Annotated in this window: 80 protein-coding genes (1 of these 80 running past the window's edge); 8 read left to right on the top strand and 72 right to left on the bottom strand. The window is 72.1% G+C overall.

Annotated elements, in window-relative coordinates; genetic code table 11:
- The 32 genes from O7626_RS00400 to O7626_RS00245 all read right to left on the bottom strand — a co-directional run.
- A protein-coding gene (locus O7626_RS00400; protein WP_278058020.1) for a WhiB family transcriptional regulator crosses the window boundary here: on the bottom strand, positions 1-273 show its 5' portion. It extends 51 nt beyond the left edge of the window; 273 of the gene's 324 nt are visible here — the first part of the coding sequence; its start codon is at positions 271-273; its stop codon lies off the left edge, out of view.
- Positions 274-275: 2 nt separating this feature from the next.
- Entirely contained in the window at positions 276-956 is a 681-nt protein-coding gene (locus O7626_RS00395) for a hypothetical protein (protein WP_278058018.1), read from the bottom strand.
- The gene (locus tag O7626_RS00390) at positions 953-1720 is read right to left on the bottom strand and encodes a hypothetical protein (protein WP_278058017.1); all 768 of its coding nucleotides are present in this window, start codon (positions 1718-1720) and stop codon (positions 953-955) included. The genes O7626_RS00395 and O7626_RS00390 overlap by 4 nt, the downstream gene beginning before the upstream one ends.
- Positions 1717-2790 (bottom strand): DUF4326 domain-containing protein, encoded by a 1074-nt coding sequence (locus tag O7626_RS00385; RefSeq protein ID WP_278058015.1) that lies wholly within the window; start codon positions 2788-2790, stop codon positions 1717-1719. The genes O7626_RS00390 and O7626_RS00385 overlap by 4 nt, the downstream gene beginning before the upstream one ends.
- The gene (locus O7626_RS00380) at positions 2787-3056 is read right to left on the bottom strand and encodes a hypothetical protein (RefSeq protein ID WP_278058013.1); all 270 of its coding nucleotides are present in this window, start codon (positions 3054-3056) and stop codon (positions 2787-2789) included. The genes O7626_RS00385 and O7626_RS00380 overlap by 4 nt, the downstream gene beginning before the upstream one ends.
- A complete protein-coding gene (locus O7626_RS00375) occupies positions 3053-3877 on the bottom strand; it encodes a DNA adenine methylase (protein ID WP_278058011.1) in 825 nt (274 codons plus the stop codon). The genes O7626_RS00380 and O7626_RS00375 overlap by 4 nt, the downstream gene beginning before the upstream one ends.
- Complete coding sequence (locus O7626_RS00370; protein WP_278058146.1) at positions 3874-4113, bottom strand: hypothetical protein; 240 nt, start codon at positions 4111-4113, stop codon at positions 3874-3876. Before O7626_RS00370 ends, O7626_RS00375 begins: the two co-directional genes overlap by 4 nt.
- On the bottom strand, positions 4110-4433 hold the full coding sequence (locus O7626_RS00365) for a hypothetical protein (protein WP_278058144.1): 324 nt from the start codon (positions 4431-4433) through the stop codon (positions 4110-4112). Before O7626_RS00365 ends, O7626_RS00370 begins: the two co-directional genes overlap by 4 nt.
- The gene (locus tag O7626_RS00360) at positions 4430-4579 is read right to left on the bottom strand and encodes a hypothetical protein (protein ID WP_278058143.1); all 150 of its coding nucleotides are present in this window, start codon (positions 4577-4579) and stop codon (positions 4430-4432) included. The genes O7626_RS00365 and O7626_RS00360 overlap by 4 nt, the downstream gene beginning before the upstream one ends.
- Positions 4576-5397, bottom strand: a complete 822-nt coding sequence (locus tag O7626_RS00355) for a phage Gp37/Gp68 family protein (RefSeq protein WP_278058141.1) — start codon at positions 5395-5397, stop codon at positions 4576-4578. Before O7626_RS00355 ends, O7626_RS00360 begins: the two co-directional genes overlap by 4 nt.
- Positions 5390-5953, bottom strand: a complete 564-nt coding sequence (locus O7626_RS00350; RefSeq protein ID WP_278058139.1) for a hypothetical protein — start codon at positions 5951-5953, stop codon at positions 5390-5392. The genes O7626_RS00355 and O7626_RS00350 overlap by 8 nt, the downstream gene beginning before the upstream one ends.
- The gene (locus O7626_RS00345) at positions 5946-6296 is read right to left on the bottom strand and encodes a hypothetical protein (protein WP_278058137.1); all 351 of its coding nucleotides are present in this window, start codon (positions 6294-6296) and stop codon (positions 5946-5948) included. The genes O7626_RS00350 and O7626_RS00345 overlap by 8 nt, the downstream gene beginning before the upstream one ends.
- Positions 6289-6552: a hypothetical protein gene (locus tag O7626_RS00340; RefSeq protein ID WP_278058135.1), complete on the bottom strand. Its 264-nt coding sequence runs from the start codon at positions 6550-6552 to the stop codon at positions 6289-6291. Before O7626_RS00340 ends, O7626_RS00345 begins: the two co-directional genes overlap by 8 nt.
- Positions 6549-6947, bottom strand: coding sequence for a hypothetical protein (locus O7626_RS00335; protein ID WP_278058133.1), 399 nt, complete (start codon positions 6945-6947; stop codon positions 6549-6551). Before O7626_RS00335 ends, O7626_RS00340 begins: the two co-directional genes overlap by 4 nt.
- Complete coding sequence (locus O7626_RS00330; RefSeq protein ID WP_278058131.1) at positions 6938-7525, bottom strand: hypothetical protein; 588 nt, start codon at positions 7523-7525, stop codon at positions 6938-6940. The genes O7626_RS00335 and O7626_RS00330 overlap by 10 nt, the downstream gene beginning before the upstream one ends.
- Positions 7518-7688, bottom strand: coding sequence for a hypothetical protein (locus tag O7626_RS00325; protein ID WP_278058130.1), 171 nt, complete (start codon positions 7686-7688; stop codon positions 7518-7520). The genes O7626_RS00330 and O7626_RS00325 overlap by 8 nt, the downstream gene beginning before the upstream one ends.
- Positions 7685-8296, bottom strand: coding sequence for a hypothetical protein (locus O7626_RS00320; protein ID WP_278058128.1), 612 nt, complete (start codon positions 8294-8296; stop codon positions 7685-7687). Before O7626_RS00320 ends, O7626_RS00325 begins: the two co-directional genes overlap by 4 nt.
- The gene (locus tag O7626_RS00315; RefSeq protein WP_278058126.1) at positions 8293-8514 is read right to left on the bottom strand and encodes a hypothetical protein; all 222 of its coding nucleotides are present in this window, start codon (positions 8512-8514) and stop codon (positions 8293-8295) included. Before O7626_RS00315 ends, O7626_RS00320 begins: the two co-directional genes overlap by 4 nt.
- Positions 8511-9416: a recombinase RecT gene (locus tag O7626_RS00310; RefSeq protein ID WP_278058124.1), complete on the bottom strand. Its 906-nt coding sequence runs from the start codon at positions 9414-9416 to the stop codon at positions 8511-8513. Before O7626_RS00310 ends, O7626_RS00315 begins: the two co-directional genes overlap by 4 nt.
- A gap of 12 nt (positions 9417-9428) precedes the next feature.
- A complete protein-coding gene (locus tag O7626_RS00305) occupies positions 9429-9926 on the bottom strand; it encodes a hypothetical protein (protein WP_278058123.1) in 498 nt (165 codons plus the stop codon).
- A 13-nt stretch (positions 9927-9939) separates the two neighbouring features.
- Entirely contained in the window at positions 9940-10959 is a 1020-nt protein-coding gene (locus tag O7626_RS00300; RefSeq protein WP_278058121.1) for a lambda-exonuclease family protein, read from the bottom strand.
- Positions 10956-11096, bottom strand: coding sequence for a hypothetical protein (locus O7626_RS00295; RefSeq protein WP_278058120.1), 141 nt, complete (start codon positions 11094-11096; stop codon positions 10956-10958). Before O7626_RS00295 ends, O7626_RS00300 begins: the two co-directional genes overlap by 4 nt.
- Complete coding sequence (locus O7626_RS00290) at positions 11093-11386, bottom strand: hypothetical protein (protein ID WP_278058118.1); 294 nt, start codon at positions 11384-11386, stop codon at positions 11093-11095. The genes O7626_RS00295 and O7626_RS00290 overlap by 4 nt, the downstream gene beginning before the upstream one ends.
- Positions 11383-12351 carry a hypothetical protein gene (locus O7626_RS00285; RefSeq protein WP_278058116.1) on the bottom strand — a complete coding sequence of 323 codons (969 nt, stop codon included), beginning with the start codon at positions 12349-12351 and terminating at the stop codon, positions 11383-11385. The genes O7626_RS00290 and O7626_RS00285 overlap by 4 nt, the downstream gene beginning before the upstream one ends.
- Complete coding sequence (locus O7626_RS00280) at positions 12348-12659, bottom strand: hypothetical protein (protein WP_278058114.1); 312 nt, start codon at positions 12657-12659, stop codon at positions 12348-12350. Before O7626_RS00280 ends, O7626_RS00285 begins: the two co-directional genes overlap by 4 nt.
- Positions 12656-13039, bottom strand: a complete 384-nt coding sequence (locus tag O7626_RS00275) for a hypothetical protein (RefSeq protein ID WP_278058112.1) — start codon at positions 13037-13039, stop codon at positions 12656-12658. Before O7626_RS00275 ends, O7626_RS00280 begins: the two co-directional genes overlap by 4 nt.
- A complete protein-coding gene (locus O7626_RS00270; RefSeq protein WP_278058110.1) occupies positions 13036-14469 on the bottom strand; it encodes a hypothetical protein in 1434 nt (477 codons plus the stop codon). Before O7626_RS00270 ends, O7626_RS00275 begins: the two co-directional genes overlap by 4 nt.
- Before the next feature lie 72 nt (positions 14470-14541).
- Positions 14542-14814 (bottom strand): hypothetical protein, encoded by a 273-nt coding sequence (locus O7626_RS00265; protein WP_278058108.1) that lies wholly within the window; start codon positions 14812-14814, stop codon positions 14542-14544.
- A gap of 10 nt (positions 14815-14824) precedes the next feature.
- On the bottom strand, positions 14825-15058 hold the full coding sequence (locus tag O7626_RS00260; RefSeq protein ID WP_278058106.1) for a hypothetical protein: 234 nt from the start codon (positions 15056-15058) through the stop codon (positions 14825-14827).
- A gap of 28 nt (positions 15059-15086) precedes the next feature.
- The gene (locus tag O7626_RS00255) at positions 15087-15320 is read right to left on the bottom strand and encodes a hypothetical protein (RefSeq protein WP_278058104.1); all 234 of its coding nucleotides are present in this window, start codon (positions 15318-15320) and stop codon (positions 15087-15089) included.
- Positions 15317-15955: a hypothetical protein gene (locus O7626_RS00250; protein WP_278058103.1), complete on the bottom strand. Its 639-nt coding sequence runs from the start codon at positions 15953-15955 to the stop codon at positions 15317-15319. Before O7626_RS00250 ends, O7626_RS00255 begins: the two co-directional genes overlap by 4 nt.
- Positions 15952-16152 carry a helix-turn-helix domain-containing protein gene (locus O7626_RS00245; RefSeq protein WP_278058101.1) on the bottom strand — a complete coding sequence of 67 codons (201 nt, stop codon included), beginning with the start codon at positions 16150-16152 and terminating at the stop codon, positions 15952-15954. Before O7626_RS00245 ends, O7626_RS00250 begins: the two co-directional genes overlap by 4 nt.
- Positions 16153-16245: 93 nt before the next feature.
- Between O7626_RS00245 and O7626_RS00240 the strand changes: the two genes are divergently transcribed.
- From O7626_RS00240 to O7626_RS00210, 7 genes are all read left to right on the top strand, one after another.
- Positions 16246-16689 (top strand): hypothetical protein, encoded by a 444-nt coding sequence (locus O7626_RS00240; protein WP_278058099.1) that lies wholly within the window; start codon positions 16246-16248, stop codon positions 16687-16689.
- Position 16690: 1 nt separating this feature from the next.
- The gene (locus O7626_RS00235) at positions 16691-16975 is read left to right on the top strand and encodes a hypothetical protein (protein ID WP_278058097.1); all 285 of its coding nucleotides are present in this window, start codon (positions 16691-16693) and stop codon (positions 16973-16975) included.
- A gap of 187 nt (positions 16976-17162) precedes the next feature.
- Positions 17163-17978, top strand: coding sequence for a tyrosine-type recombinase/integrase (locus O7626_RS00230; protein ID WP_278058094.1), 816 nt, complete (start codon positions 17163-17165; stop codon positions 17976-17978).
- A 239-nt stretch (positions 17979-18217) separates the two neighbouring features.
- Complete coding sequence (locus O7626_RS00225; protein ID WP_278058092.1) at positions 18218-19438, top strand: helix-turn-helix transcriptional regulator; 1221 nt, start codon at positions 18218-18220, stop codon at positions 19436-19438.
- Positions 19439-19821: 383 nt separating this feature from the next.
- The gene (locus O7626_RS00220) at positions 19822-20145 is read left to right on the top strand and encodes a hypothetical protein (protein WP_278058090.1); all 324 of its coding nucleotides are present in this window, start codon (positions 19822-19824) and stop codon (positions 20143-20145) included.
- On the top strand, positions 20142-20513 hold the full coding sequence (locus O7626_RS00215) for a hypothetical protein (protein WP_278058088.1): 372 nt from the start codon (positions 20142-20144) through the stop codon (positions 20511-20513). Before O7626_RS00220 ends, O7626_RS00215 begins: the two co-directional genes overlap by 4 nt.
- Positions 20514-20725: 212 nt before the next feature.
- A complete protein-coding gene (locus tag O7626_RS00210; RefSeq protein WP_278058087.1) occupies positions 20726-21184 on the top strand; it encodes a type II toxin-antitoxin system prevent-host-death family antitoxin in 459 nt (152 codons plus the stop codon).
- A 384-nt stretch (positions 21185-21568) separates the two neighbouring features.
- On the opposite strand, the gene O7626_RS00205 is transcribed toward O7626_RS00210, so the two are convergent.
- From O7626_RS00205 to O7626_RS00010, 40 genes are all read right to left on the bottom strand, one after another.
- Positions 21569-21811: a hypothetical protein gene (locus tag O7626_RS00205; protein WP_278058085.1), complete on the bottom strand. Its 243-nt coding sequence runs from the start codon at positions 21809-21811 to the stop codon at positions 21569-21571.
- A 63-nt stretch (positions 21812-21874) separates the two neighbouring features.
- On the bottom strand, positions 21875-22132 hold the full coding sequence (locus O7626_RS00200; RefSeq protein ID WP_278058083.1) for a hypothetical protein: 258 nt from the start codon (positions 22130-22132) through the stop codon (positions 21875-21877).
- Positions 22133-22149: 17 nt separating this feature from the next.
- Positions 22150-22416, bottom strand: coding sequence for a hypothetical protein (locus O7626_RS00195; RefSeq protein WP_278058081.1), 267 nt, complete (start codon positions 22414-22416; stop codon positions 22150-22152).
- Complete coding sequence (locus tag O7626_RS00190; protein WP_278058079.1) at positions 22413-23351, bottom strand: peptidoglycan-binding protein; 939 nt, start codon at positions 23349-23351, stop codon at positions 22413-22415. Before O7626_RS00190 ends, O7626_RS00195 begins: the two co-directional genes overlap by 4 nt.
- Before the next feature lie 3 nt (positions 23352-23354).
- Positions 23355-23789 (bottom strand): hypothetical protein, encoded by a 435-nt coding sequence (locus O7626_RS00185; RefSeq protein ID WP_278058077.1) that lies wholly within the window; start codon positions 23787-23789, stop codon positions 23355-23357.
- 11 nt (positions 23790-23800) lie between these two features.
- Entirely contained in the window at positions 23801-27205 is a 3405-nt protein-coding gene (locus tag O7626_RS00180) for a hypothetical protein (protein ID WP_278058075.1), read from the bottom strand.
- Between the two features lie 10 nt (positions 27206-27215).
- Complete coding sequence (locus tag O7626_RS00175) at positions 27216-29162, bottom strand: hypothetical protein (protein ID WP_278058073.1); 1947 nt, start codon at positions 29160-29162, stop codon at positions 27216-27218.
- Positions 29163-29364: 202 nt separating this feature from the next.
- Positions 29365-29754 (bottom strand): hypothetical protein, encoded by a 390-nt coding sequence (locus O7626_RS00170; protein ID WP_278058071.1) that lies wholly within the window; start codon positions 29752-29754, stop codon positions 29365-29367.
- A gap of 9 nt (positions 29755-29763) precedes the next feature.
- Entirely contained in the window at positions 29764-30213 is a 450-nt protein-coding gene (locus O7626_RS00165) for a hypothetical protein (RefSeq protein WP_278058070.1), read from the bottom strand.
- 12 nt (positions 30214-30225) lie between these two features.
- Positions 30226-30627: a hypothetical protein gene (locus O7626_RS00160; RefSeq protein WP_278058068.1), complete on the bottom strand. Its 402-nt coding sequence runs from the start codon at positions 30625-30627 to the stop codon at positions 30226-30228.
- A gap of 2 nt (positions 30628-30629) precedes the next feature.
- On the bottom strand, positions 30630-31670 hold the full coding sequence (locus O7626_RS00155) for a glycosyltransferase (protein WP_278058066.1): 1041 nt from the start codon (positions 31668-31670) through the stop codon (positions 30630-30632).
- Positions 31667-32080: a hypothetical protein gene (locus O7626_RS00150; RefSeq protein ID WP_278058064.1), complete on the bottom strand. Its 414-nt coding sequence runs from the start codon at positions 32078-32080 to the stop codon at positions 31667-31669. Before O7626_RS00150 ends, O7626_RS00155 begins: the two co-directional genes overlap by 4 nt.
- A complete protein-coding gene (locus tag O7626_RS00145; protein ID WP_278058062.1) occupies positions 32080-32934 on the bottom strand; it encodes a hypothetical protein in 855 nt (284 codons plus the stop codon). The genes O7626_RS00150 and O7626_RS00145 overlap by 1 nt, the downstream gene beginning before the upstream one ends.
- A complete protein-coding gene (locus tag O7626_RS00140) occupies positions 32931-33491 on the bottom strand; it encodes a DUF4082 domain-containing protein (RefSeq protein ID WP_278058060.1) in 561 nt (186 codons plus the stop codon). The genes O7626_RS00145 and O7626_RS00140 overlap by 4 nt, the downstream gene beginning before the upstream one ends.
- Positions 33492-33549: 58 nt before the next feature.
- Positions 33550-34272 carry a glycosyltransferase family A protein gene (locus O7626_RS00135; protein WP_278058058.1) on the bottom strand — a complete coding sequence of 241 codons (723 nt, stop codon included), beginning with the start codon at positions 34270-34272 and terminating at the stop codon, positions 33550-33552.
- Positions 34269-35222 (bottom strand): GDP-mannose 4,6-dehydratase, encoded by a 954-nt coding sequence (locus O7626_RS00130; protein WP_278058056.1) that lies wholly within the window; start codon positions 35220-35222, stop codon positions 34269-34271. Before O7626_RS00130 ends, O7626_RS00135 begins: the two co-directional genes overlap by 4 nt.
- Positions 35219-35542, bottom strand: coding sequence for a hypothetical protein (locus tag O7626_RS00125; protein WP_278058054.1), 324 nt, complete (start codon positions 35540-35542; stop codon positions 35219-35221). Before O7626_RS00125 ends, O7626_RS00130 begins: the two co-directional genes overlap by 4 nt.
- Complete coding sequence (locus O7626_RS00120; protein ID WP_278058052.1) at positions 35543-36763, bottom strand: class I SAM-dependent methyltransferase; 1221 nt, start codon at positions 36761-36763, stop codon at positions 35543-35545.
- An 85-nt stretch (positions 36764-36848) separates the two neighbouring features.
- Positions 36849-37109 (bottom strand): hypothetical protein, encoded by a 261-nt coding sequence (locus O7626_RS00115; protein ID WP_278058050.1) that lies wholly within the window; start codon positions 37107-37109, stop codon positions 36849-36851.
- Positions 37109-37657, bottom strand: a complete 549-nt coding sequence (locus O7626_RS00110) for a hypothetical protein (protein WP_278058048.1) — start codon at positions 37655-37657, stop codon at positions 37109-37111. The genes O7626_RS00115 and O7626_RS00110 overlap by 1 nt, the downstream gene beginning before the upstream one ends.
- A 7-nt stretch (positions 37658-37664) precedes the next feature.
- On the bottom strand, positions 37665-39086 hold the full coding sequence (locus O7626_RS00105; protein WP_278058046.1) for a hypothetical protein: 1422 nt from the start codon (positions 39084-39086) through the stop codon (positions 37665-37667).
- Positions 39087-39251: 165 nt separating this feature from the next.
- The gene (locus O7626_RS00100) at positions 39252-40841 is read right to left on the bottom strand and encodes a head maturation protease, ClpP-related (protein WP_278058044.1); all 1590 of its coding nucleotides are present in this window, start codon (positions 40839-40841) and stop codon (positions 39252-39254) included.
- A complete protein-coding gene (locus O7626_RS00095) occupies positions 40838-42094 on the bottom strand; it encodes a phage portal protein (RefSeq protein WP_278058042.1) in 1257 nt (418 codons plus the stop codon). The genes O7626_RS00100 and O7626_RS00095 overlap by 4 nt, the downstream gene beginning before the upstream one ends.
- Positions 42091-42342 (bottom strand): hypothetical protein, encoded by a 252-nt coding sequence (locus O7626_RS00090; protein ID WP_278058041.1) that lies wholly within the window; start codon positions 42340-42342, stop codon positions 42091-42093. Before O7626_RS00090 ends, O7626_RS00095 begins: the two co-directional genes overlap by 4 nt.
- Before the next feature lie 11 nt (positions 42343-42353).
- Positions 42354-43907, bottom strand: coding sequence for a hypothetical protein (locus O7626_RS00085; protein ID WP_278058039.1), 1554 nt, complete (start codon positions 43905-43907; stop codon positions 42354-42356).
- Positions 43810-44550, bottom strand: coding sequence for a hypothetical protein (locus tag O7626_RS00080; RefSeq protein ID WP_278058037.1), 741 nt, complete (start codon positions 44548-44550; stop codon positions 43810-43812). Before O7626_RS00080 ends, O7626_RS00085 begins: the two co-directional genes overlap by 98 nt.
- A gap of 189 nt (positions 44551-44739) precedes the next feature.
- Positions 44740-45063 (bottom strand): HNH endonuclease, encoded by a 324-nt coding sequence (locus O7626_RS00075; protein ID WP_278058035.1) that lies wholly within the window; start codon positions 45061-45063, stop codon positions 44740-44742.
- On the bottom strand, positions 45060-45254 hold the full coding sequence (locus O7626_RS00070; protein WP_278058033.1) for a hypothetical protein: 195 nt from the start codon (positions 45252-45254) through the stop codon (positions 45060-45062). Before O7626_RS00070 ends, O7626_RS00075 begins: the two co-directional genes overlap by 4 nt.
- Positions 45254-45655, bottom strand: a complete 402-nt coding sequence (locus O7626_RS00065; RefSeq protein WP_278058031.1) for a hypothetical protein — start codon at positions 45653-45655, stop codon at positions 45254-45256. Before O7626_RS00065 ends, O7626_RS00070 begins: the two co-directional genes overlap by 1 nt.
- 218 nt (positions 45656-45873) lie before the next feature.
- Complete coding sequence (locus O7626_RS00060) at positions 45874-46707, bottom strand: hypothetical protein (RefSeq protein ID WP_278058030.1); 834 nt, start codon at positions 46705-46707, stop codon at positions 45874-45876.
- Positions 46704-47150 (bottom strand): hypothetical protein, encoded by a 447-nt coding sequence (locus O7626_RS00055; RefSeq protein WP_278058028.1) that lies wholly within the window; start codon positions 47148-47150, stop codon positions 46704-46706. Before O7626_RS00055 ends, O7626_RS00060 begins: the two co-directional genes overlap by 4 nt.
- Positions 47151-47152: 2 nt before the next feature.
- A complete protein-coding gene (locus O7626_RS00050; RefSeq protein ID WP_278058026.1) occupies positions 47153-47281 on the bottom strand; it encodes a hypothetical protein in 129 nt (42 codons plus the stop codon).
- Positions 47278-47775 carry a hypothetical protein gene (locus tag O7626_RS00045; protein ID WP_278058024.1) on the bottom strand — a complete coding sequence of 166 codons (498 nt, stop codon included), beginning with the start codon at positions 47773-47775 and terminating at the stop codon, positions 47278-47280. The genes O7626_RS00050 and O7626_RS00045 overlap by 4 nt, the downstream gene beginning before the upstream one ends.
- Positions 47772-47957 carry a hypothetical protein gene (locus O7626_RS00040; protein WP_278058022.1) on the bottom strand — a complete coding sequence of 62 codons (186 nt, stop codon included), beginning with the start codon at positions 47955-47957 and terminating at the stop codon, positions 47772-47774. The genes O7626_RS00045 and O7626_RS00040 overlap by 4 nt, the downstream gene beginning before the upstream one ends.
- Positions 47954-48277, bottom strand: coding sequence for a WhiB family transcriptional regulator (locus O7626_RS00035; protein WP_278058020.1), 324 nt, complete (start codon positions 48275-48277; stop codon positions 47954-47956). Before O7626_RS00035 ends, O7626_RS00040 begins: the two co-directional genes overlap by 4 nt.
- A gap of 2 nt (positions 48278-48279) precedes the next feature.
- Positions 48280-48960 carry a hypothetical protein gene (locus O7626_RS00030; protein ID WP_278058018.1) on the bottom strand — a complete coding sequence of 227 codons (681 nt, stop codon included), beginning with the start codon at positions 48958-48960 and terminating at the stop codon, positions 48280-48282.
- The gene (locus tag O7626_RS00025) at positions 48957-49724 is read right to left on the bottom strand and encodes a hypothetical protein (RefSeq protein ID WP_278058017.1); all 768 of its coding nucleotides are present in this window, start codon (positions 49722-49724) and stop codon (positions 48957-48959) included. The genes O7626_RS00030 and O7626_RS00025 overlap by 4 nt, the downstream gene beginning before the upstream one ends.
- Positions 49721-50794, bottom strand: a complete 1074-nt coding sequence (locus tag O7626_RS00020; RefSeq protein WP_278058015.1) for a DUF4326 domain-containing protein — start codon at positions 50792-50794, stop codon at positions 49721-49723. Before O7626_RS00020 ends, O7626_RS00025 begins: the two co-directional genes overlap by 4 nt.
- Positions 50791-51060 (bottom strand): hypothetical protein, encoded by a 270-nt coding sequence (locus O7626_RS00015; protein ID WP_278058013.1) that lies wholly within the window; start codon positions 51058-51060, stop codon positions 50791-50793. The genes O7626_RS00020 and O7626_RS00015 overlap by 4 nt, the downstream gene beginning before the upstream one ends.
- Positions 51057-51881 carry a DNA adenine methylase gene (locus tag O7626_RS00010; protein ID WP_278058011.1) on the bottom strand — a complete coding sequence of 275 codons (825 nt, stop codon included), beginning with the start codon at positions 51879-51881 and terminating at the stop codon, positions 51057-51059. Before O7626_RS00010 ends, O7626_RS00015 begins: the two co-directional genes overlap by 4 nt.
- Positions 51882-51940: 59 nt before the next feature.
- Between O7626_RS00010 and O7626_RS00005 the strand changes: the two genes are divergently transcribed.
- The coding region (locus O7626_RS00005; protein WP_278058009.1) for a hypothetical protein at positions 51941-52136 on the top strand (196 nt) is incomplete at its 3' end.

The following is a 52136-nucleotide window of genomic DNA, read 5'->3' as shown; positions in this document are numbered from 1 at the left end:
CTCGCGCTCGTACTGGGTCATGCCGCCCCACACGCCGTGCAGGTCGGCGGTCGGCTGGTCGAGCGCCCAGCTGCGGCAGCGGGCCAGCAGCGGGCAGCGGTCGCAGATGGCGCGGGCCGGTGCGGACGCGGTGGGGCCTTTTTCCGGGAAGAAGATCTCGGGGTCGGCGCCCTGGCAGGCGGGTGTCTGGTCGGTCTGGTGGAGCCAGCGCGGGTAGGCGTCGGGCTGGAAGCGTTGGGCGCGGAACTCGCCGGCGAATCGGGCGGCGGGCATGGTCAGGCCTCCTCTCGGGCGAGGCGTTCGGATCGGCAGGGGCCGCACGAGCCGGCCAGCTGGCCGCGGTGTTTGCGGCAGCGGGGTGCTTCGGCGATGCGGCGGGCTTCGGCGGCGGCCTGGTCGCGGTCGTGCTGCTGGCGGGCGCGTCGGGCGTCGCCGCATGGTCCGCAGGGTCCGTCGGCCGGGGTGTCGAGGTGTTCGGGGCATCGGGAGGGGGGCGGCTCTTCGCGCGCGCTACCGCTAGCTACGTACGAAGAGCGCCCCCCTATAGGGGTCGGGTCGGGTCGGGTCGGGGGTTCAACGATTGGCGAAGCAAGTGCTTCGGTTTTGCTTCCCTGGTTGCTTCGGGTCTTTCCGCTGGCCAGGCCACCTTTCCGCCCGGCTGCCGCGCGCTTCTCGCGCATCGCTCGAACGTCGCTCGCGGCCGGGTTGTAGTCCGTCCAATCGTGGAACTGGTGGCCTCCACGGACCCGACGCCACAGCCCGGCGGCGACCAGCTTCCGAGCCAGCGGCACCGAGTCCGGGAGCAGCCGCGGCAAGGCGTGGTCTGGCACGAATCCCTCGGTGAGGTGCGCGCTCGACCAGGCCCCAGCGACCACCCACAGACCCAGCGCGGCCGGGTCGGTGGCGAGCACCTTGGGGTGTGCGTGGAACGTGTCGTCCACCTTGAACCACGTCATGCGGCGGTCTCCATCGCGTCGAACAGCGACGGGGCGGCCCGCAGGCCCCGGAGGACCGAGATCACGAGCCAGGCCGTCCGCTGGTTGTTGAGGTTGCCGACCAGCAGCGAGCACGACGGATCGAGGTGGAGAGCCTCGCCGACGTAGCGGCGCCGCTGGGTGTCCGACAACTGGGTGAGGTTGTTGTGCTTGCGCATCAGCTCGTAGACGCCCCAGTCGCGGAGCATCAGCCGGTGCGGGCCGCGGTCGTCGGCGAACCGCAGGCGCGGGATGTACGGGAACCGTCGGGCGCCGGCCGGGATCTCCGTACCGACGTCGAACAGGGCGAGCTGCGGGGAGTCCGGGGAGGCGGGGTTGTGCTCGAACTCCAGCTCCATCGCGTCGGCGTGCAGGATCGCCAGCGACAGCCGGCGGTCGTTCGCCTCGGCGATGGATGACACGGTGCAGCGGCGCAGCAGCTCGGCGCGGGCGGTCCGCGGTACGGTGCCGGTCGCCTCGAAGACCCGGTTGATGTGCTGGTGCACGCCGGGGCGGCGGTCTCCGGCGAGCCGGTAGGACTCGGGCCGGGAGTCGCGCGGGTTCCGCTCCAGGCGGACAGTGTTGACCGACCAGCGGGCGGGGGCGCCGTGCCGGGCGAGCGGGTACACCCGGACGAGGCTCCGCAGCGTGGCCGAGTAGCCGGCCGAGCAGACGAACACCCGGCCGTCGCTGTTCGGCTCGGGCACGGTGGTGCCGAGCATCACGAAGTCGTCCAGGACCATCACTGCTCGGTCGCCTCCTTCAGCACGTCGCCGTGGCAGTCGTCGGGGGCGCACCAGCACGCGAGCGCCTTGCCGGTCAGCGATTCGATCCGGTCGAGCAGTGATGGCTTGTGCGGCAGGTAGTGGTCGGCGTAGTTCCGGATGACGGTCTGGCGGTCGCCGTCGGCGGGCATCTCGAACGGGTTGCCCCAGTCGGTGCGCCGGTCGATGCGGACGAGCAGCCCGGCGGCGTCGGCCCACCGGGTGAGGTTGGCGTGGTGGGCGCGCAGGGAGACGACGACGGTGCGGCCGGCCTCGAGTTCGGCGCGCAGCGCCAGCTCGTCATCGGACCACTGCGGCTCCGGGGCCGGCTCGGGCTCGATGGCCGGCGGCGGGGTGGTCTCGCGCTCGTCCTGGTCCTCGGGGCGGCCGTGGCACATGACGCACCGGCCGGGGCCGTTGGGGAAGTTCTCCGAGTAGTGGTCGCCTTCGCCGTCGCATTCGTCGCAGCGGAGGTAGCCGGCCTTGGCTTGGTCGTCGGGGAGTTCGGTGCCGCATGCCTCGCACGCCACCGCATCGGCGGTCGGCTCAGGGGTGGGCAGCGGTGCCGGGGCCGGGGCGGACTCTGGTCGGCGAGCCGGGTAAACCTTCCCGTCGGCGCCCCGTCGGGAGTCCGGCAGGTGTTCACTGGTGAACACCTGCGGGTCGCTCAGCACCTTGTTGACGTACGACGGGGCGACACCTGCCACCTGCGCGATTTCGCGCTGCGACAACTCCCCGATGCCTGCCGGGGTGGCGCGCTGCGCCAGCATCACGATGTGCTCGCGCAACTGCTCGCCGGTCAGGTGCCGACGCCGGGAGTTCAGGTGCCGGGCCACCTCCCGTGCCTCGTCTTCGTCGGCGACCTGGACGACGTCGACCCGGTACTCCACGCCGAGCTCGTCGGCAATCCGGGCGCGGTGGTGGCCGTCGATCGTGTTGCCGTGCTGGTCGCGGACCACGGGGACGAGCACGCCGAAACGCTCGATGCTGGCGCGCAGCGCGTCGGCGATGTGTGCCGGCAGGACGTCGAACAACTGGTAGGGCGCGCTCACTTACTTCCTCGTCTCTTGCGGGTGGGCGCCGGGCCGGGGTCGGCCGAGTCGGCGCCGCAGGTTGTGCAGGTGGAGGGGAACCACTGGCGTTTGTCGATCCAGTACGGCGGGCCGGGTCGGAGGTAGCCGCCGCAGGGGCAGCTGCCGACGACGCCGCCGGCGGATCGGGTGTGCTCCCATGGGGCCGCGTTGATCCGTCCGCCGGCCAGGTATTGGCGCCAGATGGTGCGCCGGCCGGTGGGGAGCAGCGTCGGCCCCTCGGTCATGCCGACCGCCCCCCGACGTCGAACAGGGCACCCTGGACGCCGAGCGGGCGGTTCGACCAGAGCACCTCGGCGGTCGCCTTCGCTGAGCCGCCCTGCGTGGTCTGGGCGGCGATCTCGTGGCGGTGCCAGTCGGGGTACAGCTCCCGGTCGTAGAGGTCGCACGCGTACCCGGACACGACGACCGCGGCGCGGCACTCGTGGAGTGCCTTGGCCAGTTCGCGGTGATCTGCCGGGTCGGACATCTCGCACCGGTAGTTACTGCTGTTGCGAACCTCGGCCGGGTACGGCGGGTCGACGTACAACAGCGCCGACGGTTCGGTGCCGTACTCGCGCGCCACCTCGAGCGCGGGGCGGCAGTCGAGCGACACTCCCACAAGGCGCTCGGCGGCGGCGGGGATCCTGTCGCGGTACCAGGCGAGGTAGCCGGTCATCGTGGACCCGCCGGCTGTCTTCCGATGCCAGCGCCAGCCGGTGGGCCGCAGTCGGGCGTTGACGCCTTGCGTCAGTCGGACGTGGACCCGGCGGGCCACCTCGAGGTCATCGGCGGCGGGAGTGAAGGCGGCGACGTGTTCGGCGCGGGAGTGCGGGGTGAGCCCAACCGCCACCTCGAGGTCGCCGGGACGATCTCGCAGCACGCGCCAGTACGTCACCAGCTCGCCGTCGAGGTCGTTGACGGTCTCCATCCGGCTGCGAGGCTTGGCCAGCAGTACCGACAGCCCGCCGCAGTACGGCTCCACGTAGTGCTCGTGCGGCGGCAGCAGCGCGACGATTTGGTCGGCGATCCGCTGCTTCCCGCCGTGGTACGGCACGGGCGGCCTCACGACCGGCTCCGTACTGGGATGTCGGCGATCACCCGGGCGACCGGTCCGCGGCCGGGCCGGTGCTGGTGTTCGCACGCCTCGTCTCGCCGGCCGCCGTGGACGTCGCGGACGACCATGCGGCCCGTGCAGCGATGGCAGAGGCCGAACAGGCACAGGAGGCAGGCACGGGGCGGGCCCTTGAAGGCGCCGGGGTCGGCGGGGCGGGCGCGGAAGTACGTCACCTCGGGCCGGGTCACGGTCGCTCCTCAATGGCCTGGCGCAGGTAGCACACGAGGTCCAGCGCTTCCTGGTAGGCGTCGACCAGGGCGTCCCGGCCGTTGTGCGCGTGCAGGCTGGTGCCGTACCGTTCCCGGCCGACCGCCTCCCGGTCGACCAGGTCGCGCCGCACCAGTGCCTGAATGGACATCGGCGGCTCTTCGCCCGGCTGGCGCGGCGGCGGCTGGTCCACGATTCGGCCCGGCACGTACCGGCGGCCGCCTCGGGCCAGGTCTTCGACGGTGGTGACGTCGATGCGCTCGAAGTCGGGCTTGCTCGGCGCGGTGTCGTACTCGCTCACCGGTCCTCGCTCTCGGGGTCGGGCGCCGGCTCACGGTCGGCCGGCTGGTGGTCGGGGGCGGGGACGCCCCGGCGGTGAGGCCGGGGCGTCCCGAAGCGCTCCGCGAGCACCTCGCGGTACAGGGCGGCGCGCTCTTCGTCGGTCACGGCCGGTCCGGGTACTCGTCCCAGGTGCGGCCGTCCAGCTCGCGCCCGCCGGCCTTCGGTGTCCGCCCGCCCCACTGCTTGAAGAAGAAGGCGACCCCGGACGCCTGGCACCGGTCCCGCAGGTCCCGCACCCATCCCGGGTCGACCGAGCGGGCGCCGGGCCCGGACTCGCCCCCGGCGATCAGCCAGTCGATGCCGGTCAGATCGAGCGAGGGCAGCGGGCCGAGTAGCGGCTCGGCGGAGATGAATCGGACGGCGGCGGACGTAGCCCGGAGCGGGCACGCGCGGCCGGCGTACCGGTCCAGCTCGATCGACGTGCCGAGCCACACGTTCGGCAGCGGCCAGGCGGCCTCGTAGAGGGTCTGGGCGGTGTCCGTGAGACCGGCTTCGTCGGCCGCCTCCAGCAGCGTCACCCCGCCGTCGATCTCTTCACCGACCAGCCGCAGCATCCGCTCGGGCCGCTTCGTCAGGATCTGGTAGGTGTGCTGCGGGGTCCGGGCCATGACGCCGAAGGCCTGGGCGACGAACTCGCGCGGGACGCGGGCGTGGAACAGGTCGGACATCGAGTTGACGAACACGGTCCGGGGCGCCCGCCACCGCAGCGGCTCGGTCAGCGCCGACTGGTGGACGGCAACCCCGAAGCCGGGGCCGCTGGTGCGCGGGTCACCGTCGGTCTGGTACTTCGCCGACCCCATGGCCTTGAGCCGCTTCGCGAGGGTGAGGGCGTAGCAGTTGTCGCAGCCGGGGCTGATCCGGTCGCAGCCGGTGGTGGGGTTCCAGGTGGCTTCGGTCCACTCGATGGTGCTGCCGTCACCCATCGGTGCCTCCGATCCGGTCGCCGATGAGCAGCCGGTCGCCGAGGTCGTTGACGCCGACCCGATACCGGCCGTACCGGCTGCGCGGTGGCAGGTCGCCGACGGCGGCGGCGATCTCGACCTGGACGCGGACCGCACACGGGATGACCCGGCAGGTGGTCGGGTGGTCGACGGCCCAGCCGCCGTCGGCGGTGAGTCTCAGCACGTGGTCGAACGGGTCCGGCTCGGCGGCCGGCAGTACCCCGGCGGACCGCAGCAGTCCGGCCAGCCGCTCGACGTCGGCCCGCCGCCAGTCGGCCAGGTCGTCGCCGTGCCGGCAGTCGCCGGCCATGCACTCCGCGTCCTTGACGTCGCAGCGCACCAGCTCGGGTAGGAGGATGACGTGCCCGGCCTCGCACTCGACCTGCCAGCCGCCGCCGAGCGCGTCGCCGGGGGTGAGGATGGTGCCGCCGGGCTCCAGCTCGCCGGCCACCAGCGGGGCGTAGAGCTCCCAGCGGACGGTGAGCGGCTCGCGGCAGTTGGGCAGGATGCAGGTCAGCGATCCGTACTCGTCAGGCATCGCCGGTCACCTCCGCCGCGATCCGCTCGGCGATCCGGCGCTCGATCAGGTCGCCCCACGCCTCGGTGAGCAAGCGGTACTCGGCCTGCATCGCGCCGCTGCCCCTGGCCTCGATCTCGGCCAGGGCGAAGAACCCGAGGTCCACGGCCTTCGGGTCGGCCGGCTCGGCGGGGTAGAACGGCGACTCGTCCCAGCCGCCGTAGAGCTGGCCCACCACGCAGTGCTCGGGGTCGTGAACGTCGAGCGTGATCAGGTCGATGTCGCCGACCCAGCCGGGCCGGTTCTCATCGAGCCAGCGGGCGCCGCGTTGGACGCGGGCGGCGATCCGGACGTCCTCAGCCATCCGAGGCACCGCCCGTCGCGGTCTCCGGCGGCGTCCAGCCGAGCGCGACCAGCGCGGCCGTCGTCTCCGTGTCCAGCACCGCATGGACGTCCACGCCGGCACTCACGCGCTCCCGGATGGTCGTGCTCAGCACCAGCAGCGGAGCCTTGCCGACCTCGCTGGTGAGCATGAAGCCCCGGACGAGCTTCGACATGTCGCGGCCGCCGACCACGAGCTGGCCGTGGCCGGCGCCGTCGACCTGGATCACGGCCTTCACGGCTGGCCGTCCTGCGCGGCATGCGCCTCGGCGCGCTCGGCCAGCAGCTCCTCCGCGCCGGCCTCCGGCACCACCCGGCCGTCCTCGGTCACGTCAAACAGCGCGTCCGGCTCGGTGTCCTCCAGCCCCGTCCGGTCCTTGTACCGGCGGGCCAGGATCGCCCGTACCGCCTCGATGTCCGCGTTGTCGAGCACGACCTCGATGTGCGGCAGCTTCACCGTCGGCGTCCGCTCGCCGGTCTCGGCGGACACCTGGAAGAAGTTCGGCTTGATCCGCACGACGCCCCAGTACTCGGCCTGCTGCAGGTCCTCGTTGACGAGCTTGTCGGCGATCGCCACGAGGCCGTTGCGCGGCCGGTCCGCCTTGGCGAACGCGGCGGAGATGTTCACTGACACTGGGTGGGTCCTTCCTGGTTGGTCCGGTCGGCGGGCGCCGGCCGGTGCGGCTGCGGGTACTCCCACAGCCAGAGGGACTTCGGGCCAGCCGCCGGATGACCGGGGCCGCGATGCTTCGTCCACGTGGCGTTCGGCCCCGGCGGCGCCCCCGCCCGGTCGGTGACCCGGCGCCAGCCGTCGAAGCGATAGATCCGGCCCTCGTGCCGGTCGTTCTGGCTGTAGGCCACCGCCGCCCGAGCCGGCCAGTACGACCAGGCCGGGCCGGCGACCTCGCGCCAGAGCCGGAGCATCACCCGGGTCGCCCACCGACAGCCGGGCGCCGAGCAGAGCCGGGCCAGTTCGACCAGTTCGCCCCGCGGGTAGCCGGCGGCCGTCGACCCGACCGTGCTGGCGCTGACGGCAACCGAGACGGGCCGGCCGGCAACCTCCAGCACCCAGCCCTCCGAGCCGAACGGTCGGCGGCACGGGCCGAGGTTGTGTCCCCAGTCGGCAAGCAGGCCGTTCGCCGTCTCGATCGCGGCAGGGGTCAAGCCAGCGGCCGTGGCAACCAGCACTGGCTGGTAGGTCGCGCTACTCATCGCCGACCCCGCAGACCGCGCAGTCGCGCCCGTGGGCGAGGTGCCGGCGCCGGGCCGACTCGGTGCCGCACGGCTCCAGGTCGTTCGGCCCGTACGGCGACGGGGCGGCCGGCGGTACCGGGTCGGCGGCGATGGGGCGGGCCGGGCGCGTCGGGGCGGTCACCGCGGTCCGCCCGTCACGGGCACGACCGGCCCGGTCTCGGTGGCCAGGTCGGGCCAGCGAATCCCGGCCAGCGCCCTGGTCTGCTTCTGCGCGGTTACCCGGGCCAGCGGCCGGCCGTACGCCTGGCAGGCCATGGAGAGCAGCGCCAGCGCGTCCGCCTGGTTGTCGTCGCCGACGTGGCACAGCCCGCCGTACGTCGCCGTGACCGCCTCACGAACGGCGGTCTTCGTCGCGTTCCCGTTCCCGGTGGCCCAGATCTTCAGGTCCGGCGGCCGGACGTCCAGGTACGGGATCCGCGGCTTCCGCGAGTACAGCCAGTGCTTGACCACGCCGTGCAGCTCGGCCAGTCGCAACGTGACGTCGCCGTGCCCGTCGAACTGCGGCAGCCACTCGACGACGACCAGGTGCGGCTTGGCCAGCGCGGCGGCGGCGACGTCGGTGAGGATGGTGTGCAGCCGCTGGTGGTCGATGTCCGTGCTGCCGTGCCGGGTCCGTGCGGTGTGCACGGTCCGGCAGCCCACCTTCGGCTCGCCGTGATGGTTGTGGGTCCAGCTCACGCCCGTTGCTTGCAGCGACAAATCCAGGGCCAGGAAGCGCAGCTCGATCACCGGCCCTCACCGACCCACGGCGGCACGTGCACGGGCTGCGGGATCATCCAGTGGATGTCCCGACCGAACCCGCCGGACTTGTTCGGGCCCAGCACCGTGACCGGCGGCAGGTCGTCGGGCGCCATGTCGGCGCGCAGGCAGGTGTCCGAGCAGTAGCCGCCGACCAGCTCGTCCGTGCGGGTGCACTCGGGCCGCGCGCACGTCTGCGGCGCGGTCACGGCTGCCCGCCCGGGGTGGCCGTCGTGGGCCAGTCCTCGGCGTCCGGCTCAACCGGCGGCGCCTCGGCGGGCACGTCGGCGGCATCCTCCACCACGTCCCCGTCGATGTAGTCCGCCTGCGCGGCGGCCGTACCCTCCGGCATCAGCGGCTCGGCCGCGACCCGCTGCGCCTCGGCTGCCGCCCGGAGCTGTTCCCGGCGGTACTCGGCGCTGGTCGGCACCCACTTCTGCAACTGCCGCACCGCCGACTTCAGCCACATCGCCGCTTCGTGGTTAACCCACGGCGAGTACTTCGAGTCGGACCCCTGCGACGACTGCTTGATCCGGGCGATGTCGTCGCGGCCCAGCTCGACCACCCGCGACACCGCGCCGTCCTTCATCCGCGCGTACGCGTAGACGCCGAGCAGCGGGCCCCGGTCGGCCTCGCTCGCGAACGGCCTGAAGCGGTGCACCGGCACCTCGTCCACGCCGCGCTGGTAGCGGTATTCGTCGTTCTCGCGGACGACCTCGGCGACGATGCTGGACACGGCGCCGGCCCGGTACATCAGCTCGATGTGGCCCTGGTAGCCGACGATGCCGAGGATTTCCAGTCGGCCACGCTGCTTGCGCGGGGTCAGGTAGTACTGCTCAGTGCCGGGGTCTAGGCCGAGCCGGGCGGCGTCGAGCAGCGCGGCGAGGAACACGCCGGGGTTGTTCGCGGCGGCCTGTTCCAGCTCGAAGGGGTTGGTCGGCTTGTCGTCGACCCGCCTGCCGCGCTTCAGGGCGCCCTGGGCGAGCCGGACCCAGGTCTCTGCCTTCACGTGCGAGGGGAGCACCTGGGCGAAGCTGGTCGAGTACTGCTTGATCAGGCCGGCCGGGGAGTTGTCGCGCTGGGCGACGGCGTTCGCGATGGTCTCAGCCACGGTTGGCGCTCCTCAGTGGAAGTAGACGAGGCCACCGTCGGCGGCCAGCTCGAAGGCGCGGGTCCAGTCGGCGTACCGCTGCCGGTCGTAGTCGTCGGCGAACTCGGCGGCGTACCGGTCGGCGTACTCGCGGAAGTCGGCGAGCAGATCCCGGGCGGCGTCCGGCCCGATGGAGCCCTCGTTGTCGGCGAACCAGATCAGCTCGAAGAACGGGCGGGCCGGATCGGCTGCCGGGTTGAACGCCTCGCGCAGGCCGTCCCGCCAGCGGCCGTAGCCGGAGTACGAGCCGGCCCGGAAGCCGTGCGCCTCCGTCTTCTCGGTGCGCTCGTAGCAGCCACCGTCGAAGAATGTTGAGCCGCTTACGCGGGTGCCGAGGATCGGGATCCCCCGGAACGACTCCGGGAACGCGTCGTAGGCGTACGCCTGGATGTGCTCCTCGCTCTCGCACCAGTCGTCGGTGTGCTTGCCGAGGTGGTTCAGGTGGCTGTAGGCGGTGATGTCCAGTCCCATCGGACAGCTCCTCTCAGGCGTAGGTGGCCGATCGGCCGGGGTTGAGCCGGTCCACGACCGGCCAGTCGTCTTCCAGCGCGGTCAGCTCGGCCGTGTCGCCGGACTGGTCGTAGACCGACCGGGACGCGACCAGCCGGCCGTTGCACATCGCCCGGCGGCCCGAGCCGATCGCCGCCCGAATCCGGGCCTCGTAGCCGTCGACCACCCGCTCGATCCGCTGCCGCAGCGCCCGCGCCCGCCGGTAGCCCTCGGCCAGCTCGACCGGCACCTCCACGTCGAAGTCCTCCACCGACGGGTGGAGCGCCTTCAGCGCGGTCGCGGTCGCCGGGTGGTCATCGATCGGCGGCGGGGTGCCGGCGGCGCGCTGGGCGATGTGCACGGCCGCCGCACCGCGCAGGATCCGGAGGTCTTTCTCATCCCGGCGGCCGTGGTAGGCCCGGAAGCCGCCGGGGCCGAGCATCGCCAGGTGCCACTCATCGACGTCGAGGACGTCGCACTGCCAGAGCACCTGGGCCCGGTAGTAGACGGGGATCTCATCGGTGTCGGGCTCGCCCCAGCCGTCCCAGCGGGCGGTCCACTTGCACTCCAGCACCGCGTGGGCCGGGCCGCCGGCACCGGTGCCCCGGCAGTCCACGCAGAGCGAGATGCCGAAGCCACCGCCGCAACCGCAGCCGCCGCCGGATCCGTCACAGCACGGGCAGGCCATGTGCACCAGTCGGTCCGGGGTGGCGAGCTGCCACGGTCGGGCTTGGCTGGCGTACAGGCCGGCTGGACACACGACCGCGTCCGGGTGGGTGTCCGCCCACCACTCTGCGATGACCGGCTCGCAGCGGCGACCGTTGGACAGGTCCTCGTTGTCCTCTACCTCCCAGCCGTTGGCCTTCCGGTGGTAGAGCGAGAACGCCGAGTCCCACGGGCTGATGCCGACCAGCGCGGCGACCTCGGACGCGGTGACCCCGGCCCGGCGCAGCTCGTGCCAGCGCGGATTGTCCGGGGTGGCCTCGGCGGCGGGCAGCAGCTCAACGGCGGTCATCGCCGATCACCCCGGTTGCTGTCCCAGAGCTGGAAGACGAAGAGGCCGATCACGAACAGCGGCACGCAGCCGACCAGGGCGACGACGGACCCGGTGTCCTCGGCGGCGGCGAGCGTGGCCGCGAGCGTCGAGATCACCGGTCACCGCCGATCGGCCCGAACAGGTCGAGCTGCGTACCGCGCGCCTCGGCGAGCCGGCGGCGAAGCTCGATGTTCTCGGCAGTCAGCCGGCGGACCTCGGCGCGACCGTCCTCCCGGTCGTCCTCTTCGTGCGCCGGCATCTCGCCGACCTGGACCCGCAGCTCCGGCGGGAGGCAGCTCAGTGCGTGTCGGATGTGGCCGAACGCGCCGCAGTTCGGGTGCCGCTTCTCCGCGATGGCCGCCGCCTTCACCAGCTCGCGCAGCGCGGCCAGGGTTTCCGGACTCACCGGTCACCGCCGAGCAGCTCACGCCGGTAGACGTCGACCAGCGCGTCCCGGATCACGTCGTCGTCGTTGCCGGTCGCGGCCCACGACTCCAGCACCTTCGCGGCACCGGAGATCGCGTCGCCGTCGGCGTCGCAGCCGCCGGGCAGCGCCGGGCACTCCCGGTCGTCACCGGGCCGGTGGGCGGTGAAGCAGTCCGGGAACAGCGCGCTGCCGTCGCGGTCGCGGACCATCATCGCGGTGCTCAGTCGCGGCAGCTTGGTGCCGGCGGGCACGACGGCGGCGGTCAGCGAGATCGCGCCGGACGGGCCGCGCAGCACCCACCACCGCTTGCCGTCCTGGTCGAGGGTGCTGAACTCGGCCAGCGACAGCTCGTGCTGGTCGCGCTCGATCAGGTGCTCTTCGCCGCACGCAACCATCGCGTCGTAGAGGTCGCGGACGATCTCGTACGGCTCGCCGGTCTCGGCGGCGAGCCGGCGCAGCTCCCGGTCGACGGCCTCGGGGGTGTCCAGCGGGGTTGCGTCGGCCGGGTGCGCGCTGTCGGGGATCGGCGGCAGCGGTTCGCCCGGTACGGCGGTCCGCTCGGGCAGCGCGGCGCCGGGCTCGACGTAGAGCACCCGGTACAGCTCGCCGACCGGGATCTCTGCATCCGGGCTCAGTTCGTCGCCGTCGGTGGTCCTCGTCAGCGCGATGACCCGGCGCACCATCGCCCGCAGGCGCTCGACCTCGCCCCACGCCAGCCGGACCTCGGCGGTGAGGCCGTCTCGCTCGGCTCGCAGCCGCTCGGCGATGCCCATCAGGTGGCGCCGGTCCCGCTTGGCCTGCAGCGCCCGTAGCTCGGCGACCAGCGCGGGCACCTCGGCGGCGAGCTTGTCCGCGACGTACCCCCGCGTGGCGAGGTCGGCACCGGAAAGCAGCCCCAGCAGCTCATCGACCCGCGTCAGGTCGAGCGGCTCCCGGGCGATCATCGGGCCGCCCCGAACTCTTCACAGCCGACCGCAGCGGCGAACGCGCGGGAGTACAGCGGCCGGTACTCGCCGGTGACGATCTCGACGGTGTCCTCGTGGTGCCGGCTCACGTACACCGCCGGCGTCTCGGCGGTCAGCGGCTCGGCGTGCGCCGGCCCGGCGACGGCCATCTCGTGGACCTCGGTCGCGTAGTCGTCGTCCGCGCCCGGGTGCTCCGGCTCGCCGCCGTCGCGGGCGATGAACCAAACCATGCCGGCGAGGATGGCGACGGCGGCCAGGCCGAGTGCGGCGGTGATCAGGTAGGTCATGACTGGTCTCCAGGGATGATCGGGAGGTCGGAGGTGTCGCCGGACGCGTAGCGGGTGATGGACTCGGCCTGGCGGATGACGGCGGCGAGGTCGGCCTCGAAGGAGTCAGGCGCCAGGGCGGCGATCCCGGCCGGCGGCACGTCGCGGATCGCGGTGGCCAGGTGCGCGTCGACCGCGTCCAGCTCGGCGGCACCGGCGGCGGCGATCTGGTCGGCCTGCGCGATCCGGGCGGCGAGCGTGTCGGACAGGTCCGGGGCCGCCGGGCGGCGGGCGGGCTCGCCCCGCTCCGCCTCCCGGTTGGTCTTCCGGGCGCCGTGGAACAGGCCGATGATCAGGGCCTGCACGCCGACGACGATGAGACCGACCGCGACCCAGATCACTGGTCCGCGCCGTTCTGCTCGGCCTCGCGGCGGGCCTGCGCCTCGCGGGCCAGGCCCGGCGCCATCCGGCGCTGGTCGTCGCGGTACCAGCCCGGCGCCCAGCCGTCGAGGTGGGTGGCGTACTCGGCGTACGCCTGGTCCATCGAGTAGCCGGGGCGGGTCAGCAGGGTCGGGTTCGCGTCGTACGACGGCCGAGGGGTGATCCCGGCACGGTGCTTGCAGCCGCAGCGGCCCATACCCATCTGTCCACCGGGCCGCGCCACGCATCCCGCGTCGAGCAGGTGCTCGGCCTCGTGCCCGCACCCGGGGCACCGGCCGTCGTCGTCTACCTCGGTACGCAGTGCGGCCCCGGTGACCCGGTCGAACACGGCACGCTCATCAGCGTCGGGGGTGATCCCGGCGGCGCCCATCCCCCTGGGCGCCGCCGGGACTGCGTCGGCTCGGACGGGCAGGGAGGTCCGCCCGTCGACCCGCTCGGGGTCGGTCGCCGTCGCATCCACCGAGGCCGTGTCGTCGTCCCTCGCACCCTCGGCGGCCGTCTCATCTACCGGCGCGTCCGGCCGGAGCTTGTACTTCGGGCAGCGGCCGACGTGCTTCTCACCGCACCACGGGCACACGTCGTCGGCCGACTGCGGCATGCCGCACCATCCGGTGTCGCCGAACTGGCTACCGAGGAAGACGGTGGTCGCCGGCCGGCCGCACGTGCACACCTCGCCGGGCTCGGCCGGGCGCTCGCCGGGCCACTCCACGGCGTTGGTGTCCGGGCCGGAGGCTGGCACCTCCGGCCCGGACGGCGCGGCCGGGCCCGTCCCACCCGCCGCGCCAGCCACCGAGGGGGAGGAATCCCCGGTGGACGTCTCGGCCGTCTCCGGCTCGACCGTCATGAACGTGTCGATGTTCACGGCCCAGCCCCGCAGGCCCGAACAGTTGCGGGAGTTCGACTCGTACGGCTCGAAGTCGCGGAAGCCGGCACCCTTGACTACGTGGCCCGACCGGGCCGCGTCCGGCATGCCCAGGTGGGCCGCCCACGCGTCGACCATCAGGGGGCTGTCGTCGGCGAAGTGCAGCTTGAAAATGGTGTTGTTGCTCGGCATGCTGATCATGTCCGGGATCGGCAGCCCGGCGTCGATCCCAGCGCGGACCACGTCGAACAGCGCGGACCGGGGGGCGAGGCTCGCGGCCTTCACCTCGGCGTCGGTCGCCACGGCCAGCTTCGCGCCGGCCCGGAACCGCAGGATCTGCGGCTCACCGCCGCCGACCGGAGTCGCGGTCAGAGCGGCCATGTGCGCGCCGTCGGAGTCGGTGTACGGGGTGCAGGCGACGACCTCGGCGAGGTTGCGCCCGCCACTCATCGCCAGCGGCAGGATCGCGCCGGGCTGGATCTGGTCGGCGCGGACCTCGGCCGGCGTCTGCGGTACGGTCTCGGGCATGTCCCCGGTCCTTTCGTAGGGAGGGTTGGGGGTCGCGGTCCGGGCGGGTCAGAGCGCCCGGACCGTCTTGCGTCAGCGGTTGCGGATCTGCTCCAGCTCGCGGGCGTACGCCCGGCGCCGAGCACGGATGAGGAACACGGCGTCCACGACGGCGACTCCGGCGATCAGCACGGCCGACAGCCACGCCGCCGCCATCGCGTAGTGCACGGCCGACACGGCGGCCAGCGGCAGCGCGACGGCCAGTGCCCGCGCCTCGATCTCCGGCCGGTTCCGGTTCCGGATGGCGACGATGCCGGCGACGACGTACACGGCGGCCAGGACCAGCGCGATCCACGGTGCGAACACGGCTTCTCCTTCAGGCGGCGGCGGTCGCCGCGACGGTGGACCCCGACCGGTCCGGTGACTGACGAGCGGCGAACTCGATGGACGGACCGGCCGGGGAGTACGGGCGCCCGCAGTGCCAGCCGTCAGCGGCCGGACGGGCGTACGCGGGGTGCAGACGCGGCGGCCACCAGGCGGCGCAGGACTCGGCCCGGTCGCCGTGCTCGACCAGCAGACGAGCGGTGATCGGTCCGATGGCCTGGTACACGGCGCGCTACTCCTTCGGGGTGGCGGGGTCAGATCAGGTATGCGGCGGCGGTGATGGCCACGCCCGGCGCGACCAGCAGCACAAACATCACGGCGATGACGACGGCGGCCGAGCGGCGGCAGCCGCTACCGGTGCCGGGGACCGGACTGGCCGGCGGCGGGCCGGCGGGCGAGTTCCACCCGGGCATCGGCGACTGGCGGATGTTCCAGCCCCGGCTGCGGGTGGACCGGCCGCGCGGACGGCGGGTGCCCCGGGCGTTCACGCGGCTGCCTTGGAGTCCAGGCGCTCTTGCGCCTCCTGCCACGTCGCGCCCAGATCGCCGTCAACCGCCGCGATCAAGCTGTCCAGGTACGCGCGCCGCTTCCGGTCCCGCTCCACGAACCGCCCGGTCAGCTCTTCCATCTCGTCCGCGTACGCCTTCAGGTCCTTCAGCGGCGTGGTCGTCGGCTCGAAGTCGCTCGCGGGGAACAGCGCACCCTGTTCGCCGATCAGGTCGAGCAGCGCCCGAGCGGCGTCGCGCTCCCGCTCGGCCTCGGTCCGGTGGTCGGCCGGCGGCTCACCCTCCGGCGCCTCGTAGGCCGGGAACCCGGCGCGAGCCAGCTCGTCCCAGGTCCCGAAATCCGTGAGCGCCGCACGGATTTCGGCCTCCGTCTTGTAGGCCCGAGCGCACCGCAGGCGGCGCTGAATCTCTTGCTCGCCGAGCCGGTTCCGACCCCGGGCGTCCTTGCCGGCCGCCGCGATGAGCTGATCCGCGACGCCGTGCCGAAGTGACTTCTCCGACGACATGGCTTCCGGATCGCGCAGGAGCCGCAGGCCCCACAACCACCGCTCCCGGATGCCTCCCGAGTCGGCGGCCGAGATGGCGCGCTCCTGCCGTACGTACTGGGTGGTCTTCATGCCGCGTCGACCGATCCGGCCGGCTGCTCGCCGCGCAGCATCGCCTCCACGCCGTCGCGGGGGAACCGCTTCAGGCCGGACGGCAGCTTGATGTGCGGCAGCTTGCCCTCGCGGGCCCAGCGATGGACGGTCTCGTCGCTGACCCGGGCCGCCTCGGCGACCTCGGCTACCGTTAGGAGGTCAGGAAGCTGTGTCATGGACAGAACGCTAGGCGATGGGTAGACCTGTGTCAAGGACAGCTTTGTGCCCGATTCCTTGCGCGCTGTGTCAAAGCCTGTAAGCTGTCCGTCATGACGACTACTGCTGTTGCGCCCACGACAGGGTGGACCGTCGATACGTCGACGTTCGCCGCTCGACTCGCACTCGTACGCCTGCGGATGGGCTGGAACGTCAAGGAGGCGGCACGAGAGTGCGGCCTACCTGCGGCGACGTGGAGGCTCTGGGAGATGGAGGGCACCCTGCCCCGCCGACACATCGAGGTCGCGAAGCAGATCGCGAACCGGACCGGCTGCGACTACCTGTGGCTGCTGGTCGGCCCCGACGGCGACGGAGACGGTGGTCAGCCTACTCGCGGGTTGCCCAGCGAGATCCGCTCGCAGGCGCTCTACCAGCACGAACGTCCCATCACGACGGTCGGCGACGCACGCCGACCCGTCACCCGCACCAGACCCCGTGCGATGCACAGGTCCCGGGGTACGCGGCCCGCCGGGCGTCCACTCGCGACGGCGGCCTGAGATGGCCGCCCGGGGCAAGCACCACCGACCGCCGGCCCGCTGGCTGCGCCGCCCGTCGACCTGGTTCGCCGTCCAGGCGGCCGTCCAGGCCGCGCTGCTGCTGGCGCTCGTGTTCGCCTTCCTGGTGCCGCAGCGCACCGCCCACGACAGCGGGCCGCCGTTCATCTACATCGACCGGCCGCCGGCCGGGACCGCGTGGTGCCAGGGGAAGATCGCCGACTGCGACCGGATCCAGGGGCAGTGGTGGGTGGAGGACGGCCAGTACCGGGCCGCCGAGGGCGAGTAGCCGGCCCGCAAAGGTGGAACCGTTCCCAGGTCACGCCGTAGTCAGGAACCCGTCACAACAATCCGCCGGGCGGCCGAGAGTGTCTGATCTGGACAGCCATTACCCGGAGGTATCTGCACGTACCCGAAAGGCCACTATGCGCGACCAGGTCTTGAAACACCCTCGTAACGAGGCACAGGATCTAGCGATGAGTGAACTCATCGATCAGCACCTCGCGAGCCTGCGAGCTGCTGGCCAGTCAGAGCGGACCATCCAGTCCCGAAGAGAGATCCTCCACCGCCTGCACGACGAACTGCCGTACGGCCTCGCGTACGCGGCCACGACCGAGCTGGACGCGTGGCTCGGCCGGCCCGGCTGGTCCCGGTGGACCCGGTGCACGTACGCGATGCACGTGCGGGCCTTCTACCGGTGGGCGACCGCCGCCAGCATCCTCGACGGTGACCCGGCCGCCGACATGGCGCGACCCCGGAAGCCCGCCGGGGTGCCGAAACCGGTCAGCGAGAACGAGCTGAGCATTGCCCTGGACCGGTCCGGGGACCCCTGGTACACGGCGATCCTCCTCGCCTCGTACGCCGGCCTGCGGGCGAGTGAGATCGCCCGGGCGGACCGGCGGGACGTCACCGAGGACGACATCCGGGTGTTGTCCAAGGGCGGGAACGAGGATGTAGTGCCCTGCCATCCGGTGATCTGGGAGCATGTCCGGGACCGTCCGCCGGGCCCGCTGGTGACGCACGAGGGGGAGCCGGTGACGGGTCCGTGGCTGTCGTCGAACGGGCGGCACCACTTCGACCTGATCGAGCTGCCGGACGTGCACCTGCACCGGTTCCGGCACCGGTTCGCGACGATGCTGCTGGAGGCGGGGGTTGACCTGCGGACGATCCAGGAGCTGATGCGGCACCGGTCCGTAACGTCCACGCAGATCTACACGCTCGTCAAGAGTGGGCAGCGCCGATTGGCCATCCGCACGCTGCCCACCCCGACCATGCACCCGTCAGAGCACTAGGTCCCGCACAGGATCTCACCCCCTCCCTGGCGTCTGGCCAGGGAGGGGGTCGCTTTTTAAGGGCACCCTAAGAAATCTCATAGCCGAAAAACCGTCATCGATGCCCCCCCCCCCCCAGCCCTAAGTCACATACAAGGCGCACTGCGTGACGACGCTGACCTGGCGGTGTACCGTCCGAAGTGGCGGTCCGGGGTAGGGCCCGGGCCGCCAGCCACCCCCAGCCCTACCTGGGAGGCCCGATGGACCCGACTCTTGGCGACAACATCGCTCGACACCGCCGCCGCCAACGGCTCACACAGGAGCAGCTCGCCGAGCACGCCGGACTCAGCGTCGAGACGATCCGCAAGCTGGAGACGAACAGCCGCACCAGCAGCAGACTGCCCACCATCGGCCGGCTGGCTCGGGCGCTCGGCGTACGCACCACCGACCTACTCGGCGACGCGACCAGCGCGGCAGCCCGGCGGGAGCCGGACCACCTGCCACTCAGCCTGATCGACATCCGCCGGGCGCTCACCCCGGCACGTGGTCCGGGCGGCACCGTCCGACTCCCCGACGGCCCGCCCCCGACCCTGCCGACGATCCGGAGCCGGCTCCGCGCCGCCGACCAGGCGTACCACCGGGGCGACTACGGCACCGTGCTCGGCATCCTGCCGTCGCTGATCACCTCCGGCCGGCTCGCCGTAGAGACGGCGTCCGCGAGGGCCCGACCGCAGGCGCACGCCGCGCTCGCCGACGTCTGCTATCTCACCGGCGAACTGCTGATCCAGCTCCGGGCTGGCGACCTCGCGTACACCGCCATCAGTAGTGCGCTCGACGCCGCCGAGGCGGCCGGCGATCCGATCCTGGGCGCGCTCACGGTCAAGGGGGCGAGCTGGTTGCTGCTGCGGCAGGGCCGGCTGGCCGAGGCCGAGCAGCTCGCCGTGTCGACGGCCGACCGGGTCGAGCCGCGGATGTCCCGGGCGCAGCCGGAGGAACTCGCCGTGTGGGGGTGGCTGCTGCTGTTCGGTGCTGCGGCTGCCGCCCGCGACCAGCGCCCGGACGACGCGACCGAGATGCTGGACTCGGCGGCGGCGGCCGGGGCCCGGCTCGGCGACCGGCCGATCCCCGGGCGGCTGGCGATCGTCGGAGGCTTCCGGTCCGCGCGGGCCGAAATGGCACGGGTTGAGGCGGCGGCGGTGACCGGGGACCCGGCGGCGGTGCTGCGGCTGTCGGAGCGGATGCCGGTCACGGCGACGGTGCCGACCAGTCAGCGGCGGCATCAGCTCGATGTGGCCTGGGCGCACGTGCAGACCGGGCAGTACGCAGACGCGACTCAGGTGCTGACCAGGCTGAGCCGGCAGGCACCGGCGTGGCTGCGGCACCAGCGGTACGCCCGGGACATCGTGGCCGACCTGGCGGCGGCCCGTCGCCGGGCGATGGGGGCGGAGCTGGCCGAGCTGGCAGCGCTGGTCGGCTGCTGACCGGTACGTCACGTACCGGTTTCGCGGCCGGGCCGCGAACCTCGCACGCCGCGCACATTCACTCACGGTCACGGACGGCGCACTCTGGCATGTGGAACGCAGGGTCTGCCAGTCTCCCGGCTGGCACGCGAACACCCTGCGGACCGGCCGGTCCGGGCCGGGTCCCCCGTGCCACGCCCGGGCCGGCGCCAACGATTCGCCCACATTGAGCGGCGCTCCGTGACCTGTGCTCCGGGGCGCCGTGGCGTACCCGGAGGTGACAGCGTGCTGACGACCCTGCGACGCCGAGCCCGGCGTGCCCGAACCTACCTGTACGACGTGCGCACGGCCTGGCGGCGGGAGTTCCCCCGCCGGGTCCGCGACTACCGGTGGGACGGCCGACGGTGGTTGCGCGTACCCGGACCACGCCGGTGACCCGGCCGCCGCACATCCCGCCGCCGCAGATCCCGGACGTGCCGGTCGACACCCGGGTACGGCTGGAGGCGGGCGAGTGGTCGCACTACCACCGGGGCGCCGACGTCGAAGGGTACGTCGACGTTCGGATCGTCCGCGTCGACAAGGGCATCACCCGCGAGGACGGCGGCCAGCTCTGGGTGTGGGTGCGCGGCCACGACCCGCTGACGTGCCACTGGGACAGCGTGGCGCCGCACCCGGCGTGCATCGAGCTGATGGCCCGGGTGGACGTCCTGGCCCGGCACGTCCCGTGACCGGTCTCCGGCCGGGGGATCTGCTGCGGATCGACCGGCGGGCGTCGGTCCAGTTCTCCGGCGACCGGGCGCTGACGTTCCGGGTGCTGCGGGTGGATCGGAAGCCGACGTATCACGGCTGGTGCTGGCTGTCCGGGTACGTGCTCGACGGCCACGGCGAGGCAGTCGAGCGGCGGGAGGTGTTCGTGCAGCTCGCCGGGCTGTGCCGGCTGGCCACCCCGGCGCCGGTCCAGGCCCGGCCCGCCGTGCCCCGGTCGGCCCGGAAGCCGACGCCCCGGCCCGCCGCTCGGCCTCCTACCACATCGGCCCGTGATCAGGCGGCTGTCCACAGGGCATGGAGTTATCCACAGCGCGGCAGTCTGGTGTAGCCGGTCGCGGCAACGACCGGGCAGGCTGCCGGTGTCGGCGGGCCACCCTCCGGCCGCCGGCCACGGCTACGGCAGGTGGGGCGGGCCGGATCGGAAGGCACCGACACAGCACGAAGCGGCCCGGTCCTCGATGGACCGGGCCGCCGTGTCGGTCCGAGGAACCTTAAGGTTCCTCTTGCGATCACGCTCGCCGATACCTTAAGGTTTAGGCCATGAGCAGCCGAGAGATTGGCATCGAAGACGCCCGAAAGCGGCTCGGTGACATTGTAACCGCCGTCCAGCAGGGCGCCGACATCGTGCTCACCCGCAACGGCAAGCCCGCAGCCCGCATCGTCCCGATCAAGGAGCAGACCATGACGACGACCACTTCGTACGGCACCTGGGCCAACGCCGATGGCTCCCACCTCACCGTCGAGGACAGCGTCGTAGTCGCTCTCGGCGACCACGTCAGCGACTACGACGTGGACGCGGTCGCGGCCGACTACCGGGCCGCCATCAACGACGCGCTGCCGGACAGCGTCAGCCTCAGCGGCAACGACTTCTACGGCCCCGCCCACGACCGGGAGTTCGACGGGTACCCGCTGACCGAGCACGGTGACCTGGACCTGTCGGCCATCGTGAACGGCGTGGACTTCTGGGAAATCGCCGCTCGGCACGACCGGACGGCCTGACCTCGGACATGACGAAGCGGCCCCGGCCGATCCCGTAAGGGACCGACCGGGGCCGCTTGCTGCGTATCACCCCGCAGCGGGGGTTGCCGAGCCTGAGCCCGTCGGCGGGGCACCGGGTTCCCCGCCGGTACGGGTGGCGCGGGCGTACGTGGCTACGCCCTGGTGCGCCGCGTCGGCCCCATGTCCACGGCGGGGCCTCATTTTTCGGAGTCCTGGGCAATGCGAGGGCCCCGCTACGTTCGCTGCACCGGGCCTCGGTAGTGCCTGGAGCGTACCCCAGGGGTCAGCCGGACGGCGGTGGTGGAGGCGGCGGGGGCGGCTCAGCGCGCGGCGGTGGGATCGGCACGTTCGGCGCCGTCCGCTGAGGCGGCTCGCGGCGACACATCACGGTGCCGGCGGCACGGTCTTCCGCGCCACGTACGACACCACGGCGGTGATGACCGTCTTGCCGACCAGCGACGCGACGCCGATCCAGTACGTCTCCGTCCACTGGATGTCCCCGAGCGCGACGACCAGGACGGCGGCGAGCACCGCGCCGACGTCGACCAGCAGCCCCTGCCAGAACGTGCGGAACGCGCGGTTCTTCGCGTCGGCGCTGGCCGACGCAGGTACGTAGGTGGTGCCCATGGTGACCCTCCTCAGGTCGATTTCAAGGAAGCGGCCCGAAACCTGAATGGCCAGGCCGGAAGTTCAGGTGCAGTTGAAGCCGACCCGCAGCTGGTGCACCGCGTCGGCGACCCGCCGGCCCAGCTCCGTCTGCGGCGGCGTGCTGCCGTACGCCTCGTCCAGCACCGTCAGCAGCTCGCACCAGCGCTGGTCCGCCTCCCGGTCGGCAGCCCGGTCGGCCGCCGCCGCCTCCCGCTGGACGTGCGCGGTGTACGCCAGCGTCGCGCCGGACACCGCCAGCACCGACAGGAGCACGGCGAGCAGCGCGTACCAGAGCGGCACCGGCCTACGGTGCGGGCTCACGCGCCCTCACCCGCCGAGGGCGCGGGCGATGGCGACGGCGACGGCAGCGACGGATCCGGCAGCACCGGCACCGACGACAGCCCACCGCCCGGGGTACGCCCGGCCAGCCAGAGCTGCACGACCCCGGGCCCGGCCATCAGGGCGGCGGACACCAGCAGCGGCGGCCACCCCGCCCCGGTGACCACCGAGTGCCCGAACCCGCCCAGCCCGGCCAGTAGACAGATGAGGTCCCGCAGCAAGGGGACCCGCTGCTCGAGCGTCACCCACGGGCCTGGCTCTCTGAAGCGGCGCCGGCGACGATCCGGCGGCCGATCTCGGCGACCGCCCCGGCAACCGTGGCGGTGACGTCCCCGGCCGGTCCGGGCGGGCCGGCGGGGCCCGGGGCTCCGGGCGGGCCGGCCGGTCCGGGCTGGCCACCGCCGCCGTACTTGCGGCTCCACATCACGTCCAGGTAGATCATCTGCTCGGGCCCGTAGGTACGGCCGTCAGTCACGGCCCCGTTGTAGGCACGCACCGCAGCGGCCAGCGCTACGGCGGTCTTGTCCCCGTAGGTGGAGTCGATGTCGCCGGGCGAGTGGCCGAGGTTGTGTAGCCGGTACTGGAGCAGCTTCACCGCCGCCCCGCGCTGGCCGTACTGGCAGAACATGTCGTCGTCCTCTCCGGCCGCGAGGCCGATCGTGGTCAGGTACCGCCGGAACAGCGCGGTGAGGTCCCGGCCCGCCCGGGTCGCGTCCCGGTGGTACGAGATGTGCGTGTGCCAGCGGTGCGAGCTGTCGCCGGACGACCGCTTCCCGAGCCGGTCCCAGCGCTTCACCACGTCACCGTCGGGCGAGTAGATGACCTCGCGGATGTCCCGCGTGTCCGCCGCGCCGGCCTTGCACTGAGCGACCAGCCAGATCGACATGCTGCGCAGGTCGTGCCGCTTGCCCGCCACGGTGGTCGACCACTGGCCGATGTCCAGCGCCGACGCCGCCTCGGTCAACCCGGACCGGTCCCGGGACGACTCCCGCACCGAGTAGTCGTCGTCATCGACGCGGTCCCGACCGCAGTGGTAGCCGCCGCGGTGGTTCGGGTCGCCGATGATCCCGACCTCGTTCGGGTCCAGGTCGGTCGGGTACGCGTTCGAGTTCTCTCGGATGTCCAGGTGGTCGAGCAGCAGCCGCCGGACCGCCTTCAGGTTCTCGGGGGCGATCGTCACCGGTTACACCGCCTCGAAGATCAGGACCAGGATCGATGAGTTCGCACCCTGGATCGTGTGCGATGCAGGCGGCGACGCCACGATCTTGAAGGTGTAGGTGTCCGGGCTGCCGAGCTGGCCGGAGTAGGTCTGCGTCTGCATCAGCCGGTCGGTGGTCAGGGCCTGCCCCCACCGCACCAGCGGGGATTGCAGGCTGCCGTCCACGCTCAGCCGGCCGAGCCCTTCCGTGGTGACGTTGCCGGTCAGGTCGACCGCCCAGGTGCAGAACGCCGCGTACGTGGCGCCGGTCGTGGCCGTGGTGACGTCCACGGTCACGCCCGGCACGTCCGCGTTCGTCGCCGCCCCGTTAAGATCGGCCGACCCGATCGCGTAGTACACGCCGGTAATCAGCCCGTTGAGCTGGTTGGCGGTCACCTTCTGTAAGCCAGCGAACGGCACGACGCCTCCTTCTACAGTGCGATGCCCCGGCCGCGCCAGAGCCTGATCGGGGTGCCCGCGTCGTGCGCCCGCCCGTACGCACCCCGGGTCACGGCGAGCACCTGTGGGTTCTGCGCGGTGATGTTGTCCCAGTCGATGTTTTGGGACCCGTTGGTGTTGCCGGTCTCGCGGCGGACCGAGGCGCCGATGTTCGTGCCCAGCGGCACCAGGGTGTCGGATCCGACGGTCTGCCAGCGGCGGGGGTCGGTCCCGCTGGTGGCGTTCCAGGCCCGCGCCCGGACCACCTCGCCGATGAAGTTGAGCACGATCCGCCATGCGTTACCCGCCGAGTGGGTGCCGACCGAGACGGCTGCCGCGTCGGCGATGGACGACCCCAACCCCCCGACCCGGCGGAAGAGCTGCAAGGTCGCGGCGCCGCTGGTGGCGATACTGACCTGCGCCTCCAGGTAGTTGCTGGCATCGGTCAGCCGCCCTACCGCCCGAGGCGTGATCGCCGCACCGGTCGGCAGCACCGGCACCACCACCTGCAGATCCACCTCGCCGTCGGGTGAGCCCATGTCGGCGTACGCCAGGTAGAGCGTGTTGACGCCCGCCGTCGTGATCCGCCCGGTCGTGCCGCCCACCACGTTGTAGTCGCTGGCCGTGCCGACCACCGTGTACGCAGTGCCGGGGACACTCTGCCCGGGCGTGCCCCACCCGGACCCGACCGTCCGGGAGAACGGGTCGGCGAACGCGCTGGTGGGCGCGGCCGTGATGGTCACCTGTTCGCCCACGAGGTCCACGTCGACCGGGAAGTCGCCGCTGCTGGTGGACAGCAGCGCGCCCTCGGACACCGCCAGGAGCTGTGTCGCCGACGACCCGGCCGCCGCCGCCAGCGTGGTCCCGCCCGCGTCGGTGCGGAACGCGGTGTCGTCGGTGGCCTCCAGTACCGCCACGTCGTACGGTGCGGCAGGCGTCAGGTGCAGCGTCACCTCCCAGCGGGTCTTGCTGATTCGCTCGCTGTAGCCCTTGATGACCTGGTCCACCGGTGCCGGGCCGTGCGTGTCCCAGAGGTTCTCGACGGTGACCCGCGAGCCGATCCGGGACCGCAGCCACTGCTCGACCAGCGCGGGCGTGCGCCGAAGGTTCAGGGTCACTGCCGGGTACTGGAGGCCCGGCGCGATCGACTCGGCAACCCGGTAGCCGGCGATCGGGTACTGCCACTGGTCGCGGGACAGGCTGAGCGTCACCTGTTGCGCCCGGCCGCCCCGGACCGTCGTGTCGGTGTACCGCGCCGACGACCCGCCGGCCCGGGCCACCGTCAGGTCGGTGACCCGCGAGCGGCTGTTGTACGTCGGCCCGAACGGCTGCCCCAGCTCGCGCCGGGTCACGTCGATCGGCATCCGGACGTCGGCGTTGTACCGCGACGACCGGGCCACCATCACCAGCTCGCCGGCCGGCCCGCCGTCGTGGATCAGCCCCTGGTCGGTGGCCGCGCACTCGTCGAGCGCCGCGACCAGCGTGGTCGGCAGCAGCGGCCCCATCGGCGGGTCCTCAACGAGTAGGTCGGCGTAGGTGATCAGCGGCATGCCGGCCATGTCCGCGAGGTCGCCGACCCGGCTCAGTGGCCGGTCGCCGGAGCCGGCGTCGAGCGCGATCAGCCCCACGACGCCCGGGCTGAAGTTCGAATCGGCGGCGGCCAGCAGATGCCCGACACCGATGCCGTCGGTGGACGTGGTGCCGTCGACCCGGACCTCCCGGACCACACCGATCGTCCGCGAGTTCAGGGTGCCGGACTTGCTGACGCCGGCGTTGGCGCTGACGTAGCCGCCGGTGTAGTCGACGTTCGACCCGTTCTGCGTGACCCGCAGGTAGACGAGGATCCACTGCCCGTGCACGTCGGCCTCGACCACGGCGACCGAGTCATTGAGCAGCGACGTGTCGCCGTCCAGGTGCGCCCGGATGTGAAGCGTGTCCGGCGACGCGGGCGTCAGCTCGATCGTCCAGTACGGCGCGGTGCCGGTGCACGTCGCCTTCAGTAGCGGCGACGTGCTGGCCGGCGCCGACGGCACCTTGACGACCGCCGCCACCGACCAGTGCCCGGTACCGGCGTACGGCTTGACGTAGCCCTGGATCCGCGTCCCCGCCGCCAGCGTCGGCAGCGGCGCCGACCCGGGGCAGTCGCTGGCGGCGGCCGGCGACCACGCGCCGGTGACCAGACCGGGCCGGTCGTCCATCGCCGACGCCACCTGCGTAGCGTCGGCCGCGTCCTCGGCCGGCCAGTAGCCGACCGCCCGCGAGCCCGTCGTCCCAAGCAGGATCCCGGACAGCGCCCGCCGCATCGCCGACTCGACCGGGGTGTCGACGGCCTGGTGCCGGTGGAGCCGGCCGTACGCCTCCACCCGGACGGTCGCGCCCCGGGTGGAGGCGTCCCAGTCCGGGTCCCAGCTCTCGGCGAAGACCACGAACCGGGGCGTCGGCGGGGCGTAGCCGTACGGCAGCGTCATCCGCAGAGGCACGTCCTGGACGACGTCCGGGTACAGCGGCGACAGCGGGTTGTCCGGGGTGTAACGGCCGTCAGCGTTGCGCAAAGTGAAGCTGACGTGCGTCGGCGGCGCCACCAGGCCCGACGGCGGAGCCTCCGGGCCCAGGCCGACGTCGATCGTGATGCCCGCCTCCACCAGCACCCCGGTCAGCGGCGCCCACGTCCAGTCGTCCGGGTCGCCGTCCGGGTCAGCACCCCAGGCGGCCTCGATCGTCGGCGCGATGTCCGGCCCGCCGCCGTACGGCACCATCGCAGGCGACAGCACGGCGAGGACCATCGCGCCGGCCGTGCAGGACTGGCTGGTGGTCCAGCCCGGCAGGTACGACACGTCCTCCAGGTAGCCGGTGTACCCGCCGTCGGCGACCGCCGCGGCGATGTCCGTGCCCGCCCCGCCGTTGGTCGACAGGTCGGCCCGCTCGCTACCACCGGAGACGGTCGACGTGGTCGCCACGCCGCTGGCGGTCCGGACCGTCGCCAGGGCGGCGACGTACCGGGTGCCCGTAGTCGCGTCCGCCCGCGGCCCGCTCCACGAGGTGCCCGCCGAGGTGTCGGCCTCGGTGTCCGTCTCGCCCAGAACGCTGGTGGTGTCGACGCCCGAGTACGCGCCGACCCACCCCCATGCCCGCTGGGAGCTGCCGAGCGTCCACGTCCACGACGCCGGCTCGCTCCCGTCGGCAACCCGGTAGTAGCCGGAGAGGCGTACCGAGCTGCTCGCGTCGACCGAGGTGATCGGGGTCCAGCCGGCTGGCGCGGTGATGGCCGGGACGCTGGTGGCCGCGACGTACGCGACCAGGACGTGCCCGGCGGCGGTGCCCGACGGGCGGGCAACGACCACGCTGGTGCCGGCGGTGCCGTTCGTGGTTTCCGTGTCCGCGACGAACTCGACCGCCACCGCCTACCCCCTATCCCCGTCCGGCAGAGAACGCGCGCTGCGCCGAGCCGCCGTAGCCGTTGAGGACCCGGACCTGTAGGTACGGCATCAGGTACCGCACCAGCTCGCCCGGGGCGCCCGGTGCGGCGGCCAGCTGGATGACCGCGCCGCCGCCGCCGCGCATGCTCGCCCCGCCGGCCACCGCAGGCCGGGACGCGTCGTGCAGGCCCTTCCGCCACTCATCGATCCGGGCCGAGCCGCCGAGCTTGTCGACGTCCCGCGCCGAGAGCACGTACTCACCCGGCGCCAGCATCGCCAGCCGCGAGTCGACGCCCTTCGGGCCTGGCCCGAGCACCGGCCCGCCCTCGCTGTACGCCGGCAGGGAGTTCTTCCGGTATGCGCTGATGTAGACCGACGCGCGGGCCACCCGGCCGTCGAGCGCGTTCAGCGTGTTCCGCACCGCCGACAGGGCGTTGGCCGCCTGCTTCGTATTCGCTGTGATGGTGAGCTTCGCGCCCTTGGGCATGTTGAGGTACTGATTGGCCAGCCGCTCGGCCTCCTTGCGGGAGTGCCCGGCCGCCTCGGCGGCCCGGATGAAGTCCCGGCGGATCTGCTGGTTGCGCTCGCTCGCCTGGTGCGCGCTGTGCCCTTGATCATCGAACGCTGCTGTAGCTTCGTTCAGGGACCGGGCCAGGTCATACAGAGCCGCCTCTTCGGCCCGAGTGACGCGCTTCCGGCCGTCGGCCGCTTCCTTGACCGCGTCGATCGCCTCGGCTACGCGGAGGTTGGCCTCGGCCGCAGACAGGTTGGAGTTGGTGATCCGGACCTGCGCGTCGTGCAGCGATTCGACCTCGACCGCTGCCGCGCCCGCCTTGTTGCCGAGATCGGCCAGCGCGGCAGCCCAGTCCGTCGACTCCCGATCGGCTTCCGCCGCCGCCGTCGCGTACTCCCCGGCGGTACCGGCTGCCTCGGCGACGCCGCCCCGGAACGCGGCGGCCAGCACGTCGGCGTACATGAACGCCTTCGACGCCAGCTCGACCGCCCCGCCGACGGTCTTGATGCCCGCCCCTGCGATGTCGAGCACCAGACCCAGCGACCGGGCGGCGGCCGGTGCGCTGTCGCTGATCGAGTCCAGCGCCGAGCCGATGTCGTCGCCCAGCTCCGGCAGTTCCCGGCCCAGCATCGTCACTACCGGCCCGGCCGCCCGGACCAACCGCTCCAGGCTCGGCGCGGCGTTCTTTCCGAGCCCGACCAGCGCCCGTGCCAGAGGTTGCACGTAGTCCGCGGCCGAGCCGAAGATGCCGGACAGCTCGTCATCGAGGTCACGGAACCCGGACCGGACGGTGCGGATCGCCCCGAGGGTTGCCGGCACAAACGGCTCTGCGGCCCGCTCCAGTTGGTTGCCGATCGAGTTGGCCATCTCGGCGCCGGCCGCCTGCACGCGCGGGTCCTTCGACGCCAGCTTTACGCCTCCGGCGACGGCCCCGACGGCGGCGCCGGCCAGCACCGCCCCGCCGGCCGCCGAGGTCAGCCAGGTCGCTACGCCGGCCACGATCGGCGCGCCGATGGCGATCCCCGGGCCAGCCTTGCCGACCGCCTGGCCGAGGCTTTGCACGACGATCGGGCCGAGCCGGGCGCCGATGCCGACCCCGATATCAGCGACGCCCTTGGTGTCGACCTGCGAGTCGCCCAGCAGCAGCTTCCGCTGGCGGGCGAACGCCTTGAGTCGCTGTTCCTGCTTGGCGAGATCCTTGACCAGTTCCAGGTCGCCGGTCTTCGCGATTTCGGCCCGCAGCTTCGCGATCTGGGCCGTGGCGTCAGCGGAGGCGTCGTCCAGCTTCTTCAGCCCGGCGTTGAGATCCTTGAGGTCGTCCTTGGCGTCATCGGCGGCGTCGCCGACCTTCTTCAGCGGTCCGGACGCCTTGTCGTCGCCCTTGATGACGAGCAGCAGCTCCCGCTTGTCGCTGGCCACGGTCACCCCCCGAAGTCGTCCGCCCCGTCGGCGTCGAAGTCGACCGCGTCCCCGTCGTCGGGCCGCTCCGTCAGCGCGTCACGGCGCCACTCCAGGTACGCCACGATGTCCACCGGGGACAGCTCACGGAGTGGCGGCAGGCCGGGGTAGAAATGGGCCAGGGGCGGGCCCCACTCCCGCAGCCAGGCACGGATGAACCGGCCCGCGATCAGGGCGCGGGCGCGCTCTCCGGGGGGATGGCATCGGCCTCCGCCTCGGGCGCCGGCTCGTCGTCCCGGGCTCGTCGGATCGACACCCGCAGCGTCCGCACGGAGGCGAGGCGCGAGTACGGCTCCGGCCGGCCATCATCGAGCTGGCCGCCGGACAGGTCACCACCCTGCTTGCGGGCCAGCCAGAGCAGCACCAGCGTGGACGCGGCCGGCGGTCGCGAGTCGCGGATGTCCGCCATCGCCTGCTCGATCGGGTAGCCGCACTCGGACTCCCAGCGGATCAGGTCCCTCGCCGGGGTGTCCATGACCCGCTCGGTGTCGAGCTGGACCCACTCGGGCCCGCCCAGCACCTCGCGGTCTTCGTCGCACATACGCAGTTCGATGATCACGGGTGGGTGTCATCCCTTCAGGGTTCGGGTGGTGGCGTCGAGCACCTCGCGCATGCGCTGGTGCGCGACGTCGCTGGTCTTGTCCATCGCGTCGTCCCAGAAGCCCTCGGGTACGCGCTGCGTCACCCAGCGGGTCCGGTGGCCGTAGACCGGGTGCCGCAGCCGGCCGGAGTTAATGGCGCCGATGTGCCGCAGACGGCCCCGGCCGGCGGCGGTCGTCACCAGCGTTACGCCGGCCGTGGACAGGCCCAGGTCCGACTTCACGCGCATCCGGATCGCCCGGTGCATGGTGGCCGCGAAGCCGCCCGACTTCGGCAGCTTCGCCAGCGCCGACTCCTGTACGGCCTTCTTCGCGGGCGGGCCCATCTTGTTCAGGCCCTTGCGCATCTCCGGCAGCACCTTGCCGCCGGCGAGCCGGGCGGCCCGGGCGACCTCGCCCAGTTCGGGCCACCCGGACACGCCCGACACCGGTCAGCCGACCTTGACGATGCTGCTCGCCGCGTTCCAGCTCGCCGAGATGGCGGCGGCGGCCGAGACACCAGCGTTCACCGAGAAGTCGGGGAGCACGGTGCCGAAGAAGTACTTGGTGTTGGTCGACCGGTCGGGGTAGAGGTAGAACTTGCGCGGCTGGCCGTCGGTCGCGGCGGTGTAGGTCTGGGCGGTCGCGTCGTCGTAGAAGCCGCCGAACTCGCCGGACGCGTCGGGCAGACCCGCCACGTAGACCTTGTTGGTGTCCTCCATCGCAGTGACGTCCTGCTTGTCCGTCACGAAGTTCATGCTCCAGGTGGCGATGAACGGCAATGGTGACGCTTCCGCCGTGTCGCTGGCGATGCCCATGTAGACCCGCCCGCGCCGGCCATGCAGCCTTGCCATGGTCAGTCCTTCCTGTCGAGCCAGCGCAGCAACAGCGCGGCGTGGTTTCGGAACGTGCGGTCGGCGACCGCTTCCCGGGCAGCGCGGGCGGTCGCGGCACAGGAGTCTGGGTGTGCGAGCGCCCACCGGAGTTGCTCGGCGGCCTCGCCGGGCGAGGCGAAGCGCGGCAGCATCGACAGCAGCTCGTCACCCTCGCCGCGCGGGTCGCGAAGGTAGTACATGCCGCACGCGGCCATCTCCACCTCGCGCGGACCCATCGCCCAGCCGGCAGCGAGCGCCTCGGTTTCGGCCTCGCGCCGGTAGAGGTTGACGCCGACCCGGGCGGACCGGTAGATGTCCGCCGCGTCGGTGTTCTCGAGGCACGCCTCGAGGTCGTGGCCGACGTACTTCCGCAGCGGCGAGGGCTCGGCGAGCGCCTGCCAGTTGCCGCCGAGCAGCACGTCCAGGCCGTCCAGCGCGCCGGCCCCGTGCAGCGCCTCGAACCACGCGATCCGCGACGGGTAGCCGGTCCCGACGAACGCCAGATCGGCGGCGCAGTCGGCGGCCGGCGGCCCCGGATGGTGGATCTCCGGCCGGTAGGCGTGCGGCACGTACTCGGCCCGGGTGACCGCGCGGAACGCGTCCAGGTTGGTCGGATCGTTGACGAGCGCCAGGTCGGCGTGCGCAGCCAGGGCCAGCTCGCGGGCGTGCTCGTACGGCTCTTCGGTATGCAGCGTGACGACCCGGGTGCCGTACGACCGGGCCAGGTCAAGCAGATCGGCCGGGACGAAGAACCCGCTGACGACCAGCAGCACGTCGGGGCGCCACCGGTAGAGGTGCGAGTACAGGCCGTCGATCGCCCGCTCGGTCGCGGCCGGGCCGTCGAAGGCGTGCCGGAACTGACCCGGCCCGCACTCGACCAGCACCGACCCGTAGAGCGTCAACCGTTCGTCCAGCGCGTACCGGGAAACCTTCTGACCGAGGTCGCGCAGCGCGTCGCACCAGCCGGCGTAGACGTCGGCCACGCTGAAGTTCGGGCCCGGGTGAACGACCAGCCACTTCACCCGAGCACCTCCACCGTCAGCTCCGCCCCGTACCGCTCGACCCCGCCGACGTCGTACGACTCGTAGCCCGACCAGCCGGTCACCGCCAGGTCGGAACACAGCCCACCCAGCGTCGGATCCGACTCGATCGCGGCCCTGACCGACGACGGGCCGTCGGCGGCCAGCAGCGCGTCAAGCAGCTCCTGCGCCGCCTCGTCCTCGCCCCGGCCCGTCAGGATCCGGAGCGTCACCGTCGCCGCGACGGTGTCGTCGAGAGTGTCGCCGTAGGTGCCATCGGACTGGGCCGGGTACGCGCACGGCGGGTCCGGCGAGCCCGGCACCCGCGCGTAGCCCTGGAGCCGGGTGCCGTCCGGCAGCACCACGGTGCCGGCTGCTGTCGCCAGCGCCGCCCGGATGTTCTTGATGTCCATCAGGCGATCCCGGGCAGTTCGTACCGGCCCACGAGGCTCATCACGTCCGGGTCGGCCCGGGCCAGCCGGACCACGCCCATCTGCCCGTCCCCGGCGATGCCGGTCGGCGAGTCCTTCCGGCCGTACAGCCGCAGCGCCAGAATCAGGGTCGCCTGCACCACCTGGTCCGGCACCGCCGGCCAGCCCCACCGGGCGGTCACCCGCACCAGGTCGTGGCCCCACGACGACGCGGTCAGGCCGGTGATCGGTCGGCGGTCGGCGAGCGCGTTCAGCGGATCCACCCGGTGCCCGGTCACCGCGGTCCAGGTGGTGCCGTCGCCGGTCTCCACCGTCAGCCCGTCGGTGCTGCCGATCTCGTCCACCAGCAGCTTTACCCGGCGGTCGGTCGGCACGGTGCTGCGGCACACCTCGTACTGCCGGGCGCTCGACGTCGAGTCCCGGTAGAAACCGCCGTCCCGGCGACCGGTCACCCCGTCGATGCCCCGGGCCGCCGCCGACAACGCCACCTGGAGCAGCGCGTCCCGGTCCGACGTCGTGATCTTCGGCATGGAGCGGAGCTGCGACAGGGTCGCGTACGTGCCGATCGACGGGTCGCCGACGTCGACCTGGCCGTGGCTGACGTCCGTGACCGCGCCCGCCGCCGTCCAGGTCCACCGCCATGGGCCGGCCTGGTCCGCAACGAACCCGGCGTCGTAGATGCCGACGCTCGGAGTGGACACGACCGGCGCCGGAGACAGCAGGGTGCCGTCGGGCTGCGTCACTGCCACCGAGACGGTCGCCGCCGTCAGGTCCCCGTCGGCGTCGCGCACCTCGTACCGGATGTCAATCTGATCCCCCACGTCGCGGGCGCTCATCTCCACCTCCCCGGCGTGCTGCTGGTGATCCGACCCGGCGGCGTGCCGGTGGTGATCCGCGGACCGGCCGACAGGGACGGCGCGAAGAGCAGATCGGCGAAGTAGCAGGTGTCGCCGAAGGTCGACGGCGGGTAGCCGGCACCGATGCCGACCCGGCCGTTGTCCCCATCGCCCGGCGCTGTCAGCGGGCCGCTGATGACCGGCCCGTCGGCGAAGAGCCCCGCCGTCGCCACGTACCGGGTGACGGCCTCCACCGCGGCGACCATGACCGTGCCCGGGGTGGAGTAGACGACCGGCGGATCCAGGGCCACCGTCCGCCAGCCCGGGGCGGTATCGGTGAACTCCGCCCGGGCGATCTCGGCCTCGGTGACCTCGTCATACAGCACCCAGGCGGTCGGCCCATCCGGTGCCACGTCGGGGAAGTACCAGCGGCCGTGGGTGATTGCACCGCGGACGCTCGCCGACCACTTCGTGCCGAGCGTGAACGCGGTCACGTCGACCGCGCTGGTGACGACCGGCACCTGGTCTCCGAAGATCGATGCGGCGGGAGTCGCCACGCGCCACGCTCCTAGCGTCAGCCCCGCCGGCCGGGCCACCCCCCGGCCGGCGGGAGTCTCATCTCGGGCTCGGCGTGTACGTCGACAGCGGCGTGAACCGGTGCCGTAGCAGCACCTCGCCGATCGCCGGCACCGTGCCGACCACGCTGGCCAGCCGCTCCAGGAAGATGCCGTCGGAGTGCCGGCACGAGTCGCCCGGGTCCTCCGGAAGCCACGGGTCGCCGATCGCGTCCAGCACCTCGCGCCGGATCATGATCTGCGCCCCGTCGACCTGGCAGTCGAACTGCCCCGGACCGCGCGGCCCGTTCGCCCGGATCACCCCGACCAGCGTCTCCGTGCCGTCCGGGTCGAGCCGCACCCGGTCCTGTGAGCACCAGACCGCACGGGCGTCCGGGTGGTCGTCCAGGTAGCCGGCCATCCGCTGCACGAACGTCGGACCGTACTGGTCGTCGTCGTAGAAGGTGCTGACGTACCGACCCCGGATCAGGCCGGCCCGGATCACCTCGTTCGTCGTCCAGCCGATCGGGCACCGGTGCCGGCGCAGCTCCGGGCCCTCGCCGGTCGTCACCCACTCGATCAGCGGGTGTCCGTGGTACTCGGCGTAGATGCTGGCCATCTGCGCGGACCGGCCGTCGGTCTGCCCGATCCACTGGCCGGAGTCGACCACCAGCACCTGCATGTCGCGGCGGGTCTGGGCAAGCACCGACTCGATCGAGTCGCGCAGGTACGGCTTCATGTGGCTGGCCAGCACGATCGTGACCGCCGGGGAGAGCACCTTCACCGCGCCTCCCTCAGGTCGTGGTCGACCAGCCGGGCCACCAGCTCGGCGAATCCCACCGTCGGCTTCCAGTTCAGCTCGGCCGCCGCCTTGCTCGCGTCCCCGCAGAGCACCTCCACGTCGGCCGGCCGGTACAGCGCCGGGTCGACCCGGACGTACCGGCGCCAGGCCAGCCCAGCGACGGCGAATGCGGTCTCGACCAGCTCGCGCACCGAGCGCGTCTCGCCGGTCGCCAGCACCCAGTCGCCGGGCTCCGGCCGGGCCGCCATCAACGGCAGCGCCCGCATGTAGTCCGGCGCCCATCCCCAGTCGCGCCGGGCGTCCAGGTTGCCGAGCGACAACCGGAACTGCCGGCCGGTCGCGATCGCAGCGGCGGCCAGCGACACCTTGCGGGTCACGAACTCCGGACCGCGCCGGGGCGACTCGTGGTTGAACATCATCGCGGTGCTGGCGTGCAGCCCGTACGACTCGCGGTAGTTCACCACCGTGTGGTGCGCGAACACCTTCGCGACGCCGTACGGCGAGCGCGGGTTGAACGGCGTCAGCTCGTTCTGCGGCATCTCCCGCACCGCGCCGAACATCTCGCTGCTGGACGCGTGCACCAGCCGGATCGCCGGGTCAACCACCCGGATTGCCTCCAGCAGCCGCAGCACGCCGAGCCCGGTCACCTCGGTCATCACGGCCGGCTGCTGCCAGCTCATGCCGACGTACGTCAGCGCCCCGAGGTTGTAGACCACCTCGGGCCGGACGGCGGCGAGGACGTGCTGCAGGCTCGACTGGTCGAGTAGGTCGCCGTCGACCAGGCGGATGCCGGGTACGAGGCCCTCGATCCAGGCCCGTCGCGGGTTCCGCTGGCCCCGGATGAGGCCGTACACCTCGTGCCCGTCGGCGGCAAGCTGCTCGGCGAGGTAGGAGCCGTCCTGTCCGGTCACGCCGGTGATGAGCGCCCTCATCGGTCCAGCCCCAGATCGTCCGCGTGCTGGCACCGTTCCCACCCGTCGCGGGTGTCCTCGCACCGGCAGTACGGCTGCACGACGTGCTCGGCGTACTCGCGTGACCACCCGAGCTTGTCCAGCAGCACGTCCAGAGTGAGCGCTACCGGCGTCGCGGCCTCACGCTCGGCGCGGCGCTGGTCGGCCGCCTGGCGCTCCCACTCGGCGCGCTGCTCCGGGGTCGCATTCAGGTACCGGGCGAACGCTCGGCCGGCGTCGAACGTGTCGGCCGCCACCTCGGCGCTGACCGGCAGCACGACGGCCATCTTCCGAATCTCCACTCAGATCACCACCGGGGAGGGGATGGGGACGATGAACCGGCCGCCGCGCTCGACGAACTCCCGCTCACGGCGCAGCACGTCGCCGAGGTAGTTCCAGGCCAGCAACAGGTAGGTGTCCGAGGAAGCGGGGTCCTCCGGGCTGTAGATCGGGATGTGCGTACCGGGCGTAAACCGGCCGACCTTGTGCGGCGTTGTGTCGGAGACGTACGCCAGCCGGTCCGGGCCGATCCCGCAGAAGTTCAGCAGCGTGCACGACTTCGCGGTCGCGGCGTACCCGGCGACCGTCCGGCCGGCGACACGCTCGGCGTCGAGCAGATCCAGCAGCCGGGCGCGCAGCGCCGCCGCACGCCCCTGCATCGCGCCGTACGTTGCCGACAGCCGCAACCACGCGTCGCCGAGCAACATCGGCTCCAGCTTCGGGCCGGAGCTGCTCGCGGCGGTCCGGGATCGGGCCGTCACCCTGAGGCTGCCGCCCTGCGCGGGCGTCCGCTCGATGTCCGTGACGACCATCCCGGCGTAGGTCAGGGCGGCGTACAGGCTGGTCGCGCTGAAGTAGAAGCGGTGCTCGTGGTAGACGTGGTCGATCTGGTTGCCGAGCAGCAGCGCGGCGACGTCCTGGACCTCGATGACCGCCGCGCCGTCGTCGCCGATGAGGTGCGCGATCCCGGCGAGGAAGTCGGGCAGGTCGGCGACGTGCGCGGCAACGTTCTTCGCGATCACCAGACCGCCGGAACCGAACTCGTCCACGTGGCTCTCCGCAACGATGCGGCGGAACGGCTCGCCGAGCACGTTCAGGCCCCGGGCGGTTGCCGCCTCGTACGGGCCGAGCGCCGGCTCGACGCCCCAGACGGGGCCGGATGTAGCCGCCGCGAAGTGCTGGAGCAGCGAACCGTCGTTGCACGCCACCTCCACCACGCCGCGCTTGATCTCGTTTGGGAACCGGGCCAGCGCCCACCGGGCGAACTCGGCGTCGTACACGCGGATGCTCGGCGAGGTCGAGCTGTAGAAGCCGTAGTCGGCGCCGTAAAGCTCGCCGTCGGGCACCACGTCCAGGAGCTGCACCAGCCAGCACGCCGGGCACACCGCGACCCGCAGCGGGTAGGTCTGCTGAACGGTGTCCGCGGTGAACGGGAAGGCGTCGGCCAGCGGGGTGCTGCCGAGATCCAGGAACGGCATCAGGTCGGCGGCACCGCAGCCGCCGCAGTGGGTACGGGCTTGCATGGGCACCTCGGGTGGTAGGTGGGGGTAGATGCGCCACGGGGCCCGCCCGGTCGGCCGGGTTCGGGCCCCATCGCGCGGGGGTGGGCTACTTGCTCGCCGTGGTGCTCTTCGCCGGACCCGTGGTACGGCCGGTCGGGGCGGAAGTCGCCGTCTCCGGTTCGGTCTGCGCCGCCGCCTCGCGGTCCTTCGCCGCCACCTCGCGGCCGAGCGCGTCGAGCTGGCCGCGCAGCCGCCGCGCGGCGGGGCCGTCGCCGGTGGCCTCGGCTGTGGCGAGCTGAATCTTCAGCGCCCGCTTCCGCGAGTCGACGTCGGTGCCGGCGGCCGGCACGGTGTCTTCGGTGCTCATCAGGTTCCTTCCCGTCGGAATGGCAGCTGGTAGTTCAGATGCACCGGCTGGACGTCCCAGGCGATCGGCACATTGGGCTTCACGCAGCGGTGGTGCCAGCCGGAGAAGCTCCCGTCGCTGAAACCCCACGTGTTGCCGTCGGATGCGGCGGCACGGGCGTCGAGGTAGCCGCGCACGAGTTTGCGGGGCAGGTAGGTCAGGCCGAAGCCGAAGATGTTGCAAACCGGGTCGCCGGTCGCCACATGCCGGTAGTCCGGCCACCTCCGGTGCGCCCACACCGTCTCCCGAAGGCTTCGGGAGGTGTAGTTGCCGGCATACAACCGGTACGGCGCGACCAGCACGTCTTCGGACTGGCCGGCGGCCCGCTCGGCGAACGCCAGGAGCTGCTCCTGGCCGACGGCGAGGTCCCACTCGATGAGCAGCACGTCGTCGTCGATGTCGCCGAGCGGGGTGTAGTCGTACCGCTCCAGAAGCAGCCGCTCGATCCCGTCGACCACATGGGCCCGGCCGGGCGGCACGGTCGTCGGGAACGAGCGGATCAGCCTCATCGGATGCTCAGAAGCTCGGCGTGACCAGCGCGGTGCCGGACAACTTCTGGTGCGAGTTGCTGTACCGGCGCATCGTGTACGCGAAGTAGCCGTACAACACCAGCAGGACGCCGAGGTTCGCCGCCGCCGCCTGCTCGGCCCGAATGAACTGCGGCGCGCCCGGGTCCTCCCACAGGAACGACTCGTCACGCGGCACCACGTAGATCTCGTCCTGGTTGGTGGCGCCGCCCAGGTTCGTCGGCACGTTGGCGTCGGCCACGACCGGCATGCCGTTCGGCAGCAGGCCGCGGAAGCCGGAGCCGTAGATCTCGCCGTAGTTCACACCACCCTGCTGGGTGGCGATGCCGGGCTGACCGATCAGCGGCCACGAGGTCGTCAGCGCCGCCTGGAACCAGTACCAGCGCCGGGGGTGCATCAGCACCAGGTCCGGGTCGGCCTGGCCGAGCAGCGCCGCCTCCGACGCCGACGCGCCCTGCAGGATCTTCGGGTACAGCTCGGCGGCGGTCGGGGTGGTGTCGTCGGTCGTGATGCCCGTCGCGATGTTCGTCAGGCCGGTGGTGGCCTGGTTGATGATCGTCGAGTCGAGCGTGGTCGCGTACCGGCGCTGCAGGTCGCGCATCACGACGTCCTCGATGCCGGTGCCCCGGTCGATCGCCTGGCGGGACAGCGTCTGCTGGCCGGCCGCGGTCTGCACGTTCTCGGTCAGCAGCGTGTCGTCCATGTTCGTCTCCTGGACGGCGCTGTTCTCCGAGGACTGCAGGGCGGTGCCCGAGGCGGTGGTGATGCGGGAGATGTTCACCGTCATGCCCGACGGCGGCAGGTCCAGCTTCGTCATCGCGTCCGCGAACGGCCGACGCGCGGCCACCGCCGGGGCGTACAGCTCGGTGAGGTAGGCCGGCACGGTCAGGCCGGCGAACGCGCCGGTGCCGACCGCCCGCTCCAGGTACTGGCCGCGCTCGACCCGCTCTTCCTGCATGTGCCGGGCAAGTCGCTGCTCGGCCTCCAGGTCCCGGTACAGGAACTGGTTGACCACGTCGCGGATGAACGGGCCACCGCCGCGGGTGTTGCCGCGGTGGTAGGTGCGCTCCTCGGTGCCGATCCGGGCCACCCGGTCGTACGCCGGCTTCGCCGAGGCGGTCTTCGGGTCGGCGCGGCGCTCCAGCAGGCCGATCTCGACCTCCTCCTCGGCCGCCTTCGCCCGCTGGGCGTTGTCGAGCTTCTGCTCGATGCCGGCGAGTTCGGCCTTGGCCTGGTCGCGGCGCTTGAACGCCGTCTGGCAGTCGGCGTCCTCCTCCTCCGTGAGGTTGGCGCGGCCCTCGTTGCGGGCCTTCGCCAGGATCGTCTTCACCTCGGCCACCGCGCGGTCGCGCTTCTTGGTGGCCTGCTCCCTCTCCACCTCAATGGAGAGAATCAGCTCGTCGAGAGTCATCGATTTTCCTTCGGTCGCAGCGGTTGGGGATTGCCTCCGCGTGCGCTGTCGTGCGCTACCGATCTGACCGTCGGCGAGCGTGCGTGCAGCCATCGGCGCGGTCTGAGTGCCGGCCGGTGTGCGCGTGAGTTGGATGGTGCAGTGAGGCCCGGTCTGAGTGCCGGATCAGTCCTCGTCGAGCAGCGCCGCGACGTGCACGAGGCTGCGGCCCGCCGAATCGCCCGCATCGACAGCCCGAACGGGCGCAGCGGGGGGAGTTGCGGGAGTCAGGTCGGCGCGGAGCTTCAACCGCGCCATGGCGGCGCGAGCGGCACCGGCCGGTAGGTGATCCAGGTCAGCGAGAACTTCGCGGGCGCGGGCCGCCACGTCGGTGTACGGGTTGGCGCCGTAGTTGACGGCGGACACGTCGCCGCGGTCGATATCGGCGTCGGTGACCCGGAATTCACTGAAATCCGAGGACCACTTGCCGCCGCCGTCGCCGAGCATGAACGCGAAGCTCATCTCGGTGATGTCGCGGTCCTGGATCGCCACGACCAGGTCGGTGACGTCCTGCCGCTTCGGGTTGAGCCACGCCTCCACGGCCAGCCCGACGCCGTCCATGGAGAGCTTGAGACTGCCGTTCGTGGTGCGGGCCATCGTCACGCCACGGTGGTTGACCAGAAACGCCACGTCGGGCCCGGCGGCCAGGGTGCGGTCGAACGCCCGGGCGTCGATGACCTCCATGTACGGGCCGTGGGCGTCCCACATCTCGTACGGCGTCTCGACGACGGAGGCGTGCCCGGTGACGTGGTACCGCTGCTGACCACCGTGCTCGACCAGCTCGGCTCGCAGGGTGGCCGGGAACGCGGCCATCCGCGCCGACGACTGCTCCGCACCGCGCCGCCGTGGCCCGGCGGCTGCCCGTTGCTGCGCGGCGAGCCGACGCTCGCCGTCACTGGAGCTGTCGCGCGCCGACGTCCGGGCGCCATCGGTGCTGATGGCGATCCGATGCGAGGTTGGCGCAGGGGCCGCCCGGCGGCCGGCGTACCGGTAGTAGCCCAGATCGTGGCGGCGCTGCATGCGCTCTTCGAGGTCGGCGTCACCGGAGACCGGCCCGTACTCCGATATCCGGTCGGCGAGGCCCATCTGGACGGCCTCGCGGGCGAACATCCACGTCTCGGCCTTCATCAGATCGCGCCACTCGGCGAGAGTGCCGCCGCCCTTCATCTGGTACAGGTCGGCGATGTTTTCCGACTGCCGATCGAGGAACGTCTGCATCTTGCCGTGGTCCTCGGCGTTGCCGTCCTCCAGCGCCGAAGCGTCGTGGATCATCAACTGCGAGCCGGGCATCATGATGACCTCGTCACCAGCAGTGGCGATCACCGAGGCTGCCGACGCGGCCAGCGAGTCCACGTACACCTCGACGCGCGCCGGGTGGTGCTTCAGCGCGTTGTAGATGGCGATCGCGTCGAATACCGACCCGCCCGGGGAGTTGATCCGTAGCCGGATCACCGGTGCGGTGATCTCCTCCAACTCGGCCACGAACTGCTTCGCGGTGACCCCGAGCGACCCGCCGATTTCATCGAAGATGAAGACCGTGGCGAAGCCATCGCCGTCGCCGTCCTCGTTACCGGCCTGGTTGCGCACGGCATACCAGGGCAGCCGGGCGCCAGCCAGATCCGCCACCGACAGCCGCTCACGCTCGGCCAGATCGACAAGCCGCGCCGCAGTGCGCTCGACCCGGCTCTGCAGCCGCCGAACGTGAATGCTGGTCACTGTCCCACCTCACTCGGGTCCGGGTACGGGTACGGGGCCGCGCTGAGCGGGTTGACTTGCTCCCACGGCCAGCCGGCCGTCGCCCGGGTCGCCGCCTCTGACATCGCACTTCGGGGCGCACCGAACAAGCGATCGAACTCGGCTTCCTGTTCGGGTGTCAGCGGCGGCTTGTCGTAGAAGGCGCGGGCCTCGCTCGGGGCCAACGTTCGGTTGTTGATCCGCTCCGTGATGACCTTCGCCTGCGTCTGCGGGTCCATCCGCAGTAGGGCATTGGTGTTCAGCTTCACGAACCGGGGTGCGGGCAGCAGTTTGTTCAGGTTCTTCTCGCGCCGAGCCACCGCCGGCCCGAGGTGCATCACCAGGAACTGCAGGTTCCGCTGCAACGCCGACTGATAGGTGATTGACCCGGGGGCACTGATGGCCGCCTCGATCAGGTCGACCGGCGCGCCGAGGAAACGCGAGATGTCCGCCAGCCCGTACCGCTTGCCGTCGATCCACTCCATGCCGACGTTCTGTGCCTGCAGGAAGCTGAACTCCCAGTCAGACCCGTGCACGAACAGGTCGCCGTTGGCGACGCTCGCCTGGTATACGTCCTTGACCTGCTGTGCCTGGTTTCGGTCGATCGTCTTCGCCACGTTCTTCATCCGGGCCTTCGGCACGCCGCCGCCGCCGAACCAGTCCAGCGCGAACTGCTGGATCGACAGGTACTCGCCGATCGTCCAGGCTGCGTACGCGATCGGGGACAACCCCACCGGTAGTCCGGCCACCACGAATTGACGCTCGTGCCAGACCTGTTCGGGACCGTACTCCCTGCCGTCGAGTCGGTAGACCAGGGCGCCGGTGTCCCGCTTCTGCGTCACCGAGCACACCTCAATCGGCTGCAACTCGATCCGGGCCGGCAGGCCGAGCGCGTTCCGCTCGACGATCAGGCCGAGCGTGTTGCCTGCGCGGTCGAGATCGAACTGGCTGGCGTACATCCAGTCCACGTAGTCCCACCGCTCGCCGCCCGGCGCCACCAGTACCGGCGGCTTCGGCACCTCAACCTGCTGGCCCGCGACCTTCCGGTACGTGTCCACCGGAAACGTGGACATCAGGTCCGCCCGCAGTCGCAGGCAGGCCCATACCGCGCTGTGGCGCAGCGCCGTGTCGTTCGTGACCTGGACGGCGCCACGCTTGCCGCCGGAGCGGCCAGGGATGAGCTGATCGGCGGGCGCGATCGTCGCGTGCCGCTTCTCGCGGCGGAACAGGCTCACGTCACGTCCTCACGGTGCCGGCGCGTCCACCGCGCGACGAACTCGCGCAGCCGCTCGCCGAAATGGCCATCCATTGCCCCGGGGCGCGACTCGGCGAACCGGGCCGCCAGCTGCGACCCGCCGAGCAGCACGCCGCCGGCCACCAGCAGCGCCGCGCGGCCCATCGCCGGCTCGGCGAGGTAGTACGCGCCGGCAGCCACCAGCAGCAAGCCCGCAAGGTCAAGGAGAGTCGTAGCGATCCTGTTCACCGTGCCTCCCCTCAGAAGACGCTGTCAGCCACGTCGTAGTCGCCCAGAACGACGTCCACCCAGAGCCGGTAGCCGTACCGAGCTTCGGTCACCGCGCACAGCGGCCCGATATCCACCTCGGACGCCCGCCGGCCCCACCCGATTTGGCCCGCGTCGCCAATCGGGCGGGCCACCGCGCCGCGCACCGCCACGTCGAGCGGCTCCTGTCCGAGGTGTGCCATCCGCGGCACCGCCGTTCCGTCGATCTCGATCGGGGGTGCCCGGAAGCCGTCGATGAACTGGCCGACCGCATCAACCGCAGCGGCGGTGTCCAGCTCCAACAGGTCACCGCGCTTCGGATCCTGGTCCCATTCCTCGCGGTCCTGCGGCCGTTCGATGCCGTGCTCTCGCAGGTCGGGCAGGAACGTGTGCGCGCCGTTCTTCTGGTCGTACGCGATGCCGATCGGGTCGAGTACCTCGCGCAGCTCCACCAGCCGCGGCACCAGCCAGTCCGTCCCGGGTCGGTGGTCGATGAGCTGCATGTGCTCCCGGCCGTCGTCCCGCAGCGCGTACAGGCCGATCGTCGCGTGGTCCCGCAGAGGCGTCACGTCGAAGGCCAGCATCACCGGCTCGCCGTCGCCGCGGCGCGACTCCCGGTCCAGCATTTTCGACCACATCGCCGGGTCGAGCACCGCACCCGGCACGGCGGCCGGCAACCATACGCCGAGCCGCTCGTGCGCGAACTTCTCGCCCAGGCCCGACTCGGCCCGCTCGTCTTCGACGGTGGCCTCGAGGATTCGGATGCCCATCGCCGGATTCGTTGCGTACCAGAGATCCCGGTCGTCCAGCCGGAGCCGGTCCACTGGGTTGTCCAGATCGAGGTCGGCGCCCCAGTCGAACCACGCCAGCCGCGGCCTACCTGCCTCGCCGTCCGCCTTCAGGCGGTACGCCCAGGCGTCGGGCAGCTCCGGCGGTGTACCGAAGAACCAGATCTGCGGGTCCGGCCGGGCCGAGATCGTCGGCATCAGGGCCGCGATTTGCTGTTCGGTCAGCTCCTGGCCCTCGTCCAGGATGTTCTTGTCCCCGGAGAAGCCTCGGCCAGACGTCCGCGACCGGGCCACGAATCGCAGCCGCGCCCCACCGGCCTTCCGGGTCAGCGAGATGCCCTGTTCGCCGTTCGCCTGCCAGTACCGGTCCACCTTGGCGTCCAGGTCCGGACAGCGCTCGATCAGCTCCTTGAGGCGGAGGAAACCCTCCTGTGCGGTCTTGTACTCGTGCGCGCTGTGCAGGATCAGCCGCTCACCGGCCAGGAACAGCCAGAACAGCTCCAGCGCCTCGATGATGCCGCCCTTGCCGTTCTGGCGCGGCACCCAGCAACCGACCCGGGTCGCGGCCCACCGGCCTCGGTGCTCGCCGAGGCCGTGCTGGAGCACGTACCGCTGCCAGTCGTCCAGGCGCAGGCCGGCGGACTCGGCGAGTTCGATCGCCTCAGCCGCCGAGCTGCTCGTGTACGGCGGGTAGTTCGCTATCCGCGGCGTCTGCGCGCCTCTTCTCGCGGCGAGCGCGGAGCTGGTCGACGGGGTCACCGGTGGCCACCTCCCCGTCGGGCTCCGGCGCATCCGGCTCGGCGGTCGGTGCTTCCAGCTCGGCGATGGCCGCAACGACCGCGCGCAGCTCCTTCGCGATTACCACGGAGTCGCGACCGCTCGCCGCCTCCATCTCGGTGGCCAGCTTGTCGCGGATGCGCGCCAGGAAAGTCCGCGTCTCGTCTGCGTCCACCCTGTTCGCCGCCATGAGTGCCTCTCTCGCTCGGGCTGGGGACAAGCCACGAACTCGCTCACCATCGGTCCGGCGTCGCTTCGTCGCGCCGTCCGCCGAGTTACACCCGAAGTGCGCCAGCCGGACGTTCGCTCGGTCCAGCGGCGCGCCGCCGGCCGCGACGTCCACCACATGGTCAACGCTCGGCGAATCGGGGTGTGGGAACCTCAGCGCCTTGTCGACCGGGCCGGTGCACCGGAAGCAGTTCGTCTCTTCGGCGATGACCTGCCTGCGCAGCTTTCGCCACGCCGTTCCGTGACGGCCGGGAAGATTGCCCGGCTTCCCGGGCCGTCCCGCAGCGCCGGCACCTCGGCACTTCTGGCAGCGTCGCTTACCGGCGGGCAGCGAGCCTTGCGCCGTGTACAACAGCTTGCCGCAGCCGGCGCACGGGGTGTCTGGCTTCCTTGTCATATCGAACTCCCGGAATGCGAAAGCCCCACGCCGGGAGACGTGGGGCCCTCTTCCCGGCGGGAGCTACCCGGCGGGCGTCATGGTGAGAAATAACTCTCCGTGTCGATCTCGGAGAGAGAAATGGGCACCGCTTCGCTGGGGTGACGAGGCCAGGGCCCTAAAAAAGGCCCTGACCTGCGGAAACGTAGATCAGATGGTGCGTGGGTCGATGGCTATGACCACGGCCTGCGCTGCTCGCTGCTCGCGCTCTCGCTCGCGCCTACGCTGCGCGCCCTTGCTGCTGTTGCACCCAAGGTGGGCAGTGGCCAGGTTGTCCAGGCTGGTCAGTGCGCCACCATCCTGCGTCTCGTGCACGTGGTCGACGCTCTTGCTCATCGGGTCGGGCCACGCCAGCGTCCAGTCGATGGGCCGTCCGCAGTGGCAGAGGTAGCCGGGCGTGGCCCTGTCCCGTGCGTACACCTGGCGTGCGAGCGTGCGCCTGCGTCCACCGAGCGCACGCCACGCCTCGCTCACGTCGCAGCGCCTCGCACCTTGGCCTCCAGATCCCGGAGTGCCTCGCTCTTCACCATGATGGTCTTGGCGCCAGACTTGCCTTCGACCTCGATGCCCTCGATCTGCTTGCCGGCTACCAAGCCCTCGATCAGCTCGCGACCAACGCCCAGTCGCTTCGCCGCCGCCTTGGCGGAGATGTACCCCTGCGGCATCACGGCACCGCCACGGGCTCAACTCCGCACGACGTCCGGATCTCGTTGACGAAGGCCAACACCTCGGGCGTCGGGTGGTAGTACTCCTGCCCGTGCGCAACACTCGGGCGCAACCGGACGTGGATCGCCTGTTCCTCGGCCAGCGTGCCGGGCCGGACGGCGAGGACGATCGACGGGTCGGAGCCGTACGCGCGACGCCGGCTCGCCAGGTCGGCCGTGTGGCCCACCTTGATCAGGCCATCCGGGCACCGGATCGCGTAGATGACCTCGGTCCCGGTCAGGTCGCGCAGCGCCTCGTGAATCAGGCGCTTGCGGTCTTGCTCGGCGGTGGCCGCCTGTCGGTGGTAGTACTTGTTGGCCGCACTCCGGAAGAGGCGTCCGGTGGCCTTACGCTTGGGCATGTGCTCGACTCCCTGAAGTCGGGTACGCGAAGGCCCCGGACCGCTGGAACGGTTCGGGGCCTACTTCGCGAGAGGTGAGGGACCCGGGGCGAATGCGCGGAGGTCCCGATTGCTCGCCGACACGACGCCCCGGCGAGACACAGGCGATGCGGTCGGATCCCGTTTCCGGGCAGCGTCGATCCGCAGAACCCGAGTGTGACACCCCTCGTGATCTCGCGTCAAGCCGCACCACTACTCACCGCCTCGCACTGGCTACGCTCCTGGTCAGCCTTGCGCTCGGCGCGCCGCGCATCCTCCAGCGCGGCCCGCTTCAGCACGTCGCCCAGGTCGTACGTCGGCCGGCCGTGATGCTCGCCCGTCGCGACGATCCGCCCGCGTGACGCCCACTGGCGGATCCGCGCGGCCCGGATCGGGTACGCGGCGGCGATCTCGGCGGCGGTGTACGAGTAGCCGCGTACCAGCGAGCCAAGCTCGGCCCGCCGGGTGGCCACGTCCACCACCGCGCCGCACGCCCGGCAGGTCGCGGTCGCCGCGTACGCCCGCGCGTGCAGGTCGGCCCGGCACTCGCCGTCGTCGGTCTCTGCTCCGCACTGGCCGAGCCATCGCCGGTCGCCCGGCCCGTCGACCACGGAGGTGATGACCCGGGCGGCGGCGCTGATGTCCGCGAACGCCTGCGTCGGGCCGAGGTAGTCCTCGGGTGCGCGGTGCCGCAGCCAGTCGAGCTGGGCGGTCAGCCAGCGGGCGGCGGTCACCAGCGGGTCGGCGCCGGCCGGCACCGGGATGCCGCGTTCGGCGGCGATCTCGCGTACCAGCGCGGTCAGCACCGTCTGCGTCTGGTCGAGCCGGGCGGTCGCGCCGAGGTCGAGCGGAAGCCGGCCGCGACCGCCGCCACCGCCGACGGTGGTGCCCCGGCTGGTGAGCCCGGCGGCGACGGCGCGGGCGGCCGGGGTGAGGTCGGCAACGGCGGCGAGCTGCCGCAGCGCCCGACCGCCGCAGCCGGTGCACGCGTACGCGGTTCCGGCGTCGCGCTGGCAGATGGCGCACTCGATCACGCTGCGAGCCTCCAGATCGTGGATTTGCCGGGCCGGGGCAGCCGGTGCACGTCGCCGCTTTCGGCCATCCGCGCCAGGGCCCGGGCGAGCGGGCCGTAGCGCTCTTGCTCGGTGAGGCCGAGGTCGTCGGCCAGCTCGGTGGTGGTGCGGGCGGCACCGTCGCTGAGCACCTTGGCGACGGCGGCGGTGATGCGGGGTCGCGAGATCCAGCCGTCGAGCTGGTCCGGCGGGCCGTCGACCACGCGCACAGCGGGCCGGTGGTAGCCGTACTGGCAGGCGTGACCGAGGTCGAGATCGATCAGGGGGCGCCAGCCGGGCGGGGTGGTGTGGTTCCGTCGGGCCCTGGTGTAGTCGCGGGCGTAGCAGTTGACGCACTTGCCGCGTGCGTGGCTGGGCCTGCCGGGGTGGCAGTCGGCGGGCCGCCGAGGGGTGGGGCTCGGCATCGTCACGCCTCCTTGCCGGTCGGGATCGGCCGGTCGCACTGGTCGCAGATCAGCCAGCCGCGTACGGCGCGGCGTAGTCGTAGGCAGATGCCGCAGGCGAGCGCCCACGGCCGGGTCGGTGGGTGAGTCACCGCCACCACCACCGACGCCAGCTCCACGAGCGGCGGAGTCGGCCGCTGCTGTTGATGGCGTTGCGGAGCGCGGACACGGCGTCGTCGGTGGCGAGCTTGGCCGGGCCGGCGAGGTCGCGCACGGCGTCGGCGTTGAGGTCCGTCGCCGGGTCCCGCTCGATCGCGGCGGACAGCTGGCGAATCTCTTCGACGGTGACCGGGGGGCCGGCGGGCCGGCGCCAGACGACGGTCATCGTTCCGGCGGCTTGGCCGACGGCTACGGCGGCGTCGTCGGGTTCGGCGGTCCAGGGGTCGCCGATGTAGGGCTCGGCCGTCTCAGCGGGCCGTAGAGCGTCCGGATCGGCCGGACCCTCACTCGGGTACGGGTTCGCCCCCGTTCGGCGCCCCACGGCGGACCCGGGGCGGTAGCCGGGCACGGCCTCGCGGTAGGTGGCGTGGCCCGGGTCGGCGTTGGCGGCGGCGCGCCAGCGGCGCTCGAAGTCGTCGGTGGTCACAGCACGCCCCCGAGGTCGCGGGGCGCGGCGACGCAGCGGCCGTGCGCCTCGGTGTGCATCGCGGTGGCCCGGGCGGTGACCGCGTCGAGGTCGGCGGTGGCGGTGATGGTGACCGAGGCGCCGGAGGTGGTGATGGTGACGGTGACGGGCTGCTGGTCGCGAGTGTCGTCGGTGGTGGTCACGCTGCCTCCTGGGCTCGCTGGGCCGCGCGCAGACGGCGGTGGTACGCCTCGCGCTCGTACTGGGTCATGCCGCCCCACACGCCGTGCAGGTCGGCGGTCGGCTGGTCGAGCGCCCAGCTGCGGCAGCGGGCCAGCAGCGGGCAGCGGTCGCAGATGGCGCGGGCCGGTGCGGACGCGGTGGGGCCTTTTTCCGGGAAGAAGATCTCGGGGTCGGCGCCCTGGCAGGCGGGTGTCTGGTCGGTCTGGTGGAGCCAGCGCGGGTAGGCGTCGGGCTGGAAGCGTTGGGCGCGGAACTCGCCGGCGAATCGGGCGGCGGGCATGGTCAGGCCTCCTCTCGGGCGAGGCGTTCGGATCGGCAGGGGCCGCACGAGCCGGCCAGCTGGCCGCGGTGTTTGCGGCAGCGGGGTGCTTCGGCGATGCGGCGGGCTTCGGCGGCGGCCTGGTCGCGGTCGTGCTGCTGGCGGGCGCGTCGGGCGTCGCCGCATGGTCCGCAGGGTCCGTCGGCCGGGGTGTCGAGGTGTTCGGGGCATCGGGAGGGGGGCGGCTCTTCGCGCGCGCTACCGCTAGCTACGTACGAAGAGCGCCCCCCTATAGGGGTCGGGTCGGGTCGGGTCGGGGGTTCAACGATTGGCGAAGCAAGTGCTTCGGTTTTGCTTCCCTGGTTGCTTCGGGTCTTTCCGCTGGCCAGGCCACCTTTCCGCCCGGCTGCCGCGCGCTTCTCGCGCATCGCTCGAACGTCGCTCGCGGCCGGGTTGTAGTCCGTCCAATCGTGGAACTGGTGGCCTCCACGGACCCGACGCCACAGCCCGGCGGCGACCAGCTTCCGAGCCAGCGGCACCGAGTCCGGGAGCAGCCGCGGCAAGGCGTGGTCTGGCACGAATCCCTCGGTGAGGTGCGCGCTCGACCAGGCCCCAGCGACCACCCACAGACCCAGCGCGGCCGGGTCGGTGGCGAGCACCTTGGGGTGTGCGTGGAACGTGTCGTCCACCTTGAACCACGTCATGCGGCGGTCTCCATCGCGTCGAACAGCGACGGGGCGGCCCGCAGGCCCCGGAGGACCGAGATCACGAGCCAGGCCGTCCGCTGGTTGTTGAGGTTGCCGACCAGCAGCGAGCACGACGGATCGAGGTGGAGAGCCTCGCCGACGTAGCGGCGCCGCTGGGTGTCCGACAACTGGGTGAGGTTGTTGTGCTTGCGCATCAGCTCGTAGACGCCCCAGTCGCGGAGCATCAGCCGGTGCGGGCCGCGGTCGTCGGCGAACCGCAGGCGCGGGATGTACGGGAACCGTCGGGCGCCGGCCGGGATCTCCGTACCGACGTCGAACAGGGCGAGCTGCGGGGAGTCCGGGGAGGCGGGGTTGTGCTCGAACTCCAGCTCCATCGCGTCGGCGTGCAGGATCGCCAGCGACAGCCGGCGGTCGTTCGCCTCGGCGATGGATGACACGGTGCAGCGGCGCAGCAGCTCGGCGCGGGCGGTCCGCGGTACGGTGCCGGTCGCCTCGAAGACCCGGTTGATGTGCTGGTGCACGCCGGGGCGGCGGTCTCCGGCGAGCCGGTAGGACTCGGGCCGGGAGTCGCGCGGGTTCCGCTCCAGGCGGACAGTGTTGACCGACCAGCGGGCGGGGGCGCCGTGCCGGGCGAGCGGGTACACCCGGACGAGGCTCCGCAGCGTGGCCGAGTAGCCGGCCGAGCAGACGAACACCCGGCCGTCGCTGTTCGGCTCGGGCACGGTGGTGCCGAGCATCACGAAGTCGTCCAGGACCATCACTGCTCGGTCGCCTCCTTCAGCACGTCGCCGTGGCAGTCGTCGGGGGCGCACCAGCACGCGAGCGCCTTGCCGGTCAGCGATTCGATCCGGTCGAGCAGTGATGGCTTGTGCGGCAGGTAGTGGTCGGCGTAGTTCCGGATGACGGTCTGGCGGTCGCCGTCGGCGGGCATCTCGAACGGGTTGCCCCAGTCGGTGCGCCGGTCGATGCGGACGAGCAGCCCGGCGGCGTCGGCCCACCGGGTGAGGTTGGCGTGGTGGGCGCGCAGGGAGACGACGACGGTGCGGCCGGCCTCGAGTTCGGCGCGCAGCGCCAGCTCGTCATCGGACCACTGCGGCTCCGGGGCCGGCTCGGGCTCGATGGCCGGCGGCGGGGTGGTCTCGCGCTCGTCCTGGTCCTCGGGGCGGCCGTGGCACATGACGCACCGGCCGGGGCCGTTGGGGAAGTTCTCCGAGTAGTGGTCGCCTTCGCCGTCGCATTCGTCGCAGCGGAGGTAGCCGGCCTTGGCTTGGTCGTCGGGGAGTTCGGTGCCGCATGCCTCGCACGCCACCGCATCGGCGGTCGGCTCAGGGGTGGGCAGCGGTGCCGGGGCCGGGGCGGACTCTGGTCGGCGAGCCGGGTAAACCTTCCCGTCGGCGCCCCGTCGGGAGTCCGGCAGGTGTTCACTGGTGAACACCTGCGGGTCGCTCAGCACCTTGTTGACGTACGACGGGGCGACACCTGCCACCTGCGCGATTTCGCGCTGCGACAACTCCCCGATGCCTGCCGGGGTGGCGCGCTGCGCCAGCATCACGATGTGCTCGCGCAACTGCTCGCCGGTCAGGTGCCGACGCCGGGAGTTCAGGTGCCGGGCCACCTCCCGTGCCTCGTCTTCGTCGGCGACCTGGACGACGTCGACCCGGTACTCCACGCCGAGCTCGTCGGCAATCCGGGCGCGGTGGTGGCCGTCGATCGTGTTGCCGTGCTGGTCGCGGACCACGGGGACGAGCACGCCGAAACGCTCGATGCTGGCGCGCAGCGCGTCGGCGATGTGTGCCGGCAGGACGTCGAACAACTGGTAGGGCGCGCTCACTTACTTCCTCGTCTCTTGCGGGTGGGCGCCGGGCCGGGGTCGGCCGAGTCGGCGCCGCAGGTTGTGCAGGTGGAGGGGAACCACTGGCGTTTGTCGATCCAGTACGGCGGGCCGGGTCGGAGGTAGCCGCCGCAGGGGCAGCTGCCGACGACGCCGCCGGCGGATCGGGTGTGCTCCCATGGGGCCGCGTTGATCCGTCCGCCGGCCAGGTATTGGCGCCAGATGGTGCGCCGGCCGGTGGGGAGCAGCGTCGGCCCCTCGGTCATGCCGACCGCCCCCCGACGTCGAACAGGGCACCCTGGACGCCGAGCGGGCGGTTCGACCAGAGCACCTCGGCGGTCGCCTTCGCTGAGCCGCCCTGCGTGGTCTGGGCGGCGATCTCGTGGCGGTGCCAGTCGGGGTACAGCTCCCGGTCGTAGAGGTCGCACGCGTACCCGGACACGACGACCGCGGCGCGGCACTCGTGGAGTGCCTTGGCCAGTTCGCGGTGATCTGCCGGGTCGGACATCTCGCACCGGTAGTTACTGCTGTTGCGAACCTCGGCCGGGTACGGCGGGTCGACGTACAACAGCGCCGACGGTTCGGTGCCGTACTCGCGCGCCACCTCGAGCGCGGGGCGGCAGTCGAGCGACACTCCCACAAGGCGCTCGGCGGCGGCGGGGATCCTGTCGCGGTACCAGGCGAGGTAGCCGGTCATCGTGGACCCGCCGGCTGTCTTCCGATGCCAGCGCCAGCCGGTGGGCCGCAGTCGGGCGTTGACGCCTTGCGTCAGTCGGACGTGGACCCGGCGGGCCACCTCGAGGTCATCGGCGGCGGGAGTGAAGGCGGCGACGTGTTCGGCGCGGGAGTGCGGGGTGAGCCCAACCGCCACCTCGAGGTCGCCGGGACGATCTCGCAGCACGCGCCAGTACGTCACCAGCTCGCCGTCGAGGTCGTTGACGGTCTCCATCCGGCTGCGAGGCTTGGCCAGCAGTACCGACAGCCCGCCGCAGTACGGCTCCACGTAGTGCTCGTGCGGCGGCAGCAGCGCGACGATTTGGTCGGCGATCCGCTGCTTCCCGCCGTGGTACGGCACGGGCGGCCTCACGACCGGCTCCGTACTGGGATGTCGGCGATCACCCGGGCGACCGGTCCGCGGCCGGGCCGGTGCTGGTGTTCGCACGCCTCGTCTCGCCGGCCGCCGTGGACGTCGCGGACGACCATGCGGCCCGTGCAGCGATGGCAGAGGCCGAACAGGCACAGGAGGCAGGCACGGGGCGGGCCCTTGAAGGCGCCGGGGTCGGCGGGGCGGGCGCGGAAGTACGTCACCTCGGGCCGGGTCACGGTCGCTCCTCAATGGCCT

The organism is Micromonospora sp. WMMD1102, from assembly GCF_029626265.1.
Taxonomy (GTDB): Bacteria; Actinomycetota; Actinomycetes; order Mycobacteriales; family Micromonosporaceae; genus Plantactinospora.
The sequence above is the reverse complement of the archived record's forward strand: the minus strand, read 5'-3'. Positions and strand labels throughout refer to the sequence as shown.

What these genes read in the sequence shown, in the direction of transcription:
- O7626_RS00395 (WP_278058018.1), bottom strand. Translation starts at nt 956, where the DNA reads ATGACGTGGTTCAAGGTGGACGACACGTTCCACGCACACCCCAAGGTG.
- O7626_RS00380 (WP_278058013.1), bottom strand. Translation starts at nt 3,056, where the DNA reads ATGACCGAGGGGCCGACGCTGCTCCCCACCGGCCGGCGCACCATCTGG.
- O7626_RS00355 (WP_278058141.1), bottom strand. Translation starts at nt 5,397, where the DNA reads ATGGGTGACGGCAGCACCATCGAGTGGACCGAAGCCACCTGGAACCCC.
- O7626_RS00350 (WP_278058139.1), bottom strand. Translation starts at nt 5,953, where the DNA reads ATGCCTGACGAGTACGGATCGCTGACCTGCATCCTGCCCAACTGCCGC.
- O7626_RS00345 (WP_278058137.1), bottom strand. Translation starts at nt 6,296, where the DNA reads ATGGCTGAGGACGTCCGGATCGCCGCCCGCGTCCAACGCGGCGCCCGC.
- O7626_RS00330 (WP_278058131.1), bottom strand. Translation starts at nt 7,525, where the DNA reads ATGAGTAGCGCGACCTACCAGCCAGTGCTGGTTGCCACGGCCGCTGGC.
- O7626_RS00305 (WP_278058123.1), bottom strand. Translation starts at nt 9,926, where the DNA reads ATGGGACTGGACATCACCGCCTACAGCCACCTGAACCACCTCGGCAAG.
- O7626_RS00300 (WP_278058121.1), bottom strand. Translation starts at nt 10,959, where the DNA reads ATGACCGCCGTTGAGCTGCTGCCCGCCGCCGAGGCCACCCCGGACAAT.
- O7626_RS00285 (WP_278058116.1), bottom strand. Translation starts at nt 12,351, where the DNA reads ATGATCGCCCGGGAGCCGCTCGACCTGACGCGGGTCGATGAGCTGCTG.
- O7626_RS00280 (WP_278058114.1), bottom strand. Translation starts at nt 12,659, where the DNA reads ATGACCTACCTGATCACCGCCGCACTCGGCCTGGCCGCCGTCGCCATC.
- O7626_RS00270 (WP_278058110.1), bottom strand. Translation starts at nt 14,469, where the DNA reads ATGCCCGAGACCGTACCGCAGACGCCGGCCGAGGTCCGCGCCGACCAG.
- O7626_RS00250 (WP_278058103.1), bottom strand. Translation starts at nt 15,955, where the DNA reads ATGAAGACCACCCAGTACGTACGGCAGGAGCGCGCCATCTCGGCCGCC.
- O7626_RS00245 (WP_278058101.1), bottom strand. Translation starts at nt 16,152, where the DNA reads ATGACACAGCTTCCTGACCTCCTAACGGTAGCCGAGGTCGCCGAGGCG.
- O7626_RS00240 (WP_278058099.1), top strand. Translation starts at nt 16,246, where the DNA reads ATGACGACTACTGCTGTTGCGCCCACGACAGGGTGGACCGTCGATACG.
- O7626_RS00235 (WP_278058097.1), top strand. Translation starts at nt 16,691, where the DNA reads ATGGCCGCCCGGGGCAAGCACCACCGACCGCCGGCCCGCTGGCTGCGC.
- O7626_RS00230 (WP_278058094.1), top strand. Translation starts at nt 17,163, where the DNA reads ATGAGTGAACTCATCGATCAGCACCTCGCGAGCCTGCGAGCTGCTGGC.
- O7626_RS00225 (WP_278058092.1), top strand. Translation starts at nt 18,218, where the DNA reads ATGGACCCGACTCTTGGCGACAACATCGCTCGACACCGCCGCCGCCAA.
- O7626_RS00210 (WP_278058087.1), top strand. Translation starts at nt 20,726, where the DNA reads ATGAGCAGCCGAGAGATTGGCATCGAAGACGCCCGAAAGCGGCTCGGT.
- O7626_RS00205 (WP_278058085.1), bottom strand. Translation starts at nt 21,811, where the DNA reads ATGGGCACCACCTACGTACCTGCGTCGGCCAGCGCCGACGCGAAGAAC.
- O7626_RS00160 (WP_278058068.1), bottom strand. Translation starts at nt 30,627, where the DNA reads ATGGCAAGGCTGCATGGCCGGCGCGGGCGGGTCTACATGGGCATCGCC.
- O7626_RS00150 (WP_278058064.1), bottom strand. Translation starts at nt 32,080, where the DNA reads ATGGACATCAAGAACATCCGGGCGGCGCTGGCGACAGCAGCCGGCACC.
- O7626_RS00145 (WP_278058062.1), bottom strand. Translation starts at nt 32,934, where the DNA reads ATGAGCGCCCGCGACGTGGGGGATCAGATTGACATCCGGTACGAGGTG.
- O7626_RS00130 (WP_278058056.1), bottom strand. Translation starts at nt 35,222, where the DNA reads ATGAGGGCGCTCATCACCGGCGTGACCGGACAGGACGGCTCCTACCTC.
- O7626_RS00120 (WP_278058052.1), bottom strand. Translation starts at nt 36,763, where the DNA reads ATGCAAGCCCGTACCCACTGCGGCGGCTGCGGTGCCGCCGACCTGATG.
- O7626_RS00115 (WP_278058050.1), bottom strand. Translation starts at nt 37,109, where the DNA reads ATGAGCACCGAAGACACCGTGCCGGCCGCCGGCACCGACGTCGACTCG.
- O7626_RS00110 (WP_278058048.1), bottom strand. Translation starts at nt 37,657, where the DNA reads ATGAGGCTGATCCGCTCGTTCCCGACGACCGTGCCGCCCGGCCGGGCC.
- O7626_RS00105 (WP_278058046.1), bottom strand. Translation starts at nt 39,086, where the DNA reads ATGACTCTCGACGAGCTGATTCTCTCCATTGAGGTGGAGAGGGAGCAG.
- O7626_RS00080 (WP_278058037.1), bottom strand. Translation starts at nt 44,550, where the DNA reads ATGACAAGGAAGCCAGACACCCCGTGCGCCGGCTGCGGCAAGCTGTTG.
- O7626_RS00070 (WP_278058033.1), bottom strand. Translation starts at nt 45,254, where the DNA reads ATGCCGCAGGGGTACATCTCCGCCAAGGCGGCGGCGAAGCGACTGGGC.
- O7626_RS00065 (WP_278058031.1), bottom strand. Translation starts at nt 45,655, where the DNA reads ATGCCCAAGCGTAAGGCCACCGGACGCCTCTTCCGGAGTGCGGCCAAC.
- O7626_RS00055 (WP_278058028.1), bottom strand. Translation starts at nt 47,150, where the DNA reads ATGCCGAGCCCCACCCCTCGGCGGCCCGCCGACTGCCACCCCGGCAGG.
- O7626_RS00035 (WP_278058020.1), bottom strand. Translation starts at nt 48,277, where the DNA reads ATGCCCGCCGCCCGATTCGCCGGCGAGTTCCGCGCCCAACGCTTCCAG.
- O7626_RS00030 (WP_278058018.1), bottom strand. Translation starts at nt 48,960, where the DNA reads ATGACGTGGTTCAAGGTGGACGACACGTTCCACGCACACCCCAAGGTG.
- O7626_RS00015 (WP_278058013.1), bottom strand. Translation starts at nt 51,060, where the DNA reads ATGACCGAGGGGCCGACGCTGCTCCCCACCGGCCGGCGCACCATCTGG.